The organism is Yimella sp. RIT 621, from assembly GCF_004146205.1.
GTDB lineage: Bacteria > Actinomycetota > Actinomycetes > Actinomycetales > Dermatophilaceae > Yimella > Yimella lutea.
On sequence record NZ_SEIP01000001.1, the window covers coordinates 168,643 to 226,313 of the forward strand.

The following is a 57,671-nucleotide window of genomic DNA, read 5'->3' on the forward strand; positions in this document are numbered from 1 at the left end:
CGCCTGCCCCGATCTCAGCCCGGTGCAGGACGCGATCGCCGACGTCGAGTGGGTCCTGCACGCTGCGACGCAGGACCTGCCGTGCCTGGCCGAGGTCGGCCTGAAGCCGAGCCGCCTGTTCGACACCGAACTCGGCTCGCGGCTGGCCGGCATCCCGCGGGTCGGTCTTGCCGCGGTGATCGAGCACTACCTCGGCATGACACTCGCGAAGGAGCACTCGGCGGTCGACTGGTCCGAGCGGCCGTTGCCGCAGCCGTGGCTGTCGTACGCGGCACTCGACGTCGAAGTGCTGGTGCAGGTGCGTGACGCCCTGGCCGCCGACCTGCAGGAGCAGGGCAAGTGGGAGTGGGCTGAGCAGGAGTTTCACGCACTGACCTCCTTCACCGGCCCCCCGGCGCGTCAGGATCCTTGGCGACGGACCTCCGGGATGCACAAGATCAAGAACCGTCGCGCGATCGCCCGGGTGCGCGAGCTGTGGCTCACCCGCGACACCATCGCCCAGCGCCGCGACACGTCGCCCGGACGCGTCCTGCCCGACGCACTCCTGGTCGAGATCGCCAACACAGCCCCCAAGACTCCGGCCGAGTTGCTCGCACTGCCGAGCGCCACCAGTCGGCGTGGACGCCCGCACACCGGCGTAGCCCGTCACCAACGCGATTGGTTGGAGGCGGTCCGCCGAGTCGGTTCGATGGCGGACGCCGACCTGCCGCCGGCGACCGTCCGCAGCGACGCTCCTCCGCCGCCGCGGGTCTGGGCCGACCGCGACCCCGTCGCAGCAGCCCGCCTGACCAAGGTGCGTGACGATCTCGCGGTCTTCGCCGAGGAGCACAACCTGCCGGTCGAGAACATCCTCACCCCCGACCACCTGCGCCGAGTGCTCTGGGATCCCGCGAATCCCCTTGATGCACAGACGATCTCGGCCGAGTTGACCCAACTCGGAGCGCGGCCCTGGCAGATCGAAGTCGTCACCCCGATGGTCGTCGACGCGGTTTCCGCCGACCTGCCTACCAGCGAGTAACAAATCGGGTTTAGAGTCGTCCTGACCTATCGACTCATCCCGGGAGGCACTGTGCCCCGCACGCTTTCCGAGGTCGTCTTCGTCGACGGCGTTCGTACGCCGTTCGGCAAGGCCGGCGAGAAGGGCATCTACGCCCAGACCCGCGCTGACGACCTCGTCATCAAATGCATCCGCGACCTGCTGCGCCGTCAGCCCAACCTGCCGCCCGAGCGCGTCGAGGAGGTCGCGATCGCGGCCACGACGCAGATCGGTGACCAGGGCCTGACCCTCGGCCGCCTGGCCGCCCTGCTGGCCGGCCTGCCCAAGACCACTCCCGGCTACTCCGTCGACCGCATGTGCGCTGGTGCGATGACGGCCGTCACCAACACCGCGTCCAGCATCGCCTTCGGCGCCTACGACATCGCCATCGCCGGCGGCGTCGAGCACATGGGCCGCCACCCGATGGGTGAGGGCGTCGACCCCAACCCGCGCATCGTCGCCGAGAAGCTGGTCGACACCTCTGCACTCGTCATGGGCGAGACCGCCGAGAACCTGCACGACCGCTACCCCAGCATCACCAAGGAGCGCTGCGACAACTTCGCGGTCGCCAGCCAGAACAAGCTGCAGCAGGCGTACGAGGACGGCAAGATCCAACCCGACCTGGTGCCCGTCGCGACGCGCCACGCCGACAAGGGATGGGGCCTGGCCACCGTCGACGAGCCGCCGCGCAAGGACGTCAAGCTCGAGGACCTCACGTCGCTGAAGACCCCGTTCCGTCCGCACGGAAACGTCACCGCCGGCAACGCGGCCGGCCTGAACGACGGTGCGACCGCCTGCCTGCTCGCCTCCGAGCGTGCAGCCACCGAGCTCGGCCTGCCGGTCGGCATGCGCCTGGTCACCTACTCGTTCGTGGGTGTGGAACCGGAGGTCATGGGTATCGGTCCGGTACCGGCCACCGAGAAGGCACTCGACCACGCCGGTCTGAGCATCGACGACATCGGCCTGTTCGAGCTCAACGAGGCGTTCGCCGTGCAGGTGCTCGCCTTCCTCGAACACTTCGGCATCGCCGACGACGACAAGCGTGTCAACCCGTGGGGCGGTGCGATCGCGACCGGTCACCCGCTGGCCTCGTCCGGCGTCCGGCTGATGACGCAACTGTCGCGTCACTTCGAGGAGCACCCCGAGGTGCGTTACGGCCTCACCGCGATGTGCATCGGAATCGGCATGGGTGGGGCGGTCATCTGGGAGAACCCGCACCACGCCGAGTACGCCAGCTCGGTCGACAGCGAGGTCTCCAAGCTCCACTCGAACAACTCCGAAGAGGGTGTTGCCTGATGGCCGAGAACCAGAACCAGCACGCGGACGAGGTCGTCACCCACGTCCGTAGCCAGGACGTCGAGTTGCCCGGTGGTGCAGGCACTTTCGTGCTCCTGACGCTCGACAACGGGTTCGACCACACCAAGCCGAACAGCTTCGGCCCGGCCGGTCTCACCGAGCTCTCGGACGCGCTCGACGAGGCCGCCCGCCGCGCGGACGCCAAGGAGATCGTCGGCCTCGGCATCACCGGCAAGCCGTTCATCTTCGCCGTCGGCGCCGACCTCAAGGGTGTCGGCACGATCACCTCCCGCGACCAGGCGCTGGAGATCGCCCGTCAGGGTCACGAGACGTTCAGCAAGATCAGCGACCTGTCGGTGCCGAGCTTCGCGTTCATCAACGGCGCCTCCATGGGGGGCGGCGTCGAGATCGCGTTGTACGCCGACTACCGCACGATCTCCTCGGACGTGCCCGCGTACGCCACGCCCGAGGTCTTCCTCGGTCTCGTGCCCGGTTGGGGTGGCACCTACCTGCTGCCGAACCTCATCGGTGTCGAGAACGCGCTCAAGCTGATCGTCGAGAACCCGCTCAACCAGAACCGCATGATCAAGGGCAAGGACGCCTTCGCCCTGGGTTGCGCGGACCGCCTGCTCGAGCCGGTCACCTTCCTGGAGGACTCGCTGGCGTTCGCCGAACGTGTCATCTCGGGCGAGGAGAAGGTCGAGCGGGGGTCGGTCGACACCGACGAAACCGCTTGGGACGCAGCCGTTTCGAAGATGCGCAAGACGGCGGACCAGCGCACCGGTCGCGCTGCCATCTCGGCGTACCGCGCGCTCGACCTCGTCGCTGCCGCTCGAACGGCGTCGCGCGAGGAGGCTTTCGAGGCTGAGAACCAGGCTTTGGCCGACCTCATCATGAGCGACCAACTGCGTGCCGGCCTGTACGCGTTCGACCTGGTGCAGCGCCGCGCCAAGCGTCCTGCCGGTGCGCCGGACAAGTCGCTCGCCCGCAAGATCTCCAAGGTGGGCATCGTCGGTGCAGGACTCATGGCCAGTCAGATGGCGATGCTGTTCATCCGTCAGCTGAAGGTGCCGGTCGTGATGACCGATCTCGACCAGGAGCGGGTCGACAAGGGTGTGGAGTACGTCCACGCAGAGATCGACAAGCTCGCTGCGAAGGGACGCATCTCCCCCGATGGCGTGAACCGCTTCAAGGCGCTCGTCACCGGGTCCACCTCCAAGGACGGATTCGCCGACGCAGACTTCGTCATCGAGGCGGTGTTCGAGCAGATGTCGGTCAAGAAGAAGGTCTGGGCCGAGGTCGAGGAGATCGTCACGCCGGAGTGCGTGCTGGCCACCAACACCTCGTCGCTGTCGATCACCGAGATGGCCGAAGACCTCAAGCACCCGGAGCGGGTCGTGGGCTTCCACTTCTTCAACCCGGTGGCCGTCATGCCGCTGCTGGAGATCATCCGCGGCGAGAAGACCGACGACGCTACTCTCGCAACGGCATTCGCTGCAGGAAAGGGCCTGAAGAAGACCTGCATCCTGGTGAAGAACTCGCCGTCGTTCGTCGTCAACCGTCTGCTCGGGCGTTTCATGGGCGACGCGGGTCGCATGGTCGATGAGGGCACGCCGATCGAGACCGTCGAGAAGGCGTTCGCCGGCCTCACCCCGATGCCGCCGTTCATGCTGATCTCGTTGGTCGGTCCCCCGATCGCGCTGCACAACAGCGAGACCCTCGCCAAGGCCTTCCCGGACCGCTTCCGGGCGAGCAAGAACCTGGCCAAGGTCGTGGAGGCGAAGATCCCCTCGTTCTACGGCGCCGACGGGAAGATCGACCCGAAGGTCATGGAGCTGTTCGATGCTCCGTCCGACCCGAAGGAGCTCACCGCCGAGCAGGTGCGCGAGAGCGCGCTGGCCTCGATGGCCGACGAGATCCGCCGAATGCTGGACGAAGGCGTCGTTGCCGAGGTGCAGGACATCGACCTCGCCATGATCACCGGTGCGGGTTTCCCGTTCTGGAACGGCGGCATCTCACCACTGTTGGACCGCACCGGCACCTCCGAGAAGGTCACGGGTTCGCGGTTCCTGGCTCCGGGCGTTGCGAGCGTGCCCACGTCCTGAGCACATCTCGAGCGCGAAGGCGCGACCTGTCCCCGTGACGGGTCGCGCCTTTCGTGTCGAAGGGGTGATCAGCGTTACGCTGAACAAACTGCTCTGTATCCCGTCGATATCTCATATGTGAGATACGCTCGCGAGGTGACTGAGGACTATCTGGTACGCGTCGGCCGCATCATTCGCGACGCGCGGCGCCACAAACAACTGACCCAGCACGAACTTGCAGCATCCTTGAACACCAGTCAGAGCGCCGTCGCGCGCATCGAACAAGGCAAACAGAACTTGAGTCTGGAGACGCTCGCGCGGATCGGACAGGCTCTCGACACCGAGGTGGTAACCGTGGCATCGAACACTCCCCTGAACCTTCGCATCGAAGGCGGGCGTCAGCTCTCAGGTGAGATCGACGTACGCACCAGCAAGAACGCCGCAGTCGCGTGTCTGTGTGCGGCTCTGCTGAACAAGGGGAAGACGACGCTGCGCAACCTTGCGCGCATCGAAGAGGTCAACCGCATCACCGAGGTGCTCGACTCGGTCGGCGTGAAGACCCGCTGGCTGCCGAACAGCTCCGACCTGGAGATCGTCCCGGGCGACACCATCGACCTCGATTCGATGGACGAGGCAGCTGCCCGCCGCACCCGGACGATCCTGATGTTCCTCGGCCCGCTGCTGCACGAGTACGAGAAGTTCAAGCTGCCGAACGCCGGCGGCTGCGACCTCGGTGAGCGCACCGTGGAGCCGCACCTGCACGCGCTGCGCCACTTCGGTCTCGACGTCGTCGCGACGCACGGTTACTACCACGCGACCGTCGACCGCGAGGTGCGCCCCAAGCGTGCCATCGTGCTCACCGAGCGCGGCGACACCGTCACCGAGAACGCACTGTTCGCGGCCGCCCGCCACGAGGGCACGACCATCATTCGCAACGCCAGCCCGAACTACATGGTTCAGGACCTCTGTTTCTTCCTGCGCGAACTCGGTGTCGAGGTCGAGGGCGTCGGCACGACAACCTTGACCGTCACCGGCGTCAAGGAGATCAACAAGGACGTCGAGTACCACCCGTCCGAGGACCCGATCGAGGCGATGTCGCTCATCGCAGCCGCGATCGTCACCAAGTCGCAGATCACCGTCAAGCGCGTGCCGATCGAGTTCATGGAGATGGAACTGGCTCAGCTGGAGGTCATGGGCTTCCAGTACGAGATGAGCCAGGAGTACCTGTCGAAGAACGGTGAGACCCGTTTGGTCGACATCACCACGATCCCGAGCGATCTGGTGGCGCCGAAGGACAAAATCCACCCGATGCCGTTCCCCGGCCTCAATATCGACAACCTGCCGTTCTTCGCCGTCATCGCCGCGACTGCGACCGGCAGCACCACGATCCACGACTGGGTGTACGACAACCGGGCGATCTACCTGATCGACCTCAACCCGCTCGGCGCGAAGGTCAAGCTGATGGACCCCCACCGCGTGCTCATCGAGGGCCCGACCCGTTGGCGCGCGGCCGAGGTCATGTGCCCGCCGGCGCTGCGTCCGGGAGTCGTCATCCTGCTGGGCATGCTCGCCGCACCGGGCACCTCGGTGCTGCGCAACACCTACGTCATCAACCGTGGCTACGAGGAGCTCGCCGAGCGCCTCAACGACCTCGGCGCGAAGATCGAGTCCTTCCGCGACTGAGCAGCGCGCCCATGGCACGTACGGCGTATTTCGATCACCCGGCCCCGATCGCGATGGCGCATCGCGGCTTCTCGGTCGACGGCCACGAGAACACCCTCGCTGCCTTCGAGCAGGCGGTCGATCTGGGGTTCGCCTATGTCGAGACCGATGTGCACGTCACGTCGGACGGCACGCTGGTCGCCTTCCACGACGACACCCTCGACCGGGTCACCGATGCGCAGGGGCTGATCCGCGAACTGCCTTGGAGCACGGTCGAGCTCGCCCGAATCGGCGATCAGCCCGTCCCCCGCCTCGACGACGTGCTGGATGCCTGGCCCGCCCTCCGTCTGAACATTGACTGCAAGCACATCAGCGCCGCTGAGACCCTTGCCGACACGATCGAGAAGCACGCGGCGCACGACCGCGTCCTTGTCGCGTCGTTCGACGATCACACGCGTCACGAGGTGCTCAAGCGACTGTCGAGACCGGTGGCGACCTCGGCCGGCAAGAGTCGGACTCGCACCGCTGTGCTGGCCGCAAAGGCCCGGTTCTCACCGCTGGCGCGCCGAGCACTCGGCCCGGTCGACGCTCTGCAGATCCCCCATCACCATGGTCGGGTGACCGTGGTGACCAGAGCGCTGGTGCAGCGGGCGCACAGCACCGGGGTACAGGTGCATGTCTGGACGATCAACGACCCCGAGGAGATGCACGAGTTGCTCGACCTCGGCGTCGACGGCCTGATCTCCGACCGTGCCGACCTGCTGAAAACCGTTCTGCAGGAACGCGGTCAGTGGGCCTGAGCGGCCAGGTCGATTGTCGACGCTGAGTAGGGCCTCGCATTCGGCCCAACGCAACGGCTACCGCCACCGCGGGCCTCGACAGCGCGAACGTGGTGGACCAAGAGGTGGCCCGAGAGGGGAACCTGGTCACCAGCCGCTCACCCGATGACATCCCGGCGTTCTGTTGCGCCATCGTGTTAGCCTTCCGCCAAGCCGCCCAGCCCACCGGCGCCGGAAACCGCTCGTGAGCAGCCCGGTACGCCACATGGCACAGGCGGGGCTGACTACCGGCTCGACACCCGGCACCACCGAGCACCTCGCACCCACATCATGCCGCTGGACCAAGGACCCCACGGCTACGAGATGTTCAAGAACAAGCAGGACGGCTGCGTCCGGGCCCTCTTCCAACTCGATCGATGACCCACGCAGTAGGCCGGCACCGGCCGGGGACGCGCGGGCCCTTGGAGGATCTCAGCCCACCTCCCACCTCAGGACAACAAGGAAGTGATCGCGGATGCGACAGATAACGCTACCGAGCGGGGAGTCCATCCCTGTGCTGGGCCAGGGCACCTGGGGCTGGGGTGAGGACCCCGGCCGACGCGGCGACGAGGTCGCCGCGCTGCACACCGGCCTCGAGCTGGGTATGACACTGGTCGACACCGCCGAGATGTACGCCGACGGCGGCGCGGAGGAGGTGGTCGGTGAAGCATTGGCGGGTCGCCGCGACGAGGCGTTCGTGGTCAGCAAGGTCCGGCCGTCCCAGGCCTCCCGTTCCGGCACGATCGCGGCCTGCGAACGCAGCCTGAAACGCCTGGGCACCGATCGGATCGACCTCTACCTGCTGCACTGGCAGGGCAGGTACCCGCTGCAGGACACCGTCGCGGCCTTCCAACAGCTCGTCGCGGACGGGAAAATCCGATACTGGGGCGTCAGCAACTTCGACCACCTGGCCCTCGCCGACCTGCGGGACGTGCCGGGCAGCGGCGGGCTGGCCACGGATCAGGTGCTGTACAACCTGTCGCGGCGAGGACCGGAGTACGACCTACTGCCGTGGTGCACCGACCACCAGCTGCCGGTCATGGCGTACTCGCCGATCGAGCAGGGCCGCATCCTTCACGACGCGACGTTGAACGACGTCGCGGCCGGTCACAGCGTCAGCCCCGCGGCGGCGGCCCTCGCCTGGGTGCTGCGCCGCGACTCGCTCTGCACGATCCCCAAGGCGAGCAGCCCGCAACACGTGCGCGACAACGCCACAGCACTGGAGGTGGAGCTGACCCGGGAAGACCTGGACGCTCTGGACCGTGCGTTTCCGCCGCCGAGCGGACCGCGACCACTAGAAATGCTGTGACCCTAGGGTGGCGGCCGTGGAGCGCTGGATGAACCACGCGATCGAGGGATTCGCGGCCACTGGACGACCACTACCCAGCACGGATGCGGCTCGCCTCATCGCCGGCGTGCAGACCGTACGGCTGCGACGACTTCCTTCACCCATTGCATCGGGTGGTCCGACCACTGCCGCTTCTGGGCATCTGTCGCATTCGCCAGCGCTCGGCGCCACCCGATGATGCGACCGACCCGGGCCAGCAGCAGCGCGTCGGGAAGTACCTTCGACAATTCGGCCGACGACGCGACGTCCGACCAGCACGCCAGGTAGGCCCGCACCATGCGAGCGTCGCGCTCTGGGTCAGCGGGCAGATCGAAGTGGTGCGACGGGCCACGCAGCGGAATCAGCAACGAGCACAACGGATTTCCGAGATAGGTGTCACCCCAGTCGAAAATGCGTGAGTCATGCATGCTGGCACTGGCCGCGTTGGCGACAAAGACATTGCCGGCATGCAGGTCGTCGTGCTGGACGGTGGTCGGCAGGCCGACCGCGTCGAGGCGCGCCGCGGCGTCACGTAACGCGGGTGTGGCCTCTGCGGCCAGGCCCTCACTCGTCCACTCATGCACCAGATCGCAGGGACGGAGCGTGGGTACGCCGGCCGCCGCCATCGCATCGACCGCCTTGACGGACGCTCGTTGCGCCCGGGCATATCGGCGAAGCACCGCCGAGAGGTGCCCCGTGATGTTCTGCGCGTCGGCAACGTCGCGCAGGGTCGGCCCCTGATCCGGCACGAGCAACCAACCCCGCTCGGCATCGGCGGACCACAACGTAGGGACGAGGTCAGGCGCGACGTCGGTGAGTGCGTCGAGCACCGGCACCTCGGCTCGTTGCTGCGGTGCGCATGCCTTGAACCACACGCGTCCGTGATCGGTATCGACCACGAGAAGGGTCGACCATGGGCGCAGGCGCGGTTGCCGCGGTGACGTGGGTATGCGCGTGACACCGCGGCGTTCGAGGTTGTCGTCGATCCAGGCCGTCGCATCGCGCAACCAGTCGCGCGAGGACCACAGATCAGTCGTGAAGTACTCGCCCAACGATCAGTGGGACGCGATACGGGCCAGGACGTCGGTCGTGATGACGTCAGGCGTCAGGCCGATCGACTCCAGCACCTGACCGCGCGACGCGTGATCGAGGAACCGATGCGGAATGCCGTAGGTGTGAACCGGCACGTCGACACCCGCGGATCGCAGCGCATGCGAGACGGCGACGCCGACACCGTGAGTAACCAGGTTGTCCTCGATCACGACCACGCGCTCAACCGACCGCGCTTGCTCGACGATCGCTTCGTTCACGGGGATGACCCACCGCGGGTCGATCACCAAAGTCGAATGTCCTTGTGCTTCAAGCTTTTCCGCGACGCTGATCGCGGCCGCGCACATCGAGCCGACCGCCACCACCAATACTTGCGGCGCGGACGCGTCGTGCAGCACGTCGAGACCATTGTTCTGCCGAACAGCAGTGAGAGGTTCCGCGACGTCGCCCTTCGGGAAGCGGATGACCGTCGGCGCATCGTCGACCTCGACCGCCTCGCGCAGCTGCGCCTTGACCTGCTCCCCGTCGCGCGGTGCGGCCAGGCGCAGCCCGGGCACGATCGAGCAGATCGCCATGTCCCACATGCCGTTGTGCGACGGGCCGTCCGAGCCGGTGATGCCGGCGCGGTCGAGCACGAAGGTCACGCCCTGCTTGTGCAGCGCGCAGTCCATGAGCAACTGGTCGAATGCGCGGTTGAGGAAGGTGGCGTAGATCGCCACGACCGGGTGCATGCCGCCGAACGAGAGACCGGCGGCCATCGTGGCGGCGTGCTGCTCGGCGATGCCGACGTCGAAGACCCGCTCGGGGTACTTGGCGGCGAACTGGTCGAGGCCGACCGGGATCAGCATCGCCGCGGTGATGGCGACGATGTCGTCGCGTTGGGCTCCCAGGCGCACCATCTCGTCGCTGAACTCATCGGTCCAGATGCGCCCGGACACCTCGAACGGTAGCCCGGTCTCGGGATTGAACTTGCCGATGCCGTGCCATTGATCGCCCTCGTGTTCGGCCGCCGGCGCGTAGCCGCGGCCCTTCTGGGTGATCACGTGCACCAAGCATGGGCCGCCGTAGGTCTTTGCCTTCTCCAGCGCATGTTCGACAGCCTGCTCGTCGTGGCCGTCGACCGGTCCCACGTACTTCAGACCGAGGTCTTCGAACATGCCACGCTGCGGCGAGAGGACATCCTTGATGCCCTTCTTCATGCCGTGCAACGACTGGTACATCGCGTTGCCGACGACGGGAGTCTGCTGTAGCCGCGCCTTGCCCCAGTCGAGAACCTGCTCGTACTGGCGGGTGGTGCGCAGCGTGGCGAGATGTTCGGCAAGACCGCCGATGGTCGGGGCGTAGGACCGCTCGTTGTCATTGATCACGATGACGAGCGGGAGTTCGCGGTCGACCGCGATGTTGTTGAGCGCTTCCCAGGCCATGCCGCCGGTGAGTGCCCCGTCGCCGATGATCGCGACGGTGTGGCGATCCTCGCCCTTGAGCTTGCGAGCCCTGGCGATGCCGTGCGCCCAGGACAGGGACGTGCTGGCGTGAGAATTCTCGACGATGTCGTGCTCGGACTCCGCGCGACAGGGGTAGCCGGAGATACCTCCCTGCTTCTTGAGGTCGGAGAAGTCGTGCCTCCCGGTGAGCAGTTTGTGGACGTACGACTGGTGACCGGTGTCGAAGACGATCGAATCGCTCGGTGAATCGAACACACGGTGCAGCGCGATCGACAACTCGACGACCCCGAGGTTCGGGCCGAGGTGTCCGCCGGTGCGGGAGACCGAGTCGACCAGGAAATCGCGGATCTCCCGCGCGAGTTCGTCGATTTGCTCGACCGGGACGTTCTTGACGTCGCCCGGTGCGTGAATGCCGGAAAGCAGTCCCACGGGTGTGCACGTTCCTTCCACAGGGGGTCAGTCGAGTCTAGGCGATCCGGGGTTCCAACGACCGGACGCCCGGCCGCCGTTCCTGCGCGCCCTGCGCAGTCTCACGGCAGACCGGCCGGGTGACCGATCGTGTGACCGACCAGTCACCCGAACAGGTGGTCGTGAGATGCGCTCCGATCCGCACTAGTACTACGCTGTGTAGTGGATTCAGATCGGATCCGTCTTCGAAGGAGTTGAAGCACCCATGAGTCAGGTTCGGATCGAGGAGGACCTCCTCGGTAGTCGTGAAGTACCCGGGGACGCCTATTACGGCGTGCACACCCTGCGCGCCATCGAGAACTTCCGGATCAGCGGAGCAACGATCAATGACTGCCCCGACTTCATCCGCGGAATGGTCATGGTCAAGAAGGCCACCGCGCGCGCGAACGCCGAACTCGGCGCCCTGTCCCCCGAGATCGCGGACGCCATCGAGTGGGCGTGCGACCAGGTCATCGACCAGGGACGGTGCATGGACCAGTTCCCGGTGGACGTCTTCCAGGGCGGCGCCGGCACGTCGGTGAACATGAACACCAACGAAGTGCTAGCCAACCTCGCACTCGAGCACCTCGGACACGAACGCGGCCGGTACGACATCGTCAACCCGAACGACCACGTGAACCGGTCGCAGTCGACCAACGACGCCTACCCGAGCGGCTTCCGCATCGGCGTCCTTTTCGCGCTGCAGGGTCTCATCGACGCCGTGGGCACGCTCGCCGACACCTGCGAGGCGAAGGGCGAGGAGTTCGCCGACGTCCTCAAGATGGGGCGCACCCAGTTGCAGGATGCCGTCCCGATGACCCTGGGCGATGAGTTCCGCGCGTTCTGCGCGACCTTACGCGAGGAGATCGACCGGCTCGAGGCGTCCAGGGAATTGTTGGCCGAGGTGAACCTCGGCGCGACAGCCATCGGTACCGGGCTCAACACCCCCAAGGGGTACCCGAAGGTCGTCACCGCCAAGTTGGCCGAAGTCAGCGGGCTGCCCATCACATTGGCGCCCAACCTTATCGAGGCGACCAGCGACTGCGGGGCGTATGTTCAGGTCCACGCCACCGTGAAGCGGACGGCGTCCAAGCTGTCGAAGATCTGCAACGACCTGCGGCTGCTGTCCTCCGGTCCCCGTGCCGGACTCGGCGAGATCAACCTGCCGGAGATGCAGGCGGGCTCCTCGATCATGCCGGCGAAGGTGAACCCGGTCATTCCCGAGGTCGTCAACCAGGTGTGCTTCAAGGTCTTCGGCAACGACGTGACACTCACCTTCGCCGCAGAGGCCGGCCAGCTACAGCTCAACGTGATGGAGCCGGTCATCGGTCAGGTCATGTTCGAGTCGATCTCGCTGATGACCAACGCGTGCACCACTCTGAGCACCAAGTGTGTTTCGGGCATCACCGCCAACCCGGACACCTGCCGTGACTACGTCATGAACTCCATCGGCATCGTCACCTACCTCAACGACCTCATCGGTCACCACAACGGCGACCTGGTCGGCAAGGAGTGCGCCCGGTCGGGACGCAGCGTCCGCGAGGTCGTGCTCGAGATGGGGCTGCTGGATCAGACGGTGCTGGACACCGTCCTGTCGCCGCAGAACCTGATGCATCCCCGCGACATCACCACGCTCGCCGAACAAGACGAACCGAAGGCCGCGCGATGATCTGGGTCGAACTCCTCGTCGTTCTCGCTGCGATCTTCCTCGGCGCCCGCCTCGGCGGCATCGCGATCGGTTTCACCGGTGGCCTCGGTGTGCTCGTCCTGGCCCTGCTGGGCGTCGAACCGGGCGACATGCCGCTCGACGTCATCTCGATCATTGCGGCGGTCATCGCAGCGATCGCGGCGATGCAGGTCGCCGGAGGCATGGACTACCTGGTCAGCCTCGCCGAGAAGGTGCTGCGCCGCAATCCACGCCACCTGATCTTCCTCGCGCCGGTCATCACCTATCTGATGACCTTCATGGCCGGCACCGGACACACCGCGTTCTCCACCATGCCGGTCATCACCGAGGTGGCGAAGGAAAGCAACATCAAGCCGGCCCGGCCGTTGTCGATCGCCGTCGTCGCCTCGCAGATCGCGATCACCGCATCGCCCATCTCGGCCGCAGTGGTGTTCTTCTCCTCCGTGCTTGAGAAGCAGGGTGTCGACTACCTGCAACTGCTCGCGGTCGTGATCCCCTCGACCTTCATCGGCTCGATGTTGGCCGCGCTGTGCATCTACCTGTGGGATCGCATGAGCAAGCACAGCGCGCTCACCGACGATCCCGAGTTCCAGCGCCGGCTGGCGGCCGGAACGGTCGACATGCGCGGACACACCGAGATCGTCCTGAAGCCCCGGGCGAAGCTGTCCGTCGCGATCTTCCTCACTGGACTGGTGGCCGTGATGGCCTACGCCACCGCCATCAGCGACAAGGTCGGACTCATCTCCGACCCGCCGATGACGCGCGACGCGGCCATCATCGCGTTCATGCTCACCATCGCCACCACGATCGTCGCGTTCTGCGCGGTCGACACCTCGCAGATTCTCTCCGCGTCGACCTTCAAGTCGGGCATGAGCGCGTGCATCTGCGTCCTCGGTGTCGCCTGGCTCGGGGCCACCTTCGTCGGTGCCCACGAGGCCGAGATCAAGTCGGCGGCCGGCGACCTGTTGCGCGATCACCCGTGGACGCTCGCCGTCGTGCTGTTCTTCGCCGCATGCCTGCTGTACAGCCAGGCGGCCACCACCAAGGCACTGATGCCGACCGCCCTCGCCCTCGGCGTGTCCCCCGTCGCCGCCATCGCGTCCTTCGCCGCGGTATCGGCACTGTTCGTGCTGCCGACCTACCCGACCCTGTTGGCCGCCGTGGAAATGGACGACACCGGCACAACCCGCATCGGAAAGGCGGTCTTCAACCACCCGTTCCTGCTGCCGGGCGTCCTGGCGATCGCGTTCTCGGTCGCGCTCGGCTTCGTGTTCGGTGGAGTGCTGCTGTGAAGCGCTCGCGCTGAGAATGATGCGTGCCCGCCACCTGGACGTGGCGGGCACGCCTATTCTTTCGCCTTGAATCGACCACCAGCCGCAGGACAACGTGCGGGTACTTCTCGACCCCGCCGGCCATCCATTCTGCCTCTACACCTGAGGCCCCGGCTCGTTGTGCGATCCAACCCGCAGGACGCAAGCACACAGGCTTGCCCGCCCGCCAGGGTGATGACACCGACTACACCATCGTCGGCCGCAACCTGCTCGAGGCCATCGGCGACGAACGGCACGAAGCCCCGGTCCGAAACGGACCGGGGCTTCGTACTGCCTTGCGTTACAGGCGAATCACTTGACCAGGCTGCGAAGGACGTACTGCAGGATGCCGTCGTTGCGGAAGTACTCCGCCTCACCCGGGGTGTCGATGCGGACGACCGCGTCGAACTCGACCGTGTCGCCGCCTTCCTTGGTGGCGGTGACGTGGACCGTCTTGGGGGTCTTGCCCTCGTTGAGCTCGGTGATGCCCGAGATGTCGAAGGTCTCCGTGCCGTCCAGGCCGAGCGAGTCGGTCGACTGACCCTTCGGGAACTGCAACGGCAGCACGCCCATGCCGATGAGGTTGGAGCGGTGGATACGCTCGAACGACTCGGTGATCACGGCCTTGACGCCCAGCAGACGGGTGCCCTTGGCGGCCCAGTCACGCGAGGAGCCCGAGCCGTACTCCTTGCCACCGAGGATCACCAGCGGGGTGCCCTCCTTGGCGTAGTTCTCGGCGGCGTCGTAGATCGCGGCCTGCTCGCCACCGGCGGTGAAGTCGCGGGTGAAGCCACCCTCGACACCGTCCAGCAGCTGGTTCTTCAGGCGGATGTTCGCGAACGTGCCGCGCACCATCACCTCGTGGTTACCGCGACGCGAGCCGTAGGAGTTGAAGTCCTTGCGTTCCACACCGTGCTCGTTCAGGTAGCGACCGGCCGGGCTGTCGGCCTTGATCGCGCCGGCCGGGCTGATGTGGTCGGTGGTGACCGAGTCGCCCAACTTGGCCAGCACGCGAGCACCGGAGATGTCCTCGACGGGAGTGGTCTCCAGCTTCATGCCCTCGAAGTACGGGGGCTTGCGGACGTAGGTCGACTCGCCGTCCCACTCGAAGGTGTCGCCCTCGGGAGTCGGCAGCGACTTCCAGCGCTCGTCGCCGGCGAACACGTCGGCGTAGTCCTTGACGAACAGTTCCTTGCTGATCGCCTGGGCGATGGTCGACTCCACCTCGGCCGGGTCGGGCCAGATGTCCTTGAGGAACACCTCGTTGCCCTCGGCGTCCTTGCCCAGCGCGTCGGTGTCGAAGTCGAAGTCCATCGTGCCGGCGAGCGCGTAAGCGATGACCAGCGGCGGCGAGGCCAGGTAGTTCATCTTCACGTCGGGGTTGATGCGGCCCTCGAAGTTGCGGTTACCCGACAGCACCGAAACGACCGAGAGGTCGTTCTCGTTGATCGACGCCGAGATCTCGTCGGCCAGCGGACCGGAGTTACCGATGCAGGTCGTGCAGCCGTAACCCACCAGGTGGAAGCCGAGCTTCTCCAGGTAGGGCCAGAGTCCGGCGTTCTCGTAGTAGCCGGTGACGACCTGCGAACCGGGGGCCATCGAGGTCTTGACCCACGGCGGCACCGTCAGACCCTTCTCGACGGCCTTCTTCGCCAGCAGGGCGGCGCCCATCATCACCGAGGGGTTCGAGGTGTTGGTGCACGAGGTGATCGACGCGATCACGACCGCGCCGTCCTTCAGCTCAAAGGTGTCGCCCTCCTTGTTGACGGACGCGGAGCGCAGGTCACCATCGACGCCGTAGTTCTTGATGTCGAGCTTGAACTGCTCCTTGGCCTCCGAGACCACGATGCGGTCCTGGGGACGCTTCGGGCCGGCGATCGAGGGAACGACGGTCGACAGGTCGAGTTCGAGGTACTCCGAGTAGCGCGGCTCGTGCGACGGGTCGTGCCACAGACCCTGCTCCTTGGTGTACGCCTCGACGAGCGCGACCTGCTCGTCGCTGCGGCCGGTCAGGCGCAGGTAGTCCAGCGTGACCTCGTCGATCGGGAAGATCGCACAGGTTGAACCAAACTCGGGGCTCATGTTGCCGATGGTGGCGCGGTTGGCCAGCGGCACGGCGCCGACACCGTCGCCGTAGAACTCGACGAACTTGCCCACTACGCCGTGCTGGCGCAGCATCTGGGTGATCGTGAGGACGACGTCGGTCGCGGTCGCACCGGCGGGAATCTCGCCGCTGAGCTTGAAGCCGACGACGCGCGGGATGAGCATCGAAACCGGCTGGCCGAGCATCGCGGCCTCGGCCTCGATGCCACCGACGCCCCAGCCGAGCACGCCCAGGCCGTTGACCATCGTGGTGTGGCTGTCGGTGCCGACGCAGGAGTCGGGGTAGGCGACGCCGTCGCGCACCATCACGGTACGGGCCAGGTGCTCGATGTTGACCTGGTGGACGATGCCGGTGCCCGGGGGCACGACCTTGAAGTCGTCGAACGCGGTCTGACCCCAGCGCAGGAACTGGTAGCGCTCCTTGTTGCGGCCGTACTCGATCTCGACGTTCTTCTCGAACGCGTCGGGGCGGCCGGCGACGTCGATGATCACCGAGTGGTCGATGACCATCTCGGCCGGCGCGAGCGGGTTGATCTTCTTCGCGTCGCCACCGAGCTCGGCGACGGCCTCACGCATGGTGGCGAGGTCTACGACACAGGGCACGCCGGTGAAGTCCTGCATGATCACGCGTGCCGGCGTGAACTGGATCTCGGTGTCGGGCTCGGCGTTCTCGTCCCACTGACCGAGCGCGTTGATGTGCTCCTTGGTGATGTTCGCGCCGTCCTCGGTGCGCAGCAGGTTCTCCAGCAGCACCTTGAGGCTGAACGGGAGGTTGTTGCTGCCCTCGACCGTGTTCAACCGGTAGATCTCGTAGGACTGATCCCCTACCTCGAGGGTGCCCTTGGCCCCAAAACTGTTGGTGCTCACGCCAACTCCTTCATCGCATCGGTCTGGCTGTCACGGGCAACAGCCCGATTATCTTGACGTCAAGATAATCCAATCACACCGGATCGGCGCGGAATCACGAAGGTTCACCTAACTCACGCGCGTGGTGTGCCTGCTCCGATTCAACACCGTTCGACCGCGCGACACGCCCCTGCCGGGCAAGATCCTCGTGAGCGCCCGACCCGGTCTCACCGCGCTTCGAGGATCGCGATCGTCTCGACGTGATGGGTCATGGGAAAGGCATCGAACGCCTCGATCGAGGTCGGCGCGTAACCGACCTCGGACGCGTACGCCAGGTCGCGCGCCAACGCTGCGGGATCGCACGCGACGTACGCGACAGCCCGCGGCGCACGGGCTGCGATGGCTTCGATGACCTCACGCCCCGCGCCCGTGCGTGGCGGGTCGAGCACGACCAGATCGGCCTCGGCCTCCAGGAAGTCCAACTGCTCTCGCACGTCACCGACGATGAAACTCGCGCCGGGGACGTTCGCGTGCGCCTGCTCCACGGCCGGCTCCGAGCCCTCGACACCGAGGACGTTCGGCGCACCGACGACATCTGCGAAGAACGCGGAGAACAGGCCCACACCGCAGTACAGATCGAGCACCTTCTCGCCCTCGACCGGCGCCAACTTCGACAGCACGTGCTCGACGAAGGTCGTGGTGGCCCCCGGGTGGATCTGCCAGAAGCCGCGCGCGCTCACCTCGAACTCGTGTTCGCGTCCGTTCGCCGCGACCACCTCGCCCAGCACCGGAATCTCGTCCCCCGACTCCAGCGGCAACTCGACTGCAATCACTTCGTTCTCAGAGGTCACCGCGACGTCGAGACCCGACAGACCGGGCTTGAAACGCTCCTCGTAGAGACCGACCTGACCGATCAGCGGGTGCGCGATCCGGCAGTTGTCGATCTTGATGATGTCGTGCGAGCGGTGGCCACGCAGGCCGAGACGCCCTCCCCCGCTGATCGTGAACTCGACCCGGGTGCGCCAGCCGGCACCGTCGTCGTCACCCGGCACGGCCTGCACCTGACCGTTCCATTCGATGCCGGCCAGCCGCTGCAACTGTTCGCGCACCACGGCGGTCTTCAGATCGCGCTGATAGGCGGCGGTCGTGTGCTGCCAGTCGCACCCGCCACACTTGCCCGGACCGGCGAACGGACACCCGTCGTCCACTCGCTCGTCCGATGCTTCGAGCACCCGGACGGCATCTGCCCGCAGAAAGCTCGACTTGTCTCCCCCGTCGGTCGCCCGCGCGATCACGCGCTCGCCGGGCAAGGCGTGCCGGACGAACAACACGCGTCCCTCGTGGCGAGCCACGCAGTGACCGCCGTGCGCGACCGGACCGATCTCGACCTCTAACTCCTGACCGACCAGCGATCGGCCTTGGTTGGAACGCGACCGCGGACGGCGCTGGTCGCCACGTCGACGCCGACGTCCCGAACCCGACGGACGGCTCATCGCGCGACCCACGCGGCGGTGCACGGGCAGGACGGGCCGGGGATGCATGGAAGGGACATGTTCGGAGCATAGGCAGCAGGTACGGCACGGGGCGAACCGCCGAGGTTGGGAGTGCACCCACCTGCTCCGGTAGCGTCTGCCGAGTGCACTACGTGATCATGGGCTGCGGCCGTGTGGGCTCCACCTTGGCGATGTCGCTGGAAGCACAGGGACACTCAGTCGCCGTCATCGACCAGAACGAGGCCGCCTTCCGGCGCCTCGGCGCAGCGTTCGAGGGACGACGCATCACCGGCGTCGGATTCGACCGCGACACCCTGCGTGCAGCCGGCATCGACCGGGCGTACGCATTCGCGGCAGTCAGCAGCGGTGACAACTCCAACATCCTGTCCGCCCGGGTGGCCCGTGAGACGTTCGACGTCGAGCACGTGGTCGCCCGTATCTACGACCCGGGCCGCGCGGAGATCTATCAGCGGCTCGGCATCCCCACGGTGGCCACCGTGAAGTGGACCGCCGACCAGGTGATGCGCCGGCTGGTGCCTGCCGGAGCCGTCCCGGTGCACACCGACGCGAGCGGCGCGGTGACACTGGCCGAGATCCCGACCGACCCCAGCTGGGTCGGCACTCCGCTGGTCAAACTGGAGGCGATCACCGGCGCCCGCGTCGCCTACCTGACGCGGCTGGGTGAAGGGATGCTCCCGGTCAAGAACACCGTCCTGCAGGACGGCGACCTGTTGCAGATGCTGGTGCGCACCGACCGTCTCGCCGCCCTCGAGCAGTTGCTCGCGGGTCAGCGTCCGACCGAAGTCTGAGCGAGGGAATTTCGATGCGAGTCGTCATCGTCGGAGCAGGTTCGGTCGGCCGTTCGATCGGTCGTGAATTGCTCGTCAACAAGCACCAGGTGCTGTTCATCGACAAGTACGCGGACGAGGCGAAGAGCCAGTCCGTGCCCGAAGCGTCCTGGTTGCTGGCCGACGCGTGCGAGACCAGCACACTGCACGAGGCCGGCCTCGAGGACTGCGATGTCGTGGTCTGCGCGACCGGCGACGACAAGGTCAACCTCGTCGTCTCGTTGCTCGCGAAGACCGAGTTCGGCGTCGGGCGCACGGTCGCCCGCATCAGCAACCCGAAGAACGAGTGGATGTTCGACGAGAGCTGGGGTGTCGACGTCGCGGTGTCGACCCCGCGCCTGATGACCGCCCTGGTCGAGGAGGCTGTCTCCGTCGGTGACCTGGTCCGGCTGTTCCAGTTCCAGCAGGGTCGCGCTGCGATGGTCGAGATCACCGTTCCCGCCGACGGACCCGTCGTGGGCAGCACCATCGCCGAGTTGGAGCTGCCGAAGGACACCGTGCTGGTCGCGATCATTCGCGACGAGACGCCGATCGCGCCGAAGCCGCACGACGTCGTCGAAGGGTTCGACGAACTGCTGTTCCTCACCACCCCCGCGTCCGAGCCGTTGCTCGGCACCGCGCTCACCGGTCAGGACGCGTCCGAGATCCGCCTGGTGACCCCAGACGTCCTTTGACCTTGGAGATGGGCGGCAGTGGTCAGCGGTCGCTGCAGGGGATGATTTCGTAGCGCGGGTTGAACATCACCGGCAGGCTGCGCTTGAACGACACCCGACCGTGCGCGGTCAGCATCACGCCCGGTTCGATTCCGGCGATGCTGCGCCGACCGAGCCAGCTGAGCATCAGCACGCCCGAACCGTCGTCGACGGCAGCGAGCAGGGTCCAACCGTCCTCACCCAACTGCTGAGCAGAGACCTCGGTGATCGTGCCCGTGCAGGTCGCCGATGAACGGTCGACGAGCTCGGCGACACGAATGCTGCCCGAGGCAAGGGCGTTCTGCTGCAACGCTTCTCGGTCGTGTTCGACGCTCGAACCCGAGATTTTTCGGGCCCAGCGACGCAGGCGGGAATCCATCAACGGATCTCGGTGATCTCCGGACCGCGGTCGAACGGGTTCGGGAGTTGCTCGCCCGCCTCGTCGTACTCGCGCACCGGCTCGGTGTTCTCCGGCAGTCGAAGCGGCAGGAGTTCGCGGGGAGCGCGCGGCTCACCGCCACGGGTCACGACCACGCCGCGGATGAACTCCAGCATCTGCTCGGCGGCCTCGTCCTCCATCGCGGCCTTGCCGGACAGGACGGCGCGCAGGAACCAGCGTGGGCCGTCGACGCCGACGAAGGTCGCGGCGGAGTGCGTGGTGCGACCGTCAGGGCCGGTGGCCGGCATCCGGACGTGCAGTTCGTACCCCAGTGCGCCGACCATCTCCTGCGCTGTACCGCCGGTGCTCAGCAGGTTGTCGTGGATCTCGCCACGGATTCCGTCCCACACACCGCTGGACTTCGGTGCAGCGAAAACCTGCATCTGACACGCAGATTCGCCGACGATCGCAGTCAGGCCGGTGATCTCCTGTCCCGATTCGTCGACGTCCAGGCGAAGTTCCATCTCGGCGATCGGGACGATGGCGATCGAACCGAAGTCGACGCGGCCCTCGAGGTCGTCGACCTCCGTGCGGTCGAACGGCCCCTTGCTGCGGTCGACCTCACGCGAGTTCAGGCGCGGGGTGCGGGCAAGCTCGTCGGCATTCTCGTCGGCGGCAACAGCCGGGTCGGTGCGTGCGTCGTCGGCGCTGTCGTCAGAGGTCGCGGTCACCGGTTCGCCGACTGCGGCGTCCGTCTCGACGTCACGCACCTCTTCGGTGTCGACCTCGGTCGCGGCTGGCTTCTCGACCTCGGCCGCCTTGTCCTTGCGACGGAAAATACCCACGGTTCTCAGTCCTTGCTCGTGCTGTCGGAAGTCGTGCTGTCGGACGGTCGGTCCGAAGGGCGATCTGTCGGTGTCGTGGACGAACCGAAGCCACCACTGGCTCCGTGTCCGCTCACACCTCTCACGCTATCGGGAAGGGCATCCACGGGTTCCCACTCGACCCGGGCACATGCCTGCACCACGAGTTGGGCGATGCGGTCACCCCGCTGCACCTGGAAGGTGTCGCGCGGGTCCAGATTCAGCAGGTTCACCAGCACCTCGCCGCGGTAGCCGGCGTCGATGGTGCCAGGAGCATTGACGATGGTGATCCCGTGCTTCGCGGCCAGCCCCGACCGCGGGTGAACCAGGCCGACGAAGCCGTCGGGTATGGCGAGCGCGATACCGGTGCGCACCAACGAGCGCTCACCGGGTCGCAGTGAAACCGCTTGCGCCGCATACAGATCCATGCCCGCGTCGCCGGGTTTGGCGTACGCGGGCAGTGGCAGCTCCGGGTCGAGCTGCTGGATCATCAGCGGCAGTCGGTCAGGCACAGCGCTCAGGCGCAGTCCTTGCAGATCGGCAGGCCGTCACGCTCGCCGGCGTGCTGACTGCGGTGGTTGACCAGGAAGCAGCGTGAGCAGGTGAACTCGTCGGCCTGACGCGGGACGACGCGGATCTCCATCTCCTCACCGGAGAGGTCCGCACCCGGCAGCTCGAAGCCTTCTGCCTGCTCGGTCTCGTCGACGTCGACCTGACCGCTGGTGTCGTTGCGACGCGACTTGAGTTCCTCGAGGCTGTCCTCGGAGAGGTCGTCGTCGGTCTTTCGTGGAGCGTCGTAATCGGTGGCCATCGAGGTCCTTCTTCGTCGTCAGTTCGGTGCGTCGGCCGGGCGGTACCTCCGGCTTCAGTCGCGGTAACGCTCCCGACCCGTTTTTTGTGCCCGTCGCGCGGGAATTTTGCACCATCGCGGCCGAAGAGTGCGCACCGGGTCCGCGGTTTCACCCACGTGGGTGGTCATCCGTCAGCAAGCACCCGGAGCGCCACCTGCTCGACCAACCCCGCCGGGCCTGCGATCACCATGTGCTTGTCGGGCTCCTGGTGTGCCCCGCGGACCACTCCGCCCGCTTCCCGGACCAGCAACTGACCGGCCGCACGGTCCCACGGATTGAGGCCGGACTCGAAGTACACGTCCAGACGTCCGGCCGCAATGGAGCACAGATCGAGCGCCGCGCTCCCGATCCGGCGCACGTCGCGCACGTCACCGATGAGCTCGGCGAGCACAGCGCCCTGTCGCTCCCGCTTGGCCGCTTCGTACCCGAAGCCCGTACCGAGTAGCGCCATCCCCAGATCCTTCGTGCCGCTCACCGAAAGCGGCTGCTGACGCAACCCGATGCTCAGGTGCGCTCCCCCGCCACGATGGCCATGGAAGAGTTCGTCGGTCACCGGGTTGTAGACCGCGCCCGCGACGGGGACGAGTTCCTCCGGCCGGGAGATGTCGCCGGTACAGGCTGCGATCGACACCGCGTACGCCGGAATTTCGTACAGGTAGTTGACCGTCCCGTCGATCGGGTCGACCACCCAGGTGATCCCACTCGAGCCCGCGTCGCTGGTGCCTTCTTCACCGAGCACACCGTCGTCCGGACGACGGTGTGCGAGCTCGTCGCGGATCAGACGTTCGCTGCGCCGGTCCATCTCGGTGACGACGTCGGTCAGGCTGGTCTTCGTCTGCGCGACACCGAGCCCGGCGGGGCGCTCCTGGACGATCAACCGGCCGGCGAGCACCGCCACGTCGCGGGCAACCTGTTCCAGCGCTGCGGCGTCGTGCGATGCCATCAGTCGGAGCCGCAGGCAGCCGGCAGCGCGGTACGCAGGTTCGGGCAGCAGCCCGGGCGACAGATCGGCGGCATCGCCTCACCCGGCCACGCCGGCATGGTCACCTGTTCACCGCGGGCCTGAGCGGCGCGCTCCTCGACAAGGTCGACCAGCCCGCTGACGAACTCCAGGTCGATACCGACGGTCGGGACGCGCGTCATGCGCAGCCCGACTTCCTGTGCGGTTTCGGCGGCCTCGGTGTCGAGATCGAACTTCACCTCCATGTGGTCGGAGATGAAGCCGATCGGTGCCACGACGACGTCCGTGACGCCGTCCTCGGCGAGCGAACGCAGGTGATCGTTGATGTCGGGCTCGAGCCAGGGCTGGCTGGGCGGGCCGGACCGCGAGCAGTAGACCAGTGCGCCGTCGAGGTCACGGTCGAGCGTCGCGCCGATCTCGTCGAGTGCGACGTGCGCCAGTTCGTCGTGCTGGTGCTCGTACAGGTTTCCCTCGCCATCGCCCGGGCCGGAGGTGTCGTCCATCGCCTCGGGGATGGAGTGGGTCACGAACACGACCCGCAGTTTGGAGTCGTCAGGCTGGTCGGCCGCACGGACGGCGTCGGTGATCAGCCGGATGTTGGTGCGGGCGAAACTGGGATGCGTGGCGTACTGGCGCACCTTGTCGACGTGGAGTTCCTTGCCTTCCTCTGCGAGTTCGGCCAGCGAGGCAGCGATGTTCTCGCGGTACTGCCGACACGAGCTGTAGGAGGAGTAGGCGCTCGTGGTGAGCGCGACGACATTGCGCATGCCGCCGTCGTAGGCCTCCCGCAGCACATCGGTCAGGAACGGTTCGCTGTTGCGGTTGCCCCACAGCACGGGGGTGCTGATGCCCCGCCGGCGCAGTTCGTCGTGCAACGCCGACTGCAGGGCCCGGCACTGGTCGTTGATCGGGCTGCGACCGCCGAACTCCATGTAGTGGTGGGCCACTTCTTCCAGTCGCTCGTCGGGGATGCCACGTCCACCGGTCACCCGGCGCAGGAAGGGCATGACCTCCTCCGGTGACTCCGGACCACCGAACGACAGCAGGACGATCGCGTCGTACGGCGGCAGAGCGGTGTCCCCACCCTCGCCCGACGGCTGGGGCTCAGGGGTGGTCTGCCCGATGTCCGTGGTGGGATCCGTGGTGGGATCCGTGGTGGCATCCGACGCTGCCTCGGGGTTCATGGGTGCGGAGCCGGAGTCCGCAGGGTCACGGGGGTCGGCGGTGGGAGAACTCATGAGTCCATTGTCACCCTCGTCCCCGGGGCGGGGCGCGGCACCCGTCGATGTCTCGTGTGTGCCTCGCGCCCGGCGTGCCGTCCGGTCCGATCACACTCACCGTGGCAAGGTGAACCACGGTTTGTCGAAGCCCGGGAAGGCATACATACACATGCGCGACTTGCGATTCGTCGGTGTCGATGACGAAGGCACGCGACTGCTCCTCGTCGACGAGGACGGTGAACAGCACCAGGTCGAGATCGACGATGCCCTGCGCAGCGCCGTCCGCGCGGTGCGCTCCCGGCTGAACGACGACGGCGTCGACCCGAACGTGCGTCCCCGCGACATCCAGGCGTTGTTGCGCTCCGGTCTGACGATCGACGAGGTCGCCGAGCGCACCGGGTGGTCCACCGACAAGGTCGGCCGATTCGAACCGCCGATCCGCGCCGAGCGCGACCACGTGGCGCTCACCGCACAGAAGCTGCCGTTGCACGTCCGCGTCGGCGGACGTGAGCAGGGCACCACGGTCGGCGAACGTGTCAGCAGCCGTCTTTCGCACCGTGGCGTGGCCGCATCCGACATGAACTGGGACGCCTACCGCGGCGACCGCGGGTGGACGATCGAGTGCCGCTTCCCCGCCGGCGGACGTGCCCGCGTCGCGACCTGGCGCTACGACGCGCAGACCCAGAGCCTGCACCCGACCGACGACGAAGCACGCTGGCTGAGCGAGGACGACCAGCCGACCGCGACGATGCCGTTCGGCAAGAACCCCGCCAACTCGGTCGTCTACGACGTCGTTGCCGAAGGTGGTCTCGATCAGCAGTCGCCCGCGCCCCACCGTCCCGCGCGTGTCTCCGCACCGAAGATCCCGCACGCTGCGCCGGACGAGGCGCAGGAGACGGACAGCTCACCGGAGCCGTCGGACTCCGCTGACACCGACGCCGATGCGGCCACGCCGGTCGCGAAGAAGGACGACCGTCCGGTCGACCTGGTATCGGTGATGCGCGAGCGGTCGAAGAACCGTCGCAAGGCGAACGCGCGCCGCAAGGGCGAGAGCCACCCGTCCGGCAATCACCCGGCGGGCAAGCAGTCCGCCGCAGCCGGCGACGACACGGACGGGGGCGCCGAGGAGCCGGATCAGCCCACGGTCGACGAACTGGGCCACGACCCCGTCACCGGCACGGTCGACCTGTTCGGTCTCGGCGAGGTCGAGCCGTTGCGACATGAGGTGGTCGCCCAGGATCCTGAGGACGTCGCCGTCGACGAGGCTGGGGATGATGCCTCTGAAGACGCCTCGGATCACCCGGACATCGAACCGGGTCCGAGCTTCGGCGACGACGTGTCCGACGACGTGTCCGACGCCGATTCAGACGTCGACGAGGTTGCCTCGAAGCAGGTCGTCTCTTCGCCGGCCGAGCCGTCCGACGGCCGGGGCGACGACGAACCCGAGCAGGTCGTGCCGTCTCGTCCGAGTCAGGCCCGCAAGGGTCGCCCGTCGGTGCCCAGTTGGGACGACATCATGTTCGGTAAGCGCGGGCCGAAGGAGTAGGCCGCGCTCGAACCCGCCTGCGCCTCAGCGTCGTTCGCGCGGTGGCGGGTTCATCGCCTGCTTGCGACTGATGCCCATCGTCGGGCTGTCGTGTACCCGGTCGTACGGGCCGGTCGAACCGGAACGAACCGTGCGCCCGGTGTGCCACCACAGCACCAGGCCCGCCCACACCACCAGCAAAGCCGCGGACAGGTACATGCCGAGTGTCGCGTCGGTGGGGATGACGACGGCGACGATGCCACCGATGACCCACGAGAGCTGAAGCAGCGTCTCCGAGCGCCCGAAGACGCTGGTGCGCATGTGTTCGGGTACGCGGTCCTGGATCAATGAGTCGAGCGCGAGCTTGCCCAACTGCTGTCCGACACCGGCGACGAGCGCCACCAGGACGGCCGTCCACAGGCGGAAGTTCAGCGCCGCGAACACCACCACGGCAGCGTCGACGATCAACATCACCAGGACGATGATCCGCGGTGAAGCAACCTTCATCAGGTTGCCCATCACCGTGCCGAGAGCATTGCCGAGTCCCGCTGCGCCGAGCACGAGGGCCAGCAACTGGGTCTGCTTGTTCTCCCAGCCCGGGAACGGTTCGGCGCGCATCAGGAAGGCCATGAACAGCGTCAGGAAGCCGGACAGCCAGCGGAGGCCGGCGTTCGCCCGCAGCGCGGAGATGACGTCGCCGGAGATCGGGAACTTCGTTTTGCGCCGGAACATCGGCGCGGGCTTCTCGCCGATGGTCGAGTCGACCCGGGGTGGCAGCAGGATCGCCAAAATCGTGCCGATCGTGAACAGGACGAAGGCAACTCGCAGTGCCCACTCCGACCCGCCGAACTTCGCCGCACCACCGGCAAGTGCACCGGCCATGACGGCGCCGACGACTCCGGCCAGCGACAGCCGGCTGTTGGCCTTCACCAGCGTCATCGAATCGGGCAGCAGGCGTGGGGTCGCCGCGGATCGGCTGACCAGATACGCCTTGGACGAGACCAGCACGCACATCGCGACCGGGAACAGCAGGGTGGATTCAGCGGCAACCGCTCCTGCGAGCACCCAACAGAAGAAGGCGCGGATCGCGAGCGTGCCGCCGATCGCCCACCGGCGACCGTGGCGCAGGCGGTCGAGCACGGGACCGATCAGGGGCGCGACGATCGCGAACGGAAGCATCGTGAGGAGCAGGAACAGCAGCGTCTGGGTCTTGGCCTGCTCCCCGGGTGCGGCGAAGAAGACGGTGCCGGCCAGACCGATGGCGACCGCGGCGTCGCCGGCCGAACTGAACGCGTGCACCTCGATGAGGCGGCCGAGACCGGACTCACCGGCGCCGTGCGAGTTGCTCGCCCGACGGGCAGCCTTCAGGGTGCTTCGTCCGGCACCGGCGGTCATCCGCGCGACAGCGCCGGCCGAGCGTGCTACTCCTCGACCGACTACACGGGTGCGCGAGGACGGCATCGCGGTGCCACCTGACAGTCCATCTCGGCGGTCGGCGTACCTGTCGTCGAACCGGCGTCGGTCACGGCGATCGTCGTCATCACGTCCGTACTGGGATTCGTGGCCACGATCGTCGTAACGACGGGACTCCCGCCGCCGGTCGTCCGGGTGCTCCGTGCGCGGGCGCGGCAACGGGGCGGTGGGCCGGTGTTCGTCCCGCTCGCTCATCGCCTCGTCCCCTGCCCGGCGTCCATGTCGATCATGCTTCCATCCGCCGGTGTCACTGCCCGGGTGAAGTATCGCCCATCGGCGCCGAAGGCAGGGGGCACAATCCGAGATCGAAGGGAAGAATGTCCGCGGAACCGCTCTGCAGGCGGGCGGCGGCCGAGGTCATCCGGCGCATGTAATGCCGTCGACACAGCACCTCGTACTCGACCGCGTGCGCGGTTTCACCGGCGACGTCGCCGACGACGACCTGTTCGCCCTCGATGACCATGTGTCCGTCGACGACGCGGGCGTTGTGAGTGGCACCGCGACCGCACCAGCACAGCGCCTCGACCTGCGGCACCTGCAACCTGTCGGCGAGTTCGATCAGTCGCTTCGAACCCGGGAAGAGCTGGGTGCGGAAGTCGGCCATGATGCCGAACGCGTACACGTCGATGTCGCATTCGTCGACGACCCGCGCGAGCTGCTCGATCTGCTCCGGCTCGTAGAACTGGGCCTCGTCGCAGATGACGTAATGGATCTCGCGACCGTGGGCGGTCTGCGCGATGACCAGTTCCCAGAAGTCCAGCTCGTCGGTCACCTCGACCGCCTCACGCGACAGGCCGAGACGGGAGGAGATGACGGCCGCGCCGGCGCGGTCGTTCTTGGTGAAGATGAGTCCTTCGCGCCCGCGCGCTCGGTGGTTGTGCTCCATCTGCAGGGCGAGTGTGGACTTGCCGCAGTCCATGGTGCCGGAGAAGAAGACGAGTTCAGCCACGAGGTACGACTCTAGATGGCCGGATCAGTCGGCGGGACGGTGCAGCACCGGAACGGCCATCTCCGCGGCGGTGAGCGAGCCGTGCTGACCGGTCAGCTCACCCACCTTGGTGGTCATCACGCGTGAATCCCAGTAGCCGTACGGGCCGTCCATGGCCACGAGCACGTCGCCGAGACGGGGCGCGATGTGCGGTTGCACCGGGCCGAACAGTCCTCGCGAGACGGCATCGGCCATCGGCAACACCCAGCCCTGTTCGCCCAGCCGCGCGGTCCAGGCGGCCAGGACGTCGTCGGTCGCGCCGGGCTCACAGTAGAGCTGCAGGGATCGCATCTCACCCCCGGTGTGCCGGACGCCGGCGGCGAGCTCGGGGTCGAAGGCGATGTCGGTCTTGTTGGATTCGGGGATGTCGATCATGCCGTGGTCGGCGGTGATCGTGAGGCTGACGCCGCGCGGAAGACGCGTGGACAACCGTTGCAGTTCGGCGTCCACCGCTTCGAGTTCATCGACCCATTCCCATGAGCCGCAACCGAATTCGTGACCAGTGCGGTCGAGGTTTCCCCAGTAGATGTAGGTGAGGCTGCGGGGCTGCCGAGCCACGCGGGCCAGCACGATGTCGACGCGTTGGGCGAGCGTGGCGGCCGTGGCGAAACCGGCACCGCGTAGCGCAGCCGTCGTCAGGCCGGAGCCGTCGAAGTAGTCGTTGGCGACCATCGTCGTCTCGATCCCGGCAGCGGCAACGCGCTCGAAGACGGTCGGTTCACGCTGCCAGCGGCGCGGATCGGGTCCGTTCTCCCAGGAGAGTTCGTTGAACAGGAGGTCGGTGGCCGGATCGACCACCTGGTAGCCGAGCAGGCCGTGCGAGCCGGGGGGAAGTCCGGTGCCGAACGTGCCCATGCTGGTCGCGGTCGTCGAAGGGAAGCCCGCGGTCGCACTCGCCGCGTCGATCATCAGCGTCCGCATGAACGGTGCGTGACCGGAACGGGCCCGAAGAAGTTCGGCGCCCAGACCGTCGACGAGCACGACCACCGCGCCACGAGCCTGCGGCAGGGCGCCGCGAAAACCTTTGACGCCGAGCGAAGCTGCTGCCGACGGCAACACCCCGGCGAGGTCGGTGGCCCCGTAGCTCGGCGCTGCGGGCAGCGGGCGTATCACCGGCTTCAGCGACCGGTGACCGCGGACAGCGCTGCAGCGAAGTCGAGTGCGTTCTGTAGGTTGCGTTCGCCGTCGGCGTCGGCGCTGACCCGGACGCTGATGTCGTCGGCCGTGACCGTGCCCTCGTAGCCGTGGTCGGCGACGCAGTCGGGGTCGGCGCAGGCTGCGGGCAGCAGGTCGACGCGGCTGACCGTGCCCCAACCGATGGTGACCGTCACCTCACGTCCGAGTGACCCTTCGGCGTACTTCTCCGGCGAGTTGATGACGTGGGTGAGCATCACTCCGCGGATCGCCGACAGCGGCACCGTCTCGGTGGTCGCGGTGGCGACGTTGCGGGCGACGATCGTGGGTGCGTCCAGGGACGGGGTGTGGTCGTCGGCGTGGGCGATGACCAGGCGTCCGCCGCTGATCACCAGCACGGTGATGTGCCGACGCACGGTGTCGGTGTCGATCGTGGTCTCCGCGTGTACCAGGTGGGCGTCGACGGCCTGAGTGCCCAGGGCCGCCTTCAACACGTCGGCGACCAAGGCCGGGTAGTAGCCCGCCTGCTCGATGTCATGCAACAACGCGTCGGGCAAGGTGGCGGCGGTCAGGTGCGAAGCGGACATGAGGGCCATCTTCCCATGTCCTCACCGGGGCAGCTGCGTGATGGCGGCGATGTGGATCGCCCAAGCCGCTGTCAGCGGCCTGCGGTCACCACCCGCTCATCGCGCGGCGACCACTGTCGCTGCGGCCGACCGGCGGCGCGACGACGATCGACGCGCCCAGCACCTCCGCGCCCCACCGGTGGGTGTTGACCGGGTTGAGGTTGAGTTCGTAGATCTGCGGGTTGGTGTTGGCGAGCACCGAGACCCGGGCGATGACGTCGCGCAGCGCGTCGCGGTCGATCGGCGCCCGGTGCCCGAAACCGTCGAGGATCGGGGCGGCCCGGACGGAGTCGATCAGGTCGTCGATGTCGTTGCTGCTGAACGGCGGGATGCGGTAGCCGAAGTCGTTCATCACCTCGGTCGGCACACCCGCCAGGCTGAACCGCACGACGGGACCGAACAACGCGTCCTCCTCCGACATCACCACGCACGGGATGCCGGGTTCGGCCATCCTCTGCACCACGAACGTGTTGGCACCGATCGGGGCGAGCCGGTCATCGAGCGCGCGGTAGGCCTCGGCGACCGCGTCGGCGGAGCCGAGATCTGCTCGCACCGACGACACCGGCTGGATCCGCACGATCGGCGAGGTCGACTTCAGCACCACCGGGTAGCCGATCTCGTCGGCGGCTGCGACCGCCTCCTGCACCGAGGTCACGGCCGTCGAGGGCCAGACGGTGATGCCGTACGCCGCTAGCAACTCCCGTGTCTCCAGGGCGGTGAGCTCGCGGCCGTCGGGCTCGGATTCCAGCACCGCGGCGATGATTGCTGCGGCCTTGTCCTGGTCGATGCCCTCGGGGAGCACGAGGTCGTCGCTCTGCCGGTCGAGCCACTGCCCGTACCGCGTGGCGGCGGCCAGCGCACGGATCGCGTCCTCGGGCATGGAGTACGACGGGACGACCTCGCGTCGGCCGTCCTCGCGGGGCTGCCCGGCCAGCACCTCGGATACCCCGCGGATACCGAGGAACGTTGTCACACAAGGCTTCTCGTAGCGTCCGGCAACCTCGCCGAGTGCCTCGGCGATGTCGAGACCAGCCGACTGGCGGGGCGGGAGGAACGCGGTGACGACCGAGTCGACGTTCGGGTCCTCGAAGGCCGCCCGGACGGCGTCGGCGAACTCCTGTGCCGTTGCCTCGGGATCGAGGCTGACCGGTCCGTGGGTCACCTGCAGGCGCCAGGACACACACGCGTCGGCGGCCAGTGCACCCAGCGCTGAAGAGTTGCCGACGACCGCGACCCGCTCCCCCTTCGGTATCTCCTGGTGCACGACGAGCTGAGCGATGTCGAACATCTGGTGCACGTTCTCGACGCGGATCACGCCGGCCTGACGCAGCATCGCCCGGAAGGCCTCCGGCCGGATCCGGGTCGGACGCACCCGATGCCCGGGCGGCACGCCGTACTCCGAGACACCCGACTTCACCACGATCACCGGCTTGGCCTTCGACAAGCGCCGTGCGATGCGGTTGAACTTGCGCGGGTTACCCATCGACTCCAGGTACATGCCGACCGCACGCGTCTGCTCGTCGTCCAGCCAGAACTGCATCAGGTCGTTGCCGGAGACGTCGGCGCGGTTACCGGCCGACACGAAGGTGCTGATGCCCAGGCCACGACGCGCAGCGGACTCCAACCCGGCGATCGCGAGCGCACCGCTCTGGGAGAACAGGCCGAGGTCACCTGCAGCCGGCAGCTCCGGTGCCAGCGACGCGTTCAGTTGCACATCGACGGCGGTGTTGATGAGACCGAAGGAGTTCGGGCCGACCACACGCATCCCGTGGTTGCGGGCGGTTCGCAGCAACTCCTGCTGCAACTGCTCTCCGGCCTCACCCGCCTCGGCGAATCCGGACGACACGACCAGCACGCCGCGGACGCCGTGCTGGGCGCACTCGCGGACCACGCCCGGGACTTCGGACGCCGGGACCGCGATCACCGCGAGGTCGATGTCGCCCGGGACGTCGGCGAGGCAGGTGTACAGGTCGCCCTCGACCTCGGCGTGCGCGGTGCGGTTCACCGCGTACAGGTCACCGGCGAAACCACCGGTGCGCAGGTGTTCGTACAAGTCACGGCCGGTGGACTCACGGTTGCGGGACACCCCGATCACGACGACGCTGCGCGGGTTCAGCAGTGCGCGGATGCTTGCGGCTTCGGCTCGTTGCTCCCGTGCGATCCGGACGGCTTCACTGGCGTCCGTGGGCTCGATCGGGAACGCGAGCGAGATGACGCCGTCGTCGAAGTGGTGTTTGACGCCGAACCCGGCATCGATGAAGACGCCCATCATTTTGCGGTTCTGCGGCAGGACGTCGGCGGTGAACTCCTCGACCCCGGCCTCACGGGCGATGGCCGCCATGTGTTCCAGCAGCACCGACCCGATACCGCGCCCCTGGAAATGATCCGAGACGTTGAAGGCGACCTCGGCCGATGTCCCGGTGGGCCCGCCGAGCCGGTCGTACCGGCCGATCCCGATCAGTTCCTCGTTGCCCTCCAGCACCAGCGCGACCCGTTCCACGTGGTCGACATTGGCGAAACGCTTGGCGTCCTTGTCGGACAACTCCTTCATCGGTGCGAAGAAGCGCAGGTAGATCGACTCCGGCGACTGCTTGCGGTGAAAGTCCTGCAGGGCCGCGACGTCGTCGGGGCGGATCGGCCTGATCTGCGCGACGGAGCCGTCTCGCAGGACGACGTCCGCCTCCCATCCAGCCGGATAGGGCGCCGGATTCTCGCTCATGCGGCCCAGCATGTCATGTTCACGACTTCGGGACGACGACCTTCCAGGACTTCCCGAAGTCGGAACTCACCCAGAAACCCGGGGTCGTGCGCGGAACCGCGTAGAACTCCGCCCCGCCCGGGCTACCGGTCCAGTCGAAGCCGTTCACCGGCGGCGGCTGCGGGAATCGGGGCACGGTCCAACTGCGTCCGCCGTCGGCGGAGATCTGCAGGACCCTGCGCGCGTCGTCCCCGGAACTCGTGCCACCACCACGTGGGCCGCCGACGGTCACCACCAGGTGCTGCGGGTCGGCGGCACCGAGGCTCAGCTGTCCGATCTGGGGAAGGCGCAGCGTCCCGACGGAGTGCTCGACCCAACTCTGCGCCTGATCGTTGCTGCTCACCACACGGAAGGCTCCGCGGTCCTGTGACAGCCGGCACAGCGCGAACATGTGCGCGTCGGTGCTGGCGGTGATCGTCACCGCTTCGAGGGGGCTTGATCCGCAGACCTCGGGGGCTTTCATGGGCTCCAGCCGTTCGGCAGCCAGCATCCACGGCTGCTGCGTCGGGCGGCCGTCGTTGCTGGTCTGCACGATGACCAGCGCGTCCTTGACCACGACGGAGGCGTCGTCGATCGGTCCGGAGAGCGCCGCCGAGTCGACAGTCGTGAACGAGCTGGGGTTGGCGCGGCTGCTGAAGGAGACGTAGACCGGGCCCGAACACGTGCCCTGGACGCAGCCGTCCGCGGTGAGCAGGTAGACCTGCCCCTCCCAGATCTCCAGATCGAGCACGGTCTGTCCGGGGTGGTTGACCTTGTCGAAGCTGGCGCCGCGATCGGAGGTGACCCACAGGTCGCCGCCGTAGACGTAGCCCACCTGGGAGTCGACGAAGCGGACGTCGCTGAGCGCACCGTCCGGCTGGATGTTCGGCACATCGGCGCCGGACGCACTCGAGGTGTCGGTGCCGTTGAAGATGTGGACGGCCTGCCAGGACTCACCGTCGGCGCCGGAGCGCAACAGTGTCGGGCAGATGTCCGAACCACACTCGGTCGACCCGAGGTTGTACAGGGTGCCGCTGCCGGCATTGCTGACCGACCAGGTGCGGAACGTGGCCGGCACGCCCTGCGGCAGCTGGGCAGCTCCCATGTCGTCACCGGCGTCGGCAGTGCCCCGCTCAGACCCGTCCTCGCTGGCGGCCACGGTCTGCCCCGGACGGATGTTGCCGGCTCCGAAGGGTTCCTGCTTCCAGGTCCATACGCCGGCCAGCACGAGCATCGCGGCGACTCCGGCGGCGATGACGCCTCCCCAGGCCTTGCCGGCGGTGCGCATCGGGCTGCGACGGGCGGTCTGCACCACCTGTTGCCAGTGCACGTCGTTCGGCGTAGCGGGCTCGATCGCGTCGCGGTGCTTGGCGAAGAAGTCATCGACCAGGTCCGGTTCGTTCACGGGATCCTGGGATGGGTCGTCGCCATGACGTCGTCCGAAAGGCGAATCGTTCATCGCTGTCCCTCCAGACGTTCCATCAACAGTTTGCGCGCATCGAACAGATCCCGCTTGATCGTGCCCTCGGACTTGCCGAGGCTCTGCGCCACCTGGGCGACGGAAAGGTCAGCCTAATATTGCAGCAACACCGGGCGACCCGGATCGGGGTCAACGTCACTGCTGTCATGAACAGCAGGACGCCGACCGCTACTCACCGGTTGGCCCGCGCGACGACGTCTTCGTCGCTAGTGTCGAAAACATGCCGACCACAGAGCCTGGTAGCACTCCCACGAATCTCTTCGGCCGTCTGCGGGACGCGTTGCTGGACGCCCGGGAAGACCCGGCTGCGGCCGCGAACGCCTGGCAGACTCCCGCATTCGAATCGTTCAACTGGGCGACGGACTGGTTCGACGCAATCGCTGCGCGACACCCCGACCGTCCTGCGCTGATCGTGAAGTCGGCCGACGAACGCCTCGAACGCAGCTACGCCGATCTGTCGGCCCGCTCCGAGCAGGTCGCCGGCTGGTTGTCGGACGCCGGCGTGCAGCAGGGCGACCGCGTCCTGCTCATGCTCGGCAACCAGGTGGAGTTGTGGGAATGCATGCTCGCCTGCATCCGTCTCGGCGCGGTGACGATCCCCGCGACGATGCTGCTGACCTCCGCGGACCTGCGCGATCGGGTCGAGCGCGGCGAGGTCAAGCACGTGATCGCCGCCTCGGCGGTCACCGGTGCATTCACATCCGTCGAGGGCGACTTCACGCGCATCGCCGTCGGTGACCCGGCGTCCGGTTGGCTGTCGTACTCCGACTCCGAGGCCTCGACGACGCCCGCTCCCGCGGTGACCACGGCACCGGACGACGCGATGCTGCTGTACTTCACCTCCGGCACCACGTCCCGTCCCAAGTTGGTGCTGCACACGCAGACCTCCTACCCGCTCGGCCACCTGTCGACGATGTACTGGATCGGGCTGCAGCCCGGCGATGTCCACCTCAACATCAGCTCTCCGGGTTGGGCCAAGCACGCGTGGAGCAACGTCTTCGCACCGTGGAACGCAGGCGCGACCGTGCTGGTCGTCAACCAGCCGCGGTTCGATGCCCGCGAACTGCTGGAGTGGGTGGCACAGGAGAAGGCGACGACGTTCTGCGCCCCACCCACCGTGTACCGGATGCTGATCCAGGCCGACCTCGCCGCCTACCGTGACAAGTTGTCGCTGCGCGAGATGGTCGGGGCCGGCGAACCGCTCAATCCCGAGGTCATCCAGCAGGTGGAGAAGGCCCTCGGGCTCACCATCCGCGACGGCTTCGGCCAGACCGAGACCACGGCCCAGGTCGGCAACACTCCCGGGCAGCCCCTCAAACCCGGCTCCATGGGCCGCCCGTTGCCGGGCTACGACGTGGTGCTGGTGGATCCCGCCACCGGTGAGGAGCGCAACGGTCCGGGCGACGAGGGTGAGATCTGCCTGCGCCTGTCCGGACCGCTCGGCCGGCCGGCCGGACTGATGATCGGTTATTACGGCGACGAGGCGAAGACCGCGCAGGTGATGCGCGACGGCATGTATCACACGGGTGACGTCGCGGCCCGGGACGAGGACGGCTACGTCACCTACGTCGGACGCGCGGACGACGTGTTCAAGGCGTCCGACTACCGCATCTCCCCCTTCGAACTCGAGTCGGTGCTGATCGAGCACCCGCTCGTCGCGGAAGCGGCGATCGTGCCCTCGCCCGACCCGACCCGACTCGCCGTCCCGAAGGCGTATGTCGTTCTCACGGAGGGAAATTCACCGTCCGCCGAGATCGCCAGAGACATTCTCGTGTTCACCCGAGAGCATCTCGCTCCGTACAAGCGGATCCGGCGCATCGAGTTCTTCGACCTGCCCAAGACGATCTCGGGCAAGATCCGTCGGGTCGAGTTGCGGCAACGGGAAGCCAGTTCGCACGGGACGGTGGCGACTCCACCTCGCGTGCCTCCGAGCTCGAGTTCTGGGAAGCCGACTTCCCGGATCTGAGGTCATGATGGAACTGCAGAAGGCGATCCGTCGCCGCCGGATGATCCGCGATTTCGACCCCGACCGGCCGGTCCCGCGCGACGTCGTCGACACGGCGGTGACTCTCGGATTGCGGGCACCGAGTGCAGGCTTCAGCCAGGGCTGGGACTTCGTCGTGTTGACCGATCCCGCTGACCGGCAACGGTTCTGGGAGGTCACCACAAACGCCGACGAGGAACTCGACCGTTGGCTGGAGAAGGTGAGTTCGGCTCCGGTGCTGATTCTGTGCTGCGGCGACAAGGACACCTACCTTCGCCGCTACGCCCAGCCGGACAAGCCGTGGCAGGACATGGACGAATCGCACTGGCCCGTGCCCTACTGGGACGTCGACACCGGGATGGCCGCCCTCATCATGCTGCTCGTCGCTGTCGACGAAGGCCTGGGCGGTCTCTTCTTCGGAGTGCCGGTCGAGCGGTGCGATGTCGTCCGGGAGACGTTCGGCATCCCCGGAGACCGGTCGCTGGTCGGTGTGGTCGCGATGGGGTACGCGCGCACCCAGCGTCCGAGTGGCAGCACCCTGGCGCGCCGTCGTCGTCCGACGGGCGAGGTGGTGCACGACGGTCGTTTCGGCTCGCCCTGGTCCACCGATCGAAATGTGCTGACAAAGAACCCATCTCAAGGGGTTCCTTCCGGAAGGATGAAGACATGAAGAAACTCATCAACGACCCGGCTGATGTCGTCGTCGACGCGTTGCGTGGATTCGAGGCGGCTCACTCCGACCGGGTCCGCGTCGACCTCGACCTGAAGACCATCTACCGCAAGGACGCCCCGAAGCAGGGCAAGGTCGCGCTCATCTCCGGCGGCGGCTCGGGTCACGAGCCGATGCACGGTGGGTTCGTCGGACCGGGCATGTTGGACGCGGCCTGCTGCGGCGAGGTGTTCACCTCCCCGGTGCCTGACCAGATGATGGCGGCGACCACCGCCGTCGACGGTGGCGCGGGCGTCCTGCACATCGTGAAGAACTACACCGGTGACGTCATGAACTTCGAGATGGCAGCCGAGATGGCCGAGGCCGACTCGGGCATCCGCGTTGCCTCGATCGTGACCGATGACGATGTGGCAGTTCAGGATTCGCTGTACACGGCCGGGCGCCGCGGCGTCGGCGTGACCGTGCTGCTGGAGAAGATCGCCGGTGCTGCCGCCGAGGAGGGACGTGACCTCGACGCCGTCCTCGAGGTCGCGAAGAAGGTGAACGGGAACGGTCGTTCGATGGGCATGGCGCTCACCTCGTGCACCGTCCCGGCGGCCGGTGAACCCACCTTCGAACTCGGCGAGGACGAGATGGAGGTCGGCATCGGCATCCACGGCGAGCCGGGCCGGGAGAAGCGGCCTCTGGCGTCGGCACGCGAGATCGCCGAGCAACTCCTCGAACCGATCCTGAAGGACCACGACTTCAAGGGCGCTCCGGCAATCGTGATGATGAACGGCATGGGTGGCACGCCGCTGCTAGAGCTGTACCTGATGTACGGGGAAGTGGCGAAGATTCTCGAGGCCCAGGGCGTTTCGATCGCTCGCAACCTGGTGGGCAACTACATCACCTCGCTGGAGATGGCCGGCTGTTCGGTGACGCTGCTGCGCGCGGACGACGAGCTGGTGAGCCTGTGGGATGCACCGGTCAACACTCCCGGCCTTCGGTGGGGGTGCTGAGCATGACGTTGAACCTCGAAACGGCAGCTGCCTGGATGTCCGACTACGCGAGTGTCATCGACGAGAACGCGGCGATGCTCACCGACCTCGACCGTCAGACCGGTGACGCCGATCACGGCAGCAACATGCAACGCGGAATGAAAGCCGTTGCCGCACTTGACCCCTCGGAGTTCGACGATGCGGCGGCGTACCTCAAGAAGGCGGGCATGACACTCGTCTCCACCGTCGGTGGCGCGTCCGGCCCGCTGTACGGCACCTTCCTGCTCCGCTTCGCCGGCGCGGTGGGCGACGGTGGCAAGGACGCGCTGACCGCAGCCTTCCGGGCCGGACTCGACGGCGTCGTACAACGTGGCAAGGCCGAGGTGGGCGACAAGACGATGGTCGATGCCCTCTCCCCCGCAGTCGACGCGTTCGACGCAGCCGGCTCGCTCGATGAAGCGCTGAACGCGGCGGCCGAAGCGGCCGCGAAGGGTCGCGACGAAGCCACCCCGCTGGTCGCCCGGAAGGGTCGCGCGTCCTACCTCGGAGAACGCTCGAAGGATCACCAGGATCCAGGAGCCACCAGCCTCACCTTGCTGCTGGAGTCGGCCGCCCGCACTCTCGTAGGTGATTGCGCGTGATCGGTATCGTCGTCGTCTCGCACAGTCGAGCTCTTGCGGATGCCGCGGTCGAGTTGTCGTCCGAACTGTTCGGCGCCGGCACCCCGCCCACGATCGTGGTGGCGTCCGGCACCGCAGACGGCGGATTCGGCACGGATGCCACCGCAGTCAGCGCGGCGATCGAGGCGGCCGACTCCGGTGACGGCGTGCTCGTCCTGATGGATCTGGGCAGCTCGGTGATGAGTGCCGAGATGGCGCTGGAGTTCCTCGACCCCGACCTCGCCTCACGGGTACGCCTGTGCGGCGGACCGCTGGTCGAAGGGCTCGTGATCGCCGGCGTCACCGCGTCCACCGGAGCCTCGCTCGACAAGTGCGACAGCGAGGCGCGGCGCGCGCTCGAAGCGAAGGGCAAGCACCTCACCAGCTGATGAAGGTGCATCTCGTCCTGCACACCACCCTGCCGATACCTGGTCGTACACCGAGCAGAACTGTCCTGCGACATGTCGGCCTCGTCATCGGACAAGGCAGGCGTCCCGGATCTGCTGCAGGTCGGTGACGCCGGCCAAGCCCATCACGTGCTTCAGCTCGGCGGCGTACTCGAGCAGCAACGACTCGACGCCGGGACGGCCCTGCGACGCGAGCGCCCAGAGGGCAGGGCGACCGACGAAGACCGCTGACGCCCCGAGGCCCAAAGCGGTGAGGATGTCGAAGCCGTCACGCACTCCGCCATCGACGACCACCGGCACCGAATCACCCACCGCCTCGACGATTTCGGGAAGAACACTCGCGGGCGTCACGGCACGGTCGAGCTGGCGTCCGCCGTGCGCACTCACCCAGACGGCGTCCGCGCCGTGATCGACGAACAAGCGTGCGTCGTCCTCGCGGAGCACACCTTTCACGACGACCGGCAGGCCGCTGATCTGCTTCAACCACTCGATCGTCTCGACCCCGATCGCCGGGTCCTGGTCGATGTGCGACCACGGGGCGCGGGCCTGTTGGGGAGTGAGGTGATCGCCCATGTTCACCAGCGCGAGTTCGTCGGTCATCTCCATCGGACGCCCGGAGTCGGGGATGTTGCGGTGTCCGACGTACGGGGTGTCGACGGTCAACACCAAGGCGGTGGCACCGGTTGCGACCGCGCGCCGCACCATCCCTTCGGTGACCTCGCGCGTGAGCGTCATGTAGACCTGGAACCACCACGGCCCCCGCACGGCCGCACCGACGTCCTCGATCCGACAGGTGGAGCGACTGGAGAGCACGAACGGACTGCCCACCGCGCCGGCGGCTCCGGCCGTCGCGATCTCACCCTCGGCGTGCGTGAGTTTGTGGAAGGCGGTCGGTGCCACCCCGACGGGGTTCGACCAGGTGCCGAACAGGTCGAGGCCGAGATCGACGGTCGACACATCGCGCAGCGTCCGTGGACGCAGACGGTAGGCGGCCCACGAGGATTCGGCCTCGGCCACCGAGATTCCCATCCCGCACCCGCGCTGGACGTACTGCCAGAACGGTGGGTCGAGACGGTGCGCAGCGGTCTCCCGGAAAGCTTCGATCATCGGGTGCATACCTGCCACCCTAGGACCGCGTTAGCGTGGGTTTCATGACCAACCGCCCCGTCCGCATCGGCGTCCAGATCCAGCCCCAGCACGGCTCGTACGACAAGATCCGGGACGCGGTACGCCGCGCCGAGCACCTCGGCGTCGACGTGATCTTCAACTGGGACCACTTCTTCCCGCTCAACGGCGACCCCGACGGCATGCACTTCGAGTGCTGGACGATGCTCGCCGCCTGGGCGGAGCAGACCACCCGGGTCGAGATCGGCGCCTTGGTCACCTGCAACAGCTACCGCAACCCGAACCTGCTGGCCGACATGGCCCGCACCGTCGACCACATCAGCGACGGACGTCTGATCCTCGGCATCGGCTCGGGTTGGTTCGAGCGCGACTACGACGAGTACGGCTACGAATTCGGCACTGCCGGAGGCCGATTGGACGAGCTGGCGACCGCGCTGCCGAAGATCGAGCACCGCTACGAGCAGTTGAACCCCGCACCGACGCGCAAGATCCCCACGCTCATCGGCGGAGGCGGCGAGAAGAAGACTCTCAAGCTCGTCGCTCAGTACGCCGATACGTGGCACTCCTTCGCCGATCCCGCGGTGCTGAAGCACAAGCTGTCGGTGCTGCAGGGGCATTGCGAGCGGGAAGGTCGCCCCATCGAGGAGATCGAGATCTCCGTCGGGGTGGGCGGTAAGGGGCGCGAGGGACGCTCCCCGGACGCTCCGCAGGTCGAGGGACAACCGCTGTACGACCTGGGTGCGCGTCTGTTCACGATGGGCACCGGCGGGCCTGACTACGACCTCGCTCCGGTCGAGCCATGGCTGCGTTGGCGCGACGAGATCAACGGCAACTGATCCGAAAGTCCGCGAAACTCGCGGGTCAACTCGCTGCGATTGCGGACGTTCAGCGGTCGCGGGTGGACAGCACGCAGAACTCGTTGCCCTCCGGATCAGCCAGCACCGTCCAGGTGACCGCGCCTTTGTCGGCGTCCGATTGACCGACCTCGACCCCGGTGGCCCCGCGTTCGAGCAACGCTTTGATCTCGGCTTCGCGATCCTGGGATGAGTGCGGAGCGAGGTCGATGTGCAGCCGGTTCTTGACGGTCTTGTCCTCGGGCACCGGCACGAAGACCAGACCCTGCCCCTCGGCCAGCCAGTCGTCCAGCGACTTCACCGGATCGATACTGGTGCCCGGCGGAACAACGACGACCTCGTCGTCGGCCTCGTACACGATCACCCAGCCGAGGGTCTCGGCCCACCACCTGCTCAGTCGTGCGGGGTCGTGGCTGTCGACGACGATCGTGTACCAGCGAAGTGCCATACCGACGATTGTGCTCCTGGGTCGACTCGGAAACGGCGAAACGCCTGCGCGGGATGAGTACTGCAATCTAATCTCGTGAGGTGCCCCGCCTTTCACTCCGTGCGCTGACTCCTGCCCTGCTCGTGCCGCTTCTGGCGAGCTGCAACCCGGCCCCGGACACGACCCAGACTTCCGTCGCGCAGCACACATCGGCCGTTTCGACGGCATCCGTGAACGCCGGATCCACTGCAGCGCAAGAGAATTCAGCGGTACCGGAAGCAGCGAGCGACGAGCCGACCAACGGCACCTCTACCTCGGCAGCGGCGGCAGCCGCACCGTCCACAGGTGGTGAGACGACGGCCACGACACCCGGTAGCACCGCTTCTGCTCGGCCAGCCGGCAGCCTGGTGCAGGTGGCCGGCATCACCGACGGGGACACGATCAAGGTGTGGATCAACGGGGTCCGGCAGCCGGTGCGCCTGCTCGGCGTCGACACACCCGAGAGTCGTAAACCGAACACCGCCGTGGCCTGCTTCGCCAAGGAAGCCACCAGCAGGATGCAGAGCCTGGTCCAGTCCAAGCAGGTTCACCTGGTCGCCGACCCGACCCAGGTCGACCGTGATCGGTACCACCGGCTGGTGCGATATGTCGTGCTGCCCGACGGAACGGACGTGTCTCAGGCGATGATCGCCGGCGGGTTCGGTCGCGAGTACACCTACGCGGCGGCGTACGGCAAGCAGGATACGTTCCGCACCGCGCAGACCCAGGCTAAGTCGGCCAAGCTCGGCCTGTGGGGTGCCTGCAGCTATGACGCGGCCTTCAACCCGGCCTCCGCCGTCCCGTCCGCGACCGCACCGGCTCCCTTCGTCCCGCCGAGCACGTCCACCCAGCCGCCGGCACCCCGCCCGACCGCACGCCCGACCGCACGCCCGACAACGCCTCCGCCCGCGGCCGAGCCGGCCGGCTGCTCGATCAAGGGCAACATCAACAGCGAGGGTGAGAAGATCTACCACCTTCCCGGTCAATCGGCGTACGACAAGACCAAGATCACGACGTCCAAGGGCGAACGCTGGTTCTGCTCCGAGCAGGAAGCCCGGGACGCAGGCTGGCGCCGGGCCAAGCGCTGAGTTCCGATTCCCTTCTTTCGTCCCGGAATTGCGCGGCGAACGCGTGTCGGAACGGGCGTGACGGTGCCTGCTGAACAACACTTGCAGATGGCCTGTCGCCGTCGGCGGTGACAGGACACTCAGCTTGTCCGGCATCACCGAGGGAGACCCATGGCCCGCCGTCGTAACGACGACCAACCGCTCGAACCCGACTTCGTCGAGAACATCGTCGACATCACGGTCGAGGACGAGATGCAGACGGCGTTCCTGGAGTACGCGTACTCGGTCATCTACTCCCGTGCTCTGCCGGACGCCCGCGACGGTCTGAAGCCGGTGCAGCGCCGGATCCTGTTCTCGATGGACGAGTTGGGTCTGCGTCCGGATCGCAACCACGTCAAGTGTTCGCGCGTCGTGGGCGAGGTCATGGGTAAGTACCACCCGCACGGCGACACCGCGATCTACGACGCGCTGGTGCGTATGGCCCAGCCGTGGACGATGCGCCTTCCCCTGGTCGATGGCCACGGCAACTTCGGCTCGCTCGACCAGGGCCCCGCTGCGTCGCGGTACACCGAGGCCCGGCCGGCACCCGCCGCGCTGCTGATGACCGCGTCGCTGGACGAGAACACCGTCGACTTCGTACCCAACTACGACGAATCCGAGCAGCAGCCCGCCGTGCTGCCGGCGGCGTTCCCGAACCTGCTGGTCAACGGCGCCAGCGGTATCGCGGTCGGTATGGCCACCAACATGCCCCCGCACAACCTGGTCGAGGTCATCGGCGCCGCGCGGCACCTGATCACCAACCCCGACTGCTCGCTGGACGACCTGATGAAGTTCGTTCCGGGCCCGGACCTGCCGATGGGCGGCCAGATCGTCGGGCTCGAAGGCATCCGGGACGCCTACCTCACCGGACGCGGTTCGTTCCGTACTCGTGCGACGGTGCGGGTCGAGAATGTCACGCCGCGTAAGAAGGGTCTGGTCGTCACCGAACTGCCCTATCTGGTCGGTCCGGAGAAGGTCATCGAGAAGATCAAGGATCTACACCAGGGCAAGAAGATCCAGGGCATCTCCGACGTCAAGGATCTGTCCGACCGCAACAAGGGCCTCGAACTCGTCATCGAGATCAAGAACGGCTTCAACCCCGACGCAGTGCTGGAGCAGTTGTACAAGTTGACCCCGATGGAGGAGTCGTTCGGCATCAACAACGTCGCGCTCGTCGACGGTCAGCCGCGCGCCCTCGGCCTGAAGGAACTGCTGAAGGTTTACGTCGACTTCCGCATCGACGTGGTGCGCCGCCGCACCGAGTTCCGGCTGGCGAAGAAGAAGGACCGTCTGCACCTGGTCGAGGGTCTGCTCATCGCGATCCTCGACATCGACGAGGTCATCCAGGTGATCCGCACCAGCGACGACTCCGCTGCCGCCCGCGCCCGGTTGATGCAGGTGTTCGATCTGTCCGAAGCGCAGGCCAACTACATCCTCGACCTCCAACTGCGCCGACTGACGAAGTTCTCCCGCATCGAGTTGGAGCAGGAGGCCGACGAACTGCGCAAGGCCATCGAGGAACTCGAGGCGATCCTCGGCGATGAGAAGGTGCTCAACAAGCTCGTCTCGACCGAACTCGCCGACGTCGCCAAGGCTCACGGCACTCCTCGACGGACTGTGTTGCTTGAGTCCTCCGGAGCTCCGAAGCAGACGGCCACGCCGCTCGAGGTCACTGATGACCCGTGCTGGGTATTGCTCTCCTCCAGCGGACTGCTGGCTCGCACGACGACAGCGGATCCGTTGTCCGACAGCGGTTCTCGTAGAAAGCATGACGCGATCGTCGGCGCAGTACGCACGACGGTCCGCGGCGACTTCGGCGTGGTGACCTCCTCCGGACGGGTCACCCGGCTGACCGCCCTCGACCTGCCGACCCTGGTCGCCACCAATGAGGCGCCGGCGTTGTCGGGCGGAGCCCCGCTCGCGGCGTTCGTCGATCTGCCCGCCGGGGAGAAGGTGCTCACGTTGATGAGCCTGGACGCTTCGGCTCCGCCGCTCGCGATCGGTACGGCGAACGGTGTGGTCAAGCGGGTCACCACCGAGTACCCGAACCGTGATTCGTTCGAGGTGATCACGCTCAAGGACGGCGATGAGGTGGTCGGTGCAGCTCAACCCGCTTCCGACACAGCCGAACTCACATTCGTGACGTCGGCGGCCATGCTCCTGCACTTCCCCGCGTCCGGCGTGCGGCCGCAGGGTCGCACCGGTGGTGGCGTGGCAGGCATCAAGCTCGGCGCCGGCGCAAAGGCGATCTGGTTCGGCGCCGTCGAATCGGCCGACGCGGTGCTGGTCACGGTTGCCGACTCCTCCGGTGCGCTGCCGGGCACCGGAGGCGGGTCGATCAAGGTCACCGAATTCGCCGCCTACCCCGGCAAGGGTCGGGCCACCGGCGGCGTCCGCTGCCACCGTTTCCTGCGCGGTGAGGACGAGCTCGTCTTCGCCTGGGCCGGACGCGCACCACGCGCCGCGACCGGCGCAGGTGTCGCGGTCGACCTGCCGGACGCCGACACCCGCCGCGACGGCAGTGGCGTGCCCCTCACCGGCAACCTCGCTGCGATCGCCGGCTCGGTCGCAGACACCGCAACCGAACCGTCCGACGACTGACCGTCGACGATCGGTCCGGCAGACTGGCCCGCATGAGTGACGTGACGCAGTGTTCGCGGCAGTGGGACGAAGCCGGGCTCCCGGCGCCGGGTTCGGCATCGGTGGCGCAGTTCTGGGTCGCGCTGGAACAGAACGGACCGTGGGGTCATGACGCCATCGCGACAGCTCATTTGCCGGAAGGTATCGGCCCTGCGCTCGAACGCGCGATCTCGGACGCCGGAGGTCGGCTGTTGCTCATCCGCCGACCGGGTCGACACGTCGACACCCACGACACTTCACTCTCACGATTCTGTTTCGTCGCAGGCGGATCGGCCGATGACCCGTGGCTGTTGGAAGGATCGCTGGGTGATCCGGCTGACCTGCTCCGTATCGATTGGCGCCTGCACATCGCCGAAGGTCCGGATGCTGTGAGCCAGGTGGTGCCGCTGCTGGAGGAGACACGCGACGTCGCCCTCCTGGTCTGCGCCAACAGTAAACGCGACCAGTGTTGTGCGGTACGGGGCCGACCGGTGGCGGCACACGCGTCCGAACAACACCCCGGACGCGTGTGGGAGTGCTCGCACACGGGCGGACACCGGTTCGCACCCACTGCGGTCATGCTTCCCTCCGGTCAGACCTACGCCCGACTGACCGGGCAGACGGCGCTCGACGCATACGACGCGGAACGCCGGCGCGAGGTGGCGGCCTCGCTGAATTCGTTGTCGCACAACCGGGGGCGCAGCGTGCTCGCACCACCCGCGCAGGCCGCCGAAGCCGCCGTCCGCGCCGAGAGCGGTGAACTCGCCCTGGACGCATTCACCGTCGAGGAGGAGGACGTCGACCGAATGCGGGTGCAGCACCGGAACGGGCGCACCTGGCGTGTGCAAGTCACCTCGTGCGCCGGGCCAGACCTCAAGGACTCGTGCCTGAAGCAGCCGAAACCGTCGAACTACTGGACCGTGGAGTTGCTCGACTAGAGCGCCAGATACATCACATGCAGACCGACGAGACCGCACCCTTGATGCCGAGCTGGCCCAGATCCTGCCCGGCGCGTCGGTCCGGGGCGCCGCCAATGCCACCCGCCGCGCAGCGCTCAGCCTCTACCCGGACGGCGCGACCAAACGCTCGGTCTAGGCAGCAGACCCTGTCCAGGTGGATGTTCTGGCTCAGCTGATCAACCAGTGCGCAACTCCCGCGCATCCGCAGGCCCAGAGCACACTGACGAAGGTGCCGATGATGAATCGCTCGGCCACCGCCGAGTTGTCGCCGTTCTTCAGTTCCGGGTATCGACCCAGGCCCTTGACAGCCAGCACGATCGGGATCGCTTCGGGCCAACCGAGAAGAAGTCCCGAGTAGATCGCCAGCCGCTCCAGACCCCCGATCCACGCGCCCCCGCGCAGGCTCGACCCTGCGGCTTCGACGGAGTGTTCGTCGGCGTCCGCCGCCGGCGGCGTCGAGTGGCTGCCGCGGTCGACGACCCGGAAGCAGAGCATGGTGAGCAGCCCGCCGACCAGGACGGCCACGAAGCCGATCACCGTGACGATGAGCGCCGATCCCCGATCCATGGTGTGCACGCTAGCCGGGACCACCGACAGTCTCGGCGCGAGCCCGGTCGAGCAGTCGCTCGACCAGCCGCGCCCCCGCCTGCGTCTCGGCGAACCCACTCGATCGCAGCCGCTGGCTCACCGCCGAAGCGGTGATACCCAGGCTCTTGGCAACCTGCTGCTGTGGTCGACCGTCGGCGGCGACGGTGCACGCTTCCCAGCCGGCCGGCGTCCGGCGACGCCACACACTCAGCAACAGCCACAGCACTGCTTCGGCTTCAGCGCATGCGGGAGGGCCCACGACGCGTAGATCCTGCGGCGCGCTGCGCGCGGTGTTGAGCGCATCGCGGGCGGCGAGGAAGGCCGGACCGTTCGCGGCACGGACGTCACGCGGAACAGGACGATCGACATCGCCGATACCGATGCCTATACGCCAGCCACCGAGCCGCGTGAGGGTCTCGATGACAGACACCACCGCAGCCGAATCGGTGACCAAGCCCTGAATCTCGTCACCGGCTGTACGCGCGAATCGGCGCGAGCTTCGTCCGAGCCGCAGTTGCGCGAGGGCGTCCAGCGCCGCCGGGACGTTGTCGCCTCCCTTGCGACTACCGATCTGGTCGGCCGTGACGACGACCGAACCCTTCACCGCGTCCGATTCAGGCATATGCCTAAAGTACTACGGATGAAGGCTATTGCCTACATTCAGCTCGACTCCTCAGCCGCCTTCGCCTTGGCCGCGGCTTTGGTCTGCTTCTTGAAGTCGCGCACCTTCTGCAGCGACTCACCGTCGACGACGTCCGCCACCGACCGGAAGCTCCCTTCCTCTGCGTAGGGTCCGATCACCTCACGCCAGCCGTCCGACCGGACGTCGAGCCGCTTGGCCAGCAGGGCGGCGAAGATGCGGGCCTTCTGGTCGCCGTAGCCCGGCAGAGCCTTCAATCGTTTGAGCAGTTCCTTGGTGTCGCCGGCAGTCGACCAGATCTTCGACGCGTCGCCGTCGTACTCGGCGACGACGACCTGAGCCAGCTGCTGCACGCGACCGGCCATCGAACGGCCGTACCGATGGATCGCCGGAGGGGTGGAGGCAAGGTCGGCGAACTGCTCGGGCTCCTGTGCGGCAATCACTCTCGGGTCGATCGTGCCTAGGCGGGACGCGATCTTGGCCGGACCACGGAAGGCGTGCTCCATCGGATACTGCTGATCCAGCAGCATTCCGACCAACAGCGCGAACGGATCACTGGAGAGCAACTCGTCGGCTTCGACATCCTGGGCGATCTGCAGCTTCACCATGCGGCGCAGTCTAGGCCGCCCCCCGGGGCGAATCGGCCGGAGCACCTGCCACCTCGATTCCGAGGATATGCAATGTCGGTCCGGGCACCGTCGGGGTGCGGTGGACCTGGCCGCAGGACCCCGACTGAGTCACATTCCGTCGGGCAGCATCGGCACGTCGAACCCGTCCGAGCTGCCGACCAACACACCGCGCCGCACCGAACCCGACCCGAACTTCTCGCGCACCTCGTCCAACGCAGTGTCGAGGACACCGGATTGGTGGGCGTCGAAGGGCAACATCAACTGCGTGGTGCCGCTTGCGTCGAGAGCACCGATCGTCAAGCCCAGCAACGTGATTCCGCGGTCAGCGATCAGCGGGCGTAGCCCGAGCAACAGTTCACGGGAGATCCGCAGCACGGTCTCGGTGGCCATCGTGGGTCGAGGCAGCGTGCGTGATCTGGCGACCCGCTCATAGTCGCCGAACCGAACCCGGACGGTGATTGTCGCCCCTGGTCGGCCACCGTCACGGACTCGACCCATGACCCGGTCGACGATGCCGACGAGGATCTGGTCGAGTTCGGCATCACTACGCCGCCCGGGGCCGAACGCCCGCTGCGAGCCGATCGATCGGCGACGCCGACCCCGCTCGACCGGACGCGGATCCTGGAAATGCGCCAGTGCGAACAGGTGTCGCCCCGAGGCCTTGCCGACTGTCTCGGACAATGACCGATGCTCGAGCTCGGCGAGCTGCCCGATCGTGCGAATTCCCTTGGCGTGCAACTTCTCCGACGTCTTCTTACCGACTCCCCACAGCCGTTCGATCGGGAGCGGGTACAGGAAATCCTCCTCGCCGTCGTGTGGAACGACCAGCAAGCCGTCGGGCTTGCTGACCGCGCTCGCGATCTTTGCGAGGTACTTCGTGCGAGCTACCCCGACCGAGATCGGCAACCCCACCTCGTCCCGCACCCGCTGCCGCAGCAGCGCAGCGACCTGGGACGGTGAACCGACCAGACGGGCGAGTCCGCCGACGTCCAGGAACGCTTCGTCGACCGAAATTCCTTCGACGTTCGGCGTGAGGTCGTGGAAGATCTCGAAAACCGCCCGACTGGCTTCCATGTAGACCTTCGGCCGCATCGGCACGACCAGCAGATCAGGACACAGTTGGCGGGCGATGCGCTCGCCCATCGGTGTCGAGACGCCGTACGCCTTGGCTTCATAGGAGGCCGCCATGATGATCCCACCGCCGACCGCGACGGGACGCCCACGCAGCCGAGGGTCGTCGCGCTGCTCGACGGAGGCGTAGAACGAGTCGAGATCGGCGTGCAGCATCGGTCCCTCGACCACTCCCTCACCGGACACGAACATATGTTCGCATCAGCCGCCGACAACGGCCACCCTGCGCAGCGACCCGACCACCTCTTCCGGGTCGTACGGTGGGGGGATGAGCGACGAATCGAAGGAATGGAACAGCGACTTCGGCAGCACCGAACTCGACCCGCAGGAGCGCCGGGACGCCGAGACCTATCTCGACGACCCGAACGACAGCGACGATGAACCCTGGACGCCGCCGGAGCGACAGCCGCGGGCTGGGGAGTTCCTCGACGACGACGAGGAAGAGACGATCGACCAGCGCATCGGGCAGGAAATCCCCGAGGAAGGCACCGCCTACGGCGCGCCGGAGGAAGAGGCGGAGGCGTTACGCGACGACGCCATGGCCGGCGGTGACGACCCGGACGCAATCCCGGCCGACCAGGACTTCATCGGTGACCCCGACGAGGTCGACGACTCGGCGTACCAGCGGCGCGACGACACCGAACCCGCGGAGGAAGCGGCGCTGCACGTCGTGGACGACGATGAGCAGTCCCCCGACGAAGAGGATGTCGACATCGAGGACGAGGACGTCGAGTTCGAGGACTGACCGCGCAGCAGCCCTGACCCGGCGGGCCCGATCTCAGGCGTCGATGCGCTCGAGATCGAGGCCCGCTGCGTTGTCGACGATGAAGTCCTTGCGGGGCGCGACCTCCGAGCCCATCAGCAGATCGAACATCCGCTCGGCGGCCTCGGCGTCGGCGAGTGTGACCCGGCGCAGTGTGCGATGGCGCGGCTCCATCGTCGTCTCGGCCAGCTGGTCGGCGTCCATCTCGCCCAACCCCTTGTAGCGCTGCGGCTGCTTGATGTGACGGCCCTTCTTCTGCAGGTCGGCCATCGTCTTGCGCATCTGCGCCTCGGAGTAGGTGTAGATCACCTCTCCCTTGCTACGGCCCTGCGCACTGGTCTCTATGCGGTGCAGCGGAGGCACGGCGGCGTACACCTTGCCGGCCTCGACCAACGGACGCATGTACCGGAAGAACAACGTCAACAGCAGGGTGCGGATGTGCGCACCGTCGACGTCCGCGTCGGTCATCAGGATGACCTTGCCGTAACGCACCATCTCCGGGTCGAAGGAACGACCTGAACCGCCACCGACGACCTGGATGATCGAGGCGCACTCGGCGTTCTTGAGCATGTCGCCCACGGACGCCTTCTGCACGTTGAGGATCTTGCCGCGGATCGGCAGCAACGCCTGATACTCGGAGTTACGGGCCGCCATGCCGGTGCCGAGCGCGGAGTCTCCCTCGACGATGAACAGCTCGGTGCGTTCGGAGTCGGTGGAGCGACAGTCCTTCAATTTCGATGGCAGAGAAGAGGATTCGAGCGCTGTCTTGCGGCGCTGGGTTTCCTTGTGAAGACGCGCGCTGATGCGCGTCTTCATCTCCGACACGACCTTCTCCAGCAGCTGGGTCGACTGGGTCTTCAAGTCACGCTTGCCCGAGGTGAGGTTGGCGGTGAGTTCCTGTTCGACGACCTTGCTGACGATGGCCCGCACCGCCGAGGTGCCCAGCACCTCCTTGGTCTGCCCCTCGAACTGCGGCTCCGCCAGCCGGACGGTGACGACGGCGGTGAGTCCCGCCAGGATGTCGTCCTTGTCGACCTTGTCGTTGCCGACCTTGAGCCGGCGTGAGTTGACCTCCAACTGCTTGCGGAAGACCTTGAGCAGCGACTGCTCGAACCCGCTGACGTGGGTGCCGCCCTTGGGCGTCGCGATGATGTTGACGAACGACTTCACCTTCGTGTCGTAGCCCGTGCCCCACCTCAGCGCGATGTCGACGACGCAGTTGCGCTCGACCTCGGTCGGCATCATGTGGCCCTTGTCGTCCAGCACCGGCACCGTCTCGGTGAACGTGCTCTCACCCTGCAAGCGCCACACGTCGGTGACCGCAGGGTCGGCGGCGAGGTACTCGGTGAACTCACTGATGCCACCGTCGTGCAGGAACAACTCTTCGTGGGGACCATCGGCACCGGGAGTCTCGGGCAGACCGCGTTCGTCGCGGATGGCGATCGCCAGACCGGGAATCAGGAACGAGGTCTGGCGTGCACGATCCAGCAGACCGTCGTAGTCGAACCGTGCGTTCTTGAGGAAGATCTGGTCGTCGGCCCAGTAACGGATGCGGCAACCGGTGACCCCACGCTTGGCCTTGCCCACGACCGCGAGTTCGCTGCCCACCTCGAACGGAGTGAACGGCGCGTCCGGGCCGTCGCCGGCGAACGTGCCGGGTTCGCCGCGGCGGAAGCTCATCCCGTACGTCTTTCCCGCCCGGTCGACCTCGACGTCGAGTCGCGCCGAGAGCGCGTTGACGACCGATGCGCCGACGCCGTGCAGGCCACCGGAGGCGGTGTAGGAGCCCCCACCGAACTTGCCACCCGCGTGCAGCTTGGTGAACACGACCTCGACACCCGAGAGTCCGGTGCGCGGTTCGATGTCGACCGGGATGCCTCGGCCGTGGTCGCTGACCTGCACCGACCCATCGGCGAACAACGTGACCTCGATGCGATCGCCGTGACCGCCGAGCGCCTCGTCGACGGCGTTGTCGATGATCTCCCACAGGCAGTGCATGAGACCGCGCCCATCGGTCGAGCCGATGTACATGCCCGGACGCTTGCGCACCGCTTCGAGACCTTCGAGCACCTGCAGGTGCCGAGCGTTGTATTCGGAGGCGGACGATGTACTGCGAGGAACCACGGGGGTCGAACTCCTTCGTGCGGGACGGCGCTCGCAGCGTAACCGCGCCCACCGACATCGCCCGGGAGGCTGGCCGACGGAGGCTGGTGACAGTTCTGGTCACAGATCGGATATGGCACACGCCACACCGGTGAAGAACCCCTCCGGGAACACACGGAGGTGCTTGGATGTTGTCTCATCGGAACGGCGCACACCGTTGCAACCGGGAGGGGGCATCGACCGTCGTGACGAACGACCTCCTCGAGGGGAAACTGACGGCGTCTCGGCGCCCGACGAAAGGATGGACCCAATGGCCACTGCACTCGCACCTACGCTGACCGCCGCTGACCGCTGTGACCGATGCGGCGCTCAGGCATTTATCCGGGCCCGTCTTGCCGGCGACATGGAGCTGCTGTTCTGCGCTCACCACGGACGCAGCCACTTGGACAAGCTTCAGGACGTCGCCGAAGAAGTCATCGACGAGACCGACCGCCTGCACGCTGCTCAGGACTGACAGCGCGACAGACACCCCACCGGCCTGCCGGTGAGACCGAATCGCCCGCACCGTTCTCGGTGCGGGCGATTGGCTTGTCCGGGCGATAGGTTCATCGCGTGGAACCCGTGACTCTTCTGGCCGGCGCACTCATCCTCGTCGGCATCCTCGGCCTCATCGTGCCGGTCTTGCCCGGCCTGCTCGTGGTCGAGGCCGGTGTCCTGCTGTGGGCCTGGGACAACGGATCGACGACCGCCTGGGTGATCTTGGGGATCAGTGTTGTGATCGCGCTGACCGGCTGGTTCCTGCAGTACCAGATCCCGAACAGGTCGCTGCGCCAGGCAGGCGTCCCCGGGCGGTCCCGCTTCGCGGGCATCGTGCTTGCCGCGATCGGCTTCTTCGTGATCCCCTATGTGGGGCTTTTCCTCGGTTTCATCGCCGGCGTGTACCTCGCCGAGCAGGTACGCCTGCGCAATCCTTCGGCAGCGTGGACCTCGACCAAGATGGCCTTGAAAGCGGTGCTGTCCAGCATCGGAATCGAACTCGCGGCAGCCGTCACCGTGTCATTGCTGTGGGTGGGCGGGCTACTTCTCACTCGCTGAGAAGCCGACCGACGAGTCACCACTGCTCGCGACGACGCTTCTCCCAGCGCGCCTCGAGCCGCTGCATGAATGAACCGGAGGATCGCTGCTTGCCCGGGCGACTCACGCCGCGACCTCGCCCACCACGCGGACGGTGCCCGCGGGGTTCAGCCGGACGAACGGTGCCGTCGTCCTGCACGGTGCCTAGGTTCGCGGCCGAACCAGAGCCGTTGAAGGCCCATGCCGCGACAGCCACCATCACCACGAAGCCCACGACGCCGAGCCAGATGAGGTTGTTCATCACCCCGACGACGGCGACCGCGAGGCCCATCATCATCCCGAACGCGGCGATCATCAGGCGTCCGCGTCGCGGGCTGGTGACCGCACGCATCTGGGAGGCGAACTTCGGGTCCTCTTCGGACAACGCGCGTTCCATCTGCTCGAGCATGCGTTGCTCGTGCTCCGACAGCGGCACGGTCGACCTCCCAGCAGAAATGTTCCGGATGCACGTCGAGCATCGACGTGTACTTCTGAGGATAAGTCGCCGGCGGGCCGCATGGTAGGCCGGGCAGCAGAACTCGTCACTTTGAATTTCCGGCCGTGACTCACCGCGCCATCGACGGAGCCACCGCGGCGTCGAGCCCGGCGCCCAGAACGGACGCCATCGGCAGACCCAGACAGCGAAGCACGAGCCCGAGGAAGGTCTCACCGGCGCGAATCAGATCGTCGGCTTCGCGCACGGTGGGCCGCTGTGCTCCCCGATCGAAGATCTGCCCCCGGCGCCCGGTGTCGGTGAAGTAGGTCGCCCACTCGGCGAGCTCGGGAGCGACGGTCGGGACGACCTCCCACACCGACCGAGGACCCGACCTGGCGTTGCGCCGGCTCCGCGCGGCCAGCAACGCAGCCGCTGCGCGCAAGGCGGCCAGCTGTGCGCAGCGGTACCGCTCGATGACGTCCTGTTGATGACAGGCCTCGAGCAGGCAACCGCGGGAGCGATCGATGAGATCGAGGACCCCGGTGGCGAGCGGGGTCGGGCTGGTGACGGTGGACATGGCGCCTCCTGCGAAGGGGTGGACCGAACGAGGTGTTCGAACTCATGTTCGAACGCTCATACAGTAGGTTCCCCCACCGACAACCCGTCGCGCAAGCGTTCAGCCGACCAGGTTGCGGTGCACTTCCAGCGTCGCGGTCGACCGGTTCATCGTGATGAAGTGAAGACCGGGCGCACCTTCGGCCAGCAAGCGCTGCGCGTGCTCCGTGCAGATCTGGATGCCGACCTCCCGGACGGCCGACTTGTCGTTCTTCACCGCCTCGATGCGCTCGACGACCTCCGCGGCCAACGGCTGACCGTTGAGTTCGGTCATCCGTTGCAGCTGGCCGTAGGCAGTCACCGGCATCAGTCCGGGAACGATCGGAATCGATCGCCCGGATGCGGCGACCAGGTCGCGTAGACGCAGGTAGGCGTCGACGTCGGTGACCATCTGGGTGATCGCGAAGGACGCACCCGCCTGCGCCTTGCGGATCAGAACCTGAGCGTCGTCCTCGAGCGACCCCGACTCCGGGTGCTTGTCGGGAAATGCGGCCACTCCGACGGTGAACTCGCCGAGCTCTCGAATCAGACCGACCAGTTGGTCGGCGTGGTCGAGACCCTCCGGGTGGGGGGTCCACGGCGTGCCCAGTCCACCGGCGGGGTCGCCGCGCAGGGCGAGGATGTTGCGGATGCCCGCACCCGCGTACTGGCCGACGATCTGACGCAGCTCGGTCGTCGAGGAACCGACACAGGTCAGGTGCGCCATCGTGGTGAGTGTCGTCTCGTGCTCGATCCGGCTGGTGACGCGTACCGTCCGGTCACGGGTCGAGCCCCCTGCGCCGTAGGTGACGGAGACGAACGAGGGTCGGATCCGCTCGACTCGCCGGATGGAATCCCACAGGATCGCTTCACTCGCGTCGTCCTTCGGCGGGAAGAACTCGAAACTGAACGCCGTGTCGGGCGCGTGGAGCAGGTCTGGAATGCTTGGGTGCGGACGAGCGCTCGCATCGGGCATGTGGGCGACCTTAGCGGTTACCCGGCCCTCGACCCGACAGTGACCGACTCGTGAGTAACCCCTGATCAAGCCCGCCGAGAGGACCCCGCGTGAATCAGCCCCTTCCCCTCGAGGAGTTGCGCGCCCAGGTTCAGACCGTCCTTGATCGCGCACACGCCCACCACACCGCCGAGCTCGCACCGATCGGCCCGGAGATGGACGCTCTGATCGCGCCGATCAACGCGCTGCTGCGTGGCGGGAAGCGACTACGTGCCGCGTTCTGCTACTGGGGTTACCGTGCCGCCGGCGGACGACACGACGACGCGATCGTGCAGGTGGCGACCGCCATGGAGGTCTTCCAGGCAGCGGCGTTGCTGCACGACGATGTGATGGATCGCAGCGACACCCGTCGCGGCATGCCCACCGCACATCGCACGCTCGCGGCGTTGCACCGGGAGCACGGCTGGGACGGAGAATCGGACCGATTCGGCGAAGCCGCCGCGATTCTCGCCGGCGATCTGTGCCTGAACTGGACCGACGAGTTGTACAGCACCAGTGGGCTGCCGGCCGACGAACTGGCTCGAGGTCGCGTCGTGTTCGACCGGATGCGGACTCAGCTCATGGGCGGCCAGTACCTCGACGTCCTGGAATCGGTGCGCCCGTGGGAGTCGGCCTCGACGCAGGACCGCATCGAACGGGCCCGACTCGTGATCCGTTACAAGAGTGCCAAGTACACCGTCGAACAGCCTCTGCTCATCGGCGCGACCGCGTTCGGCGTCGACGCCGACACCGAGTCGGCGCTGTCCGAGTACGGCCTCGCACTCGGCGAAGCGTTCCAACTGCGCGATGACCTGCTCGGTGTCTACGGCGACCCGGAAGCCACCGGCAAGCCCGCCGGTGACGACCTGCGCGAGGGCAAGCGCACCGTGTTGATCGCCCTGGCGCTCGACAACAGTTCCGCCGGGGAGGTCAGCTTGTTCAACGAATCCTTCGGACACGACGATCTCGACGACGACGGAATCGGTCGACTGCGGGACTGGATCACCACGTCCGGCGCGGTCGAGCGGGTCGAGCAGATGATCACCGACCTGAGCCGTGAAGCCGGCTCGGCACTCGACCGGGCCGACCTCGATCCGGAGGGCGAGCAGATGTTGCGCGAATTGATCGGCATCGCCGTCGCGCGCGCAGCCTGACCGTTCAGCCCGGGAGGGCGTGCCTCACCAGGCCAGTTCGCTGGCCCGTTTGCGCACTTCTGCCTTGCGGCCGAGCTGCAACATAGTGATGGGTGAACCGACCACCGGCAGGGTCTCGTCCGGGGTGAACAACCAGCGCAGCGCCTCGTCGGCGGTGAGATGCGCATCGCGCAGCACCGTGATCGTGCCCATCAGCGCCGGCAGCAGTTCGCCGTCCTTGACGAAGGCGGCCGGTACCGCCAGCGCCTCGTTGGAGCCGATGCGTGCAGCGAGCAACTCGCCGTCATCGATCATCCGGCGGACGGTGCGGTGCGGCAGGCCGAGAGCATCGGCGACTTCGGGCACGGACAGCCAGGAGCCGACCAGGGTTTCCACGTCGTTCACGGCACCAGCTTGGCATGTCGTGCGTCGGATCGATGCGGCGCCGGGTCTCGTCGTGACGGGCAGAGCCATACACGCAGCCCAACCTCCCCGGCGCTGATGCGGAAGGAACTTAGAATTTGCGGGTGAGTCCAGCCAGTGAAGCCTCGATCGTGGGACGAGTGATCGACGGTCGATACCGCGTCACCCGGCACCTCGCCGACGGCGGGATGGGCTCGGTCTTCGTGGCGATCGACGAGCGCCTCGAGCGTGACGTCGCGTTGAAGGTGATGCGTGCGGACCTCGCGCGCGACGACGCGTTCGTCGCGCGGTTCCGACGCGAGGCGCGCTCGGCGGCCCGGCTGGGGCACCCCAACGTCGTCGCCGTGACCGACCAGGGCTCGGACGGGCAGTACGCGTTCCTGGCGATGGAGTTGGTGCTGGGTGACACGCTGCGCCAGCTGATCCGGCGGCGCGGACCGCTACCGGTCGACGAGGCCCTCGGCCTGATGGACCCGATCCTCGACGGCCTCGCCGCCGCGCACCGTGCCGGCCTGGTACATCGTGACGTGAAGCCGGAGAACGTCCTGATCAGCCAGACCGGCCAGGTGAAGGTCACCGACTTCGGACTGGCACGTGGGGTCACCACGAGCACACTCACGGGCGACAGCGACATCCTGCTCGGCACCGCCTCCTACCTATCCCCCGAGCAGGTGGAGCACGGCACGGCCGACGCGCGTTCGGACGTCTACTCCGCCGGTCTGTTGCTCTTCGAGATCCTCACCGGCGAGAAGGCGTTCCCGGGCGACTCGCCGATCCATGTCGCGTACCAGCACGTGCACGGCACGATGCCGCGCGCGTCGGACGCCGTCTCCGGTATCCCGGACACTGTGGACGACCTCATCGCCCAGGCCACCGCCAAGGATCCGGACGATCGCCCGGCCACTGCCGCCGACCTG

At 67.1% G+C, this 57,671-nt stretch carries 53 protein-coding genes and 1 pseudogene (2 of these 54 only partly in view); 26 read left to right on the forward strand and 28 right to left on the reverse strand.

Annotated features, from left to right (window positions below; all coding sequences use genetic code 11):
- The 7 genes from EU513_RS00885 to EU513_RS00915 form a co-directional block, all read left to right on the forward strand.
- On the forward strand, window positions 1-1,018 hold the 3' portion of the coding sequence (locus EU513_RS00885) for a ribonuclease D (protein WP_129623967.1). The gene continues 236 nt to the left of window position 1, outside the view; the window shows 1,018 of its 1,254 coding nt (coding positions 237-1,254); its start codon lies off the left edge, out of view; it ends in the stop codon at window positions 1,016-1,018.
- A 51-nt stretch (window positions 1,019-1,069) separates the two neighbouring features.
- On the forward strand, window positions 1,070-2,332 hold the full coding sequence (locus EU513_RS00890; RefSeq protein WP_129623968.1) for a thiolase family protein: 1,263 nt from the start codon (window positions 1,070-1,072) through the stop codon (window positions 2,330-2,332).
- Entirely contained in the window at window positions 2,332-4,437 is a 2,106-nt protein-coding gene (locus EU513_RS00895; RefSeq protein WP_129623969.1) for a 3-hydroxyacyl-CoA dehydrogenase NAD-binding domain-containing protein, read from the forward strand. The genes EU513_RS00890 and EU513_RS00895 overlap by 1 nt, the downstream gene beginning before the upstream one ends.
- A gap of 135 nt (window positions 4,438-4,572) precedes the next feature.
- Entirely contained in the window at window positions 4,573-6,099 is a 1,527-nt protein-coding gene (locus tag EU513_RS00900; RefSeq protein ID WP_129623970.1) for a UDP-N-acetylglucosamine 1-carboxyvinyltransferase, read from the forward strand.
- 11 nt (window positions 6,100-6,110) lie between these two features.
- Window positions 6,111-6,878 (forward strand): glycerophosphodiester phosphodiesterase, encoded by a 768-nt coding sequence (locus tag EU513_RS00905; RefSeq protein WP_129623971.1) that lies wholly within the window; start codon window positions 6,111-6,113, stop codon window positions 6,876-6,878.
- Window positions 6,879-6,970: 92 nt separating this feature from the next.
- Window positions 6,971-7,105, forward strand: a complete 135-nt coding sequence (locus EU513_RS00910) for a hypothetical protein (protein ID WP_370447332.1) — start codon at window positions 6,971-6,973, stop codon at window positions 7,103-7,105.
- Between the two features lie 266 nt (window positions 7,106-7,371).
- Window positions 7,372-8,205: an aldo/keto reductase gene (locus EU513_RS00915; protein WP_129623972.1), complete on the forward strand. Its 834-nt coding sequence runs from the start codon at window positions 7,372-7,374 to the stop codon at window positions 8,203-8,205.
- Window positions 8,206-8,300: 95 nt separating this feature from the next.
- On the opposite strand, the gene EU513_RS00920 is transcribed toward EU513_RS00915, so the two are convergent.
- Entirely contained in the window at window positions 8,301-9,275 is a 975-nt protein-coding gene (locus EU513_RS00920; RefSeq protein WP_129623973.1) for a phosphotransferase, read from the reverse strand.
- Between the two features lie 3 nt (window positions 9,276-9,278).
- Window positions 9,279-11,147 (reverse strand): 1-deoxy-D-xylulose-5-phosphate synthase, encoded by a 1,869-nt coding sequence (gene dxs, locus EU513_RS00925; RefSeq protein WP_129623974.1) that lies wholly within the window; start codon window positions 11,145-11,147, stop codon window positions 9,279-9,281.
- A 244-nt stretch (window positions 11,148-11,391) separates the two neighbouring features.
- Here dxs and aspA point away from each other — a divergent pair, with 244 nt between their 5' ends.
- Complete coding sequence (aspA, locus tag EU513_RS00930; RefSeq protein ID WP_129623975.1) at window positions 11,392-12,834, forward strand: aspartate ammonia-lyase; 1,443 nt, start codon at window positions 11,392-11,394, stop codon at window positions 12,832-12,834.
- Complete coding sequence (locus EU513_RS00935; RefSeq protein WP_129623976.1) at window positions 12,831-14,144, forward strand: anaerobic C4-dicarboxylate transporter; 1,314 nt, start codon at window positions 12,831-12,833, stop codon at window positions 14,142-14,144. The genes aspA and EU513_RS00935 overlap by 4 nt, the downstream gene beginning before the upstream one ends.
- A gap of 330 nt (window positions 14,145-14,474) precedes the next feature.
- On the opposite strand, the gene acnA is transcribed toward EU513_RS00935, so the two are convergent.
- A complete protein-coding gene (gene acnA / locus EU513_RS00945; RefSeq protein ID WP_129623977.1) occupies window positions 14,475-17,132 on the reverse strand; it encodes an aconitate hydratase AcnA in 2,658 nt (885 codons plus the stop codon).
- 206 nt (window positions 17,133-17,338) lie between these two features.
- Window positions 17,339-18,604: a class I SAM-dependent RNA methyltransferase gene (locus EU513_RS00950; protein ID WP_129623978.1), complete on the reverse strand. Its 1,266-nt coding sequence runs from the start codon at window positions 18,602-18,604 to the stop codon at window positions 17,339-17,341.
- A gap of 143 nt (window positions 18,605-18,747) precedes the next feature.
- Between EU513_RS00950 and EU513_RS00955 the strand changes: the two genes are divergently transcribed.
- A complete protein-coding gene (locus tag EU513_RS00955) occupies window positions 18,748-19,413 on the forward strand; it encodes a TrkA family potassium uptake protein (RefSeq protein ID WP_129623979.1) in 666 nt (221 codons plus the stop codon).
- Between the two features lie 14 nt (window positions 19,414-19,427).
- Window positions 19,428-20,126 carry a TrkA family potassium uptake protein gene (locus EU513_RS00960; RefSeq protein ID WP_129623980.1) on the forward strand — a complete coding sequence of 233 codons (699 nt, stop codon included), beginning with the start codon at window positions 19,428-19,430 and terminating at the stop codon, window positions 20,124-20,126.
- 22 nt (window positions 20,127-20,148) lie between these two features.
- Here EU513_RS00960 and EU513_RS00965 read toward each other — a convergent pair whose 3' ends face one another.
- The 6 genes from EU513_RS00965 to EU513_RS00990 all read right to left on the reverse strand — a co-directional run bounded on the left by EU513_RS00965 (window position 20,149) and on the right by EU513_RS00990 (window position 24,436).
- A complete protein-coding gene (locus EU513_RS00965) occupies window positions 20,149-20,523 on the reverse strand; it encodes an OB-fold nucleic acid binding domain-containing protein (RefSeq protein WP_205744620.1) in 375 nt (124 codons plus the stop codon).
- Window positions 20,523-21,368, reverse strand: a complete 846-nt coding sequence (locus tag EU513_RS00970) for a DUF3710 domain-containing protein (RefSeq protein ID WP_168990086.1) — start codon at window positions 21,366-21,368, stop codon at window positions 20,523-20,525. The genes EU513_RS00965 and EU513_RS00970 overlap by 1 nt, the downstream gene beginning before the upstream one ends.
- Window positions 21,369-21,373: 5 nt before the next feature.
- A complete protein-coding gene (gene dut, locus EU513_RS00975) occupies window positions 21,374-21,877 on the reverse strand; it encodes a dUTP diphosphatase (RefSeq protein WP_129624142.1) in 504 nt (167 codons plus the stop codon).
- A 26-nt stretch (window positions 21,878-21,903) separates the two neighbouring features.
- Window positions 21,904-22,197, reverse strand: a complete 294-nt coding sequence (locus EU513_RS00980; RefSeq protein WP_129623982.1) for a DUF4193 domain-containing protein — start codon at window positions 22,195-22,197, stop codon at window positions 21,904-21,906.
- A gap of 164 nt (window positions 22,198-22,361) precedes the next feature.
- The gene (locus EU513_RS00985; protein WP_129623983.1) at window positions 22,362-23,180 is read right to left on the reverse strand and encodes an inositol monophosphatase family protein; all 819 of its coding nucleotides are present in this window, start codon (window positions 23,178-23,180) and stop codon (window positions 22,362-22,364) included.
- Complete coding sequence (locus EU513_RS00990) at window positions 23,180-24,436, reverse strand: ferrochelatase (protein ID WP_129623984.1); 1,257 nt, start codon at window positions 24,434-24,436, stop codon at window positions 23,180-23,182. The genes EU513_RS00985 and EU513_RS00990 overlap by 1 nt, the downstream gene beginning before the upstream one ends.
- Before the next feature lie 151 nt (window positions 24,437-24,587).
- Here EU513_RS00990 and sepH point away from each other — a divergent pair, with 151 nt between their 5' ends.
- Window positions 24,588-25,964 (forward strand): septation protein SepH, encoded by a 1,377-nt coding sequence (gene sepH, locus EU513_RS00995; protein WP_168990087.1) that lies wholly within the window; start codon window positions 24,588-24,590, stop codon window positions 25,962-25,964.
- Between the two features lie 24 nt (window positions 25,965-25,988).
- Here the strand turns inward: sepH and EU513_RS01000 are convergent, their stop codons facing one another.
- The 7 genes and pseudogenes from EU513_RS01000 to EU513_RS16610 all read right to left on the reverse strand — a co-directional run.
- Window positions 25,989-27,611 (reverse strand): MFS transporter, encoded by a 1,623-nt coding sequence (locus EU513_RS01000; protein WP_240795861.1) that lies wholly within the window; start codon window positions 27,609-27,611, stop codon window positions 25,989-25,991.
- Between the two features lie 52 nt (window positions 27,612-27,663).
- Window positions 27,664-28,365, reverse strand: a complete 702-nt coding sequence (locus EU513_RS01005) for a thymidine kinase (RefSeq protein ID WP_129623986.1) — start codon at window positions 28,363-28,365, stop codon at window positions 27,664-27,666.
- Between the two features lie 24 nt (window positions 28,366-28,389).
- Window positions 28,390-29,517: an alkaline phosphatase family protein gene (locus EU513_RS01010; RefSeq protein ID WP_240795862.1), complete on the reverse strand. Its 1,128-nt coding sequence runs from the start codon at window positions 29,515-29,517 to the stop codon at window positions 28,390-28,392.
- A gap of 5 nt (window positions 29,518-29,522) precedes the next feature.
- Window positions 29,523-30,125 carry a DUF5998 family protein gene (locus tag EU513_RS01015; RefSeq protein ID WP_129623987.1) on the reverse strand — a complete coding sequence of 201 codons (603 nt, stop codon included), beginning with the start codon at window positions 30,123-30,125 and terminating at the stop codon, window positions 29,523-29,525.
- Between the two features lie 85 nt (window positions 30,126-30,210).
- Window positions 30,211-32,883, reverse strand: a complete 2,673-nt coding sequence (locus EU513_RS01020; RefSeq protein WP_129623988.1) for a bifunctional GNAT family N-acetyltransferase/acetate--CoA ligase family protein — start codon at window positions 32,881-32,883, stop codon at window positions 30,211-30,213.
- Between the two features lie 19 nt (window positions 32,884-32,902).
- Window positions 32,903-34,306 (reverse strand): hypothetical protein, encoded by a 1,404-nt coding sequence (locus tag EU513_RS01025; protein ID WP_168990088.1) that lies wholly within the window; start codon window positions 34,304-34,306, stop codon window positions 32,903-32,905.
- Window positions 34,307-34,356: 50 nt separating this feature from the next.
- Window positions 34,357-34,458 (reverse strand): annotated as a pseudogene (locus tag EU513_RS16610) (hypothetical protein); the annotation flags it as partial.
- A gap of 143 nt (window positions 34,459-34,601) precedes the next feature.
- On the opposite strand from EU513_RS16610, the gene EU513_RS01030 reads away from it, so the two are divergent.
- Genes EU513_RS01030 through dhaM form a run of 5 tightly spaced genes read left to right on the forward strand, consistent with a single transcriptional unit; the run spans window position 34,602 to window position 39,060 of the window.
- Window positions 34,602-36,347 carry an AMP-binding protein gene (locus tag EU513_RS01030; protein ID WP_168990089.1) on the forward strand — a complete coding sequence of 582 codons (1,746 nt, stop codon included), beginning with the start codon at window positions 34,602-34,604 and terminating at the stop codon, window positions 36,345-36,347.
- 4 nt (window positions 36,348-36,351) lie between these two features.
- The gene (locus EU513_RS01035) at window positions 36,352-37,035 is read left to right on the forward strand and encodes a nitroreductase family protein (RefSeq protein WP_370447327.1); all 684 of its coding nucleotides are present in this window, start codon (window positions 36,352-36,354) and stop codon (window positions 37,033-37,035) included.
- Window positions 37,032-38,033, forward strand: a complete 1,002-nt coding sequence (dhaK, locus tag EU513_RS01040; RefSeq protein WP_129623990.1) for a dihydroxyacetone kinase subunit DhaK — start codon at window positions 37,032-37,034, stop codon at window positions 38,031-38,033. Before EU513_RS01035 ends, dhaK begins: the two co-directional genes overlap by 4 nt.
- Before the next feature lie 2 nt (window positions 38,034-38,035).
- Window positions 38,036-38,653, forward strand: coding sequence for a dihydroxyacetone kinase subunit DhaL (dhaL, locus tag EU513_RS01045; RefSeq protein ID WP_168990090.1), 618 nt, complete (start codon window positions 38,036-38,038; stop codon window positions 38,651-38,653).
- Complete coding sequence (dhaM, locus tag EU513_RS01050) at window positions 38,650-39,060, forward strand: dihydroxyacetone kinase phosphoryl donor subunit DhaM (protein WP_129623992.1); 411 nt, start codon at window positions 38,650-38,652, stop codon at window positions 39,058-39,060. Before dhaL ends, dhaM begins: the two co-directional genes overlap by 4 nt.
- Before the next feature lie 84 nt (window positions 39,061-39,144).
- Here dhaM and EU513_RS01055 read toward each other — a convergent pair whose 3' ends face one another.
- Entirely contained in the window at window positions 39,145-40,194 is a 1,050-nt protein-coding gene (locus EU513_RS01055; RefSeq protein WP_205744621.1) for an alpha-hydroxy acid oxidase, read from the reverse strand.
- Window positions 40,195-40,229: 35 nt separating this feature from the next.
- Between EU513_RS01055 and EU513_RS01060 the strand changes: the two genes are divergently transcribed.
- A complete protein-coding gene (locus EU513_RS01060; protein ID WP_129623993.1) occupies window positions 40,230-41,039 on the forward strand; it encodes an LLM class F420-dependent oxidoreductase in 810 nt (269 codons plus the stop codon).
- Window positions 41,040-41,088: 49 nt separating this feature from the next.
- Here EU513_RS01060 and EU513_RS01065 read toward each other — a convergent pair whose 3' ends face one another.
- Complete coding sequence (locus EU513_RS01065; RefSeq protein WP_129623994.1) at window positions 41,089-41,505, reverse strand: VOC family protein; 417 nt, start codon at window positions 41,503-41,505, stop codon at window positions 41,089-41,091.
- A 392-nt stretch (window positions 41,506-41,897) separates the two neighbouring features.
- Between EU513_RS01065 and EU513_RS01070 the strand changes: the two genes are divergently transcribed.
- The 3 genes from EU513_RS01070 (at window position 41,898) to EU513_RS01080 (ending at window position 46,186) form a co-directional block, all read left to right on the forward strand.
- Window positions 41,898-42,611: a thermonuclease family protein gene (locus EU513_RS01070; protein WP_240795863.1), complete on the forward strand. Its 714-nt coding sequence runs from the start codon at window positions 41,898-41,900 to the stop codon at window positions 42,609-42,611.
- 150 nt (window positions 42,612-42,761) lie between these two features.
- Complete coding sequence (locus tag EU513_RS01075) at window positions 42,762-45,230, forward strand: DNA topoisomerase (ATP-hydrolyzing) subunit A (RefSeq protein ID WP_129623995.1); 2,469 nt, start codon at window positions 42,762-42,764, stop codon at window positions 45,228-45,230.
- A gap of 32 nt (window positions 45,231-45,262) precedes the next feature.
- A complete protein-coding gene (locus EU513_RS01080; protein WP_129623996.1) occupies window positions 45,263-46,186 on the forward strand; it encodes a sucrase ferredoxin in 924 nt (307 codons plus the stop codon).
- A gap of 189 nt (window positions 46,187-46,375) precedes the next feature.
- Here the strand turns inward: EU513_RS01080 and EU513_RS01085 are convergent, their stop codons facing one another.
- The 4 genes from EU513_RS01085 to dinB all read right to left on the reverse strand — a co-directional run bounded on the left by EU513_RS01085 (window position 46,376) and on the right by dinB (window position 49,387).
- Window positions 46,376-46,774 carry a hypothetical protein gene (locus EU513_RS01085; protein WP_239701989.1) on the reverse strand — a complete coding sequence of 133 codons (399 nt, stop codon included), beginning with the start codon at window positions 46,772-46,774 and terminating at the stop codon, window positions 46,376-46,378.
- A 10-nt stretch (window positions 46,775-46,784) separates the two neighbouring features.
- Entirely contained in the window at window positions 46,785-47,417 is a 633-nt protein-coding gene (locus tag EU513_RS01090) for a transposase (protein ID WP_129623998.1), read from the reverse strand.
- Window positions 47,418-47,455: 38 nt separating this feature from the next.
- Window positions 47,456-48,043 (reverse strand): HhH-GPD-type base excision DNA repair protein, encoded by a 588-nt coding sequence (locus EU513_RS01095; RefSeq protein WP_129623999.1) that lies wholly within the window; start codon window positions 48,041-48,043, stop codon window positions 47,456-47,458.
- Window positions 48,044-48,172: 129 nt separating this feature from the next.
- A complete protein-coding gene (gene dinB / locus EU513_RS01100) occupies window positions 48,173-49,387 on the reverse strand; it encodes a DNA polymerase IV (RefSeq protein WP_129624000.1) in 1,215 nt (404 codons plus the stop codon).
- 76 nt (window positions 49,388-49,463) lie between these two features.
- On the opposite strand from dinB, the gene EU513_RS01105 reads away from it, so the two are divergent.
- Entirely contained in the window at window positions 49,464-49,940 is a 477-nt protein-coding gene (locus tag EU513_RS01105; RefSeq protein WP_129624001.1) for a hypothetical protein, read from the forward strand.
- A 33-nt stretch (window positions 49,941-49,973) separates the two neighbouring features.
- On the opposite strand, the gene EU513_RS01110 is transcribed toward EU513_RS01105, so the two are convergent.
- A complete protein-coding gene (locus tag EU513_RS01110) occupies window positions 49,974-52,082 on the reverse strand; it encodes a type IIA DNA topoisomerase subunit B (protein ID WP_129624002.1) in 2,109 nt (702 codons plus the stop codon).
- Window positions 52,083-52,371: 289 nt separating this feature from the next.
- On the opposite strand from EU513_RS01110, the gene EU513_RS01115 reads away from it, so the two are divergent.
- Window positions 52,372-52,575, forward strand: coding sequence for a hypothetical protein (locus EU513_RS01115; RefSeq protein WP_129624003.1), 204 nt, complete (start codon window positions 52,372-52,374; stop codon window positions 52,573-52,575).
- A gap of 98 nt (window positions 52,576-52,673) precedes the next feature.
- Window positions 52,674-53,156, forward strand: a complete 483-nt coding sequence (locus EU513_RS01120) for a DUF456 domain-containing protein (RefSeq protein ID WP_129624004.1) — start codon at window positions 52,674-52,676, stop codon at window positions 53,154-53,156.
- Window positions 53,157-53,172: 16 nt separating this feature from the next.
- Here EU513_RS01120 and EU513_RS01125 read toward each other — a convergent pair whose 3' ends face one another.
- The 3 genes from EU513_RS01125 to metF form a co-directional block, all read right to left on the reverse strand.
- Window positions 53,173-53,610: a DUF3040 domain-containing protein gene (locus EU513_RS01125; protein WP_129624005.1), complete on the reverse strand. Its 438-nt coding sequence runs from the start codon at window positions 53,608-53,610 to the stop codon at window positions 53,173-53,175.
- A gap of 130 nt (window positions 53,611-53,740) precedes the next feature.
- Window positions 53,741-54,187, reverse strand: coding sequence for an SAV_6107 family HEPN domain-containing protein (locus EU513_RS01130; RefSeq protein WP_129624006.1), 447 nt, complete (start codon window positions 54,185-54,187; stop codon window positions 53,741-53,743).
- 99 nt (window positions 54,188-54,286) lie between these two features.
- On the reverse strand, window positions 54,287-55,180 hold the full coding sequence (metF, locus tag EU513_RS01135; RefSeq protein WP_129624007.1) for a methylenetetrahydrofolate reductase [NAD(P)H]: 894 nt from the start codon (window positions 55,178-55,180) through the stop codon (window positions 54,287-54,289).
- Between the two features lie 89 nt (window positions 55,181-55,269).
- On the opposite strand from metF, the gene EU513_RS01140 reads away from it, so the two are divergent.
- Entirely contained in the window at window positions 55,270-56,352 is a 1,083-nt protein-coding gene (locus EU513_RS01140; RefSeq protein WP_239701996.1) for a polyprenyl synthetase family protein, read from the forward strand.
- A 24-nt stretch (window positions 56,353-56,376) separates the two neighbouring features.
- Here the strand turns inward: EU513_RS01140 and EU513_RS01145 are convergent, their stop codons facing one another.
- Window positions 56,377-56,736, reverse strand: coding sequence for an Rv2175c family DNA-binding protein (locus tag EU513_RS01145; protein ID WP_239701997.1), 360 nt, complete (start codon window positions 56,734-56,736; stop codon window positions 56,377-56,379).
- A gap of 122 nt (window positions 56,737-56,858) precedes the next feature.
- Between EU513_RS01145 and pknB the strand changes: the two genes are divergently transcribed.
- On the forward strand, window positions 56,859-57,671 hold the 5' end (the start) of the coding sequence (gene pknB, locus EU513_RS01150) for a Stk1 family PASTA domain-containing Ser/Thr kinase (protein ID WP_240795864.1). The gene runs 1,134 nt beyond the window's last position; the window shows 813 of its 1,947 coding nt (coding positions 1-813); it begins with the start codon at window positions 56,859-56,861; its stop codon lies beyond the right edge, outside the window.

Coding starts and splice junctions, on each gene's coding strand:
- EU513_RS00895 (WP_129623969.1), top strand. CDS start 2,332: ATGGCCGAGAACCAGAACCAGCACGCGGACGAGGTCGTCACCCACGTC.
- EU513_RS00905 (WP_129623971.1), top strand. CDS start 6,111: ATGGCACGTACGGCGTATTTCGATCACCCGGCCCCGATCGCGATGGCG.
- EU513_RS00915 (WP_129623972.1), top strand. CDS start 7,372: ATGCGACAGATAACGCTACCGAGCGGGGAGTCCATCCCTGTGCTGGGC.
- aspA (WP_129623975.1), top strand. CDS start 11,392: ATGAGTCAGGTTCGGATCGAGGAGGACCTCCTCGGTAGTCGTGAAGTA.
- EU513_RS00935 (WP_129623976.1), top strand. CDS start 12,831: ATGATCTGGGTCGAACTCCTCGTCGTTCTCGCTGCGATCTTCCTCGGC.
- EU513_RS00950 (WP_129623978.1), bottom strand. CDS start 18,604: ATGAGCCGTCCGTCGGGTTCGGGACGTCGGCGTCGACGTGGCGACCAG.
- EU513_RS00960 (WP_129623980.1), top strand. CDS start 19,428: ATGCGAGTCGTCATCGTCGGAGCAGGTTCGGTCGGCCGTTCGATCGGT.
- EU513_RS00965 (WP_205744620.1), bottom strand. CDS start 20,523: ATGGATTCCCGCCTGCGTCGCTGGGCCCGAAAAATCTCGGGTTCGAGC.
- dut (WP_129624142.1), bottom strand. CDS start 21,877: ATGATCCAGCAGCTCGACCCGGAGCTGCCACTGCCCGCGTACGCCAAA.
- EU513_RS00980 (WP_129623982.1), bottom strand. CDS start 22,197: ATGGCCACCGATTACGACGCTCCACGAAAGACCGACGACGACCTCTCC.
- EU513_RS00985 (WP_129623983.1), bottom strand. CDS start 23,180: ATGGCATCGCACGACGCCGCAGCGCTGGAACAGGTTGCCCGCGACGTG.
- EU513_RS00990 (WP_129623984.1), bottom strand. CDS start 24,436: ATGAGTTCTCCCACCGCCGACCCCCGTGACCCTGCGGACTCCGGCTCC.
- sepH (WP_168990087.1), top strand. CDS start 24,588: ATGCGCGACTTGCGATTCGTCGGTGTCGATGACGAAGGCACGCGACTG.
- EU513_RS01000 (WP_240795861.1), bottom strand. CDS start 27,611: ATGAGCGAGCGGGACGAACACCGGCCCACCGCCCCGTTGCCGCGCCCG.
- EU513_RS01015 (WP_129623987.1), bottom strand. CDS start 30,125: ATGTCCGCTTCGCACCTGACCGCCGCCACCTTGCCCGACGCGTTGTTG.
- EU513_RS01020 (WP_129623988.1), bottom strand. CDS start 32,883: ATGAGCGAGAATCCGGCGCCCTATCCGGCTGGATGGGAGGCGGACGTC.
- EU513_RS01030 (WP_168990089.1), top strand. CDS start 34,602: ATGCCGACCACAGAGCCTGGTAGCACTCCCACGAATCTCTTCGGCCGT.
- EU513_RS01035 (WP_370447327.1), top strand. CDS start 36,352: ATGATGGAACTGCAGAAGGCGATCCGTCGCCGCCGGATGATCCGCGAT.
- dhaK (WP_129623990.1), top strand. CDS start 37,032: ATGAAGAAACTCATCAACGACCCGGCTGATGTCGTCGTCGACGCGTTG.
- dhaL (WP_168990090.1), top strand. CDS start 38,036: ATGACGTTGAACCTCGAAACGGCAGCTGCCTGGATGTCCGACTACGCG.
- EU513_RS01055 (WP_205744621.1), bottom strand. CDS start 40,194: ATGCACCCGATGATCGAAGCTTTCCGGGAGACCGCTGCGCACCGTCTC.
- EU513_RS01060 (WP_129623993.1), top strand. CDS start 40,230: ATGACCAACCGCCCCGTCCGCATCGGCGTCCAGATCCAGCCCCAGCAC.
- EU513_RS01065 (WP_129623994.1), bottom strand. CDS start 41,505: ATGGCACTTCGCTGGTACACGATCGTCGTCGACAGCCACGACCCCGCA.
- EU513_RS01075 (WP_129623995.1), top strand. CDS start 42,762: ATGGCCCGCCGTCGTAACGACGACCAACCGCTCGAACCCGACTTCGTC.
- EU513_RS01080 (WP_129623996.1), top strand. CDS start 45,263: ATGAGTGACGTGACGCAGTGTTCGCGGCAGTGGGACGAAGCCGGGCTC.
- EU513_RS01085 (WP_239701989.1), bottom strand. CDS start 46,774: ATGGATCGGGGATCGGCGCTCATCGTCACGGTGATCGGCTTCGTGGCC.
- EU513_RS01090 (WP_129623998.1), bottom strand. CDS start 47,417: ATGCCTGAATCGGACGCGGTGAAGGGTTCGGTCGTCGTCACGGCCGAC.
- EU513_RS01095 (WP_129623999.1), bottom strand. CDS start 48,043: ATGGTGAAGCTGCAGATCGCCCAGGATGTCGAAGCCGACGAGTTGCTC.
- dinB (WP_129624000.1), bottom strand. CDS start 49,387: ATGTTCGTGTCCGGTGAGGGAGTGGTCGAGGGACCGATGCTGCACGCC.
- EU513_RS01105 (WP_129624001.1), top strand. CDS start 49,464: ATGAGCGACGAATCGAAGGAATGGAACAGCGACTTCGGCAGCACCGAA.
- EU513_RS01115 (WP_129624003.1), top strand. CDS start 52,372: ATGGCCACTGCACTCGCACCTACGCTGACCGCCGCTGACCGCTGTGAC.
- EU513_RS01130 (WP_129624006.1), bottom strand. CDS start 54,187: ATGTCCACCGTCACCAGCCCGACCCCGCTCGCCACCGGGGTCCTCGAT.
- metF (WP_129624007.1), bottom strand. CDS start 55,180: ATGCCCGATGCGAGCGCTCGTCCGCACCCAAGCATTCCAGACCTGCTC.